The sequence below is a fragment of the Mycobacterium colombiense genome (genome assembly GCF_001665835.1).
Taxonomy (GTDB): Bacteria; Actinomycetota; Actinomycetes; order Mycobacteriales; family Mycobacteriaceae; genus Mycobacterium; species Mycobacterium colombiense_A.
This window is the reverse complement of sequence record NZ_LZSX01000039.1, coordinates 56,483-113,240: the sequence shown is the minus strand read 5'-3', so window position 1 is coordinate 113,240 and position 56,758 is coordinate 56,483. Positions and strand designations below refer to the sequence as shown.

Below are 56,758 nucleotides of genomic sequence, written 5' to 3'. Positions count from 1 at the left end.
GTCGGCTACCCACCGATCACGCGGATGCTGAAAGTCGAACTGCCGCTTTCGGTTCCGGTGCTCGTCGCGGGGCTGCGAGTGGTGGTTGTCACCAACATCGCGATGGTCTCGGTCGGCTCGGTCATCGGCATCGGCGGGCTGGGCAGCTGGTTCACCCAGGGATACCAGACCAACAAGAGCGATCAGATCCTGGCCGGCATCATCGCGCTGTTCCTGCTGGCGGTCGTCATCGACATGCTCATCGTGTCGGCCGGCCGGCTGGCCACACCGTGGGCACACGCCACGCGCAGCACCGGCCGCCGCTCGGTCGTGGCACCGGTGGTGGGTGGTGCGCGGTGAACTTCGTGGAGCGCGCGATCTCCTACGTGCTGACCGGCGACAACTGGACCGGCCCGGTCGGGCTCGCGGCCCGCATTTTGGAACACCTCGAGTACACCGCGCTGGCGGTCGGCGCCTCGGCGCTGATCGCGATCCCCGTCGGCCTGATCATCGGGCACACCGGGCGCGGCACCCTGCTGGTGGTGGGCGCCGTCAACGGCCTGCGCTCGCTGCCGACGCTGGGCGTGCTGCTGTTCGGAACGCTGTTGTTCGGGCTGGGCCTGGGTCCGTCGTTGGTCGCGCTGATGCTGCTGGGTGTGCCGGCGTTGCTGGCCGGCGCCTACGCCGGGATCGCCAATGTCGAGCCGACGGTCGTCGATGCCGCCCGCGCGATGGGCATGACCGAGGCACAGGTGCTGCTCCGCGTCGAGGTGCCCAACGCGCTGCCGTTGATCCTGGGTGGCCTGCGCAACGCAACGCTGCAAGTGGTCGCCACCGCGACCGTGGCCGCCTACGCCAGCCTCGGTGGTCTGGGCAGGTACCTGATCGACGGGATCAAAGAACGTGAGTTTCATCTCGCCCTCGTCGGTGCGCTGATGGTGGCCGCGTTGGCGCTGGTGCTCGATGGATTGCTCGCGGTGGCGGTGTGGATTTCGGTGCCGGGCACGGGGCGATTGCGGCGAACATACCGGGCACGTCCGCAGCGGGTGGCGGGCACGTCTTACGGTAGATGAGTGAACGCAGCCCCCTCTGATCCGTCTCGCCGCGTGTGGCAGGCGATGCTCACCTGGCGCGCACAGGATGACCCCCGGATGGAATCGGTACGAATCCAGGTGTCCGGCAACAGAATCAAGGCCAATGGCCGCATCATTGCCGCCGCCACCGAGACCCATCCGGCGTTCGGCGCCTATTACGACCTGCTGACCGATGAAGCCGGCGCCACCAAGCGGCTCGGGATGACCGTCACCGTGGCCGAGCGTGAGCGCGTCTTCTCCTTCGCCCGCGACGAAGAGAACATGTGGCTGGTCACCGACCATCAGGGCGAACACCGCGCGGCCTACAACGGCGCGCTCGACGTCGACGTGGAGTTCAGCCCGTTCTTCAACGCGCTGCCCATCCGGCGGCTTGGGTTGTATCAGCGGGCGGCCTCGGTCACGCTGCCCGTGGTCTATGTGAACGTGCCGGAGATGTCCATCACCGCCGGCACCGTGAGCTACAGCAGCACCGGCTCTCTGAACGAGATCAAGTTGCGCTCGCCGGTCTCTGACACCACGGTGAGCGTCGACGAAGAAGGATTCATCGTCGACTATCCAGGCTTGGCAGAGCGGATCTGATCACCTGGCCGGCCCGGCCCGCGGCGGCCAATTCCGCACGCCAGTTCTCCGCCCCGATCATGACGTGGAAGACGTCGCTGCGCGGGAAGCTGTCGTAGCGCGTTCGCGCGGCATGGCCGGCCTCGACGAGATCGGCGACCGAGTTGTGGGAAGCCAGCGATTCCCGAGCACGACTCAGCTGCTCGATGACGCGGTCGACCATGGGCACCAGTTGGTCGGAGTTGCCCTCGCACATCGCCCGGACCAGGTCCGGGGCGGTGGCCGCCACCCGTGTCCCGTCCCGGAACGACCCCGCGGCCAGCGGGAAGGCCAACGGCATGTCTCCGGCGACGACGGCCAGCGCCTCGGCGAGCAGGTGGGGCAGATGCGAGATGGCCGCCGCGGCGGCGTCGTGTTCGTCCGATCTGGCCGGCACCACCACCGCGCCGCAATCCAGCGCCAATGTCATCACCGTCGACCAGATCGCCGCGTCCACGTGATCGTCGACGCTGACCACCCACGGGGCTCCGGTGAACAACCCGGCGTAGCCGGCGGCCCAACCCGAGTGGGCGGTGCCCGCCATCGGATGGCCCCCGACAAAGCGTTCCTGCAGACCCGCCGCGACGACCTGGTCGAGTACGGCCTGCTTGACGCTGGTGACGTCGGTCAGCGGACACGCCGGAGCCGTCTCCTTGATATGGGCCAGCATGCCCGCCAACCCTGGCATCGGCACGGCCAGCACGATCAGCGCGCCGGAGTCGCCGGCGCGAGACAGGGTCGCGGTCAGATCCGTATCGGCGTCAAAGCCGTCGGCGGTCGCGGCCTGCGCGCCCTCCACCGAGCGGTTATAGCCGAACACCTCACGACCGGCGGCCGTGGCGGCCCGCATTATCGAGCCGCCGATCAGCCCCAGCCCGAGCACACACACCGGTGTCTTAGAAGGAGGGCTTGTCACATTCCAAGGTTGGCACATCCGGCCGGGAACGGCGCCGTCAGATCTCGCGGCTACCAGGAGCCATCTGGTCAGGGGCCTGGTCAGGGACTACCGTAAGCGGCCATGGGAGCACAACGGGCCTCTGCCCAGGGGCTGTCCGCGGACACGCCGGACGGTTTCGGCGTCGCGGTGGTGCGTGAAGAGGGGCAGTGGCGCTGCGCCCCGATGGCCCGTAAATCGCTGTTGAGCCTCGGGGCCGCCGAGACCGAGCTGCGCGAATTGCGCAGTTCCGGGGCGGTCTTCGGCCTGCTGGACGTCGACGACGAATTCTTCGTCATCGTGCGGCCAGCGCCATCGGGCACGCGGTTGTTGCTCTCGGATGCCACCGCGGCCCTGGACTACGACATCGCCGCCGAAGTGCTCGACAAGCTGGACGCCGACATCGATCCCGAGGATCTCGAGGATTCGGATCCCTTCGAGGAGGGCGACTTAGGGCTGCTGTCCGACGTCGGGCTGCCCGAAGCGGTCCTCGGGGTCATTCTCGACGAGACCGACCTGTACGCCGATGAGCAACTGGGCCGCATCGCCCGCGAGATGGGCTTCGCCGATCAGCTGTCGGCGGTGATCGACCGCCTCGGTCGGTGATCGCAAGCGCGGCGGAGCCGGGCGCAGCGGGTCGCCACGAATGACGGAGCCGGGCGCGGCGGGTCGCCGCCATCAGGCGCGGTCGGTGAGATCTGACGAAGACCTGATCCGTTCCGCACTCTCGGTTGCAGCGACGGCGGGTCCGCGCGACGTGCCTATCGGTGCGGTGGTGATCGGCGCCGACGGAACCGAGCTGGCCCGCGCGGTCAATGCCCGTGAGGCGTGGGGAGACCCGACGGCCCATGCCGAGATCCTGGCCCTGCGCGCGGCGGCCGAGGTACTCGGGGACGGGTGGCGGCTGGAGGGCGCCACGCTGGCGGTCACCGTCGAACCGTGCACCATGTGCGCGGGCGCACTGGTGCTGTCGCGCATCGCCCGGCTGGTGTTCGGCGCCTGGGAGCCCAAGACCGGAGCGGTCGGGTCGTTGTGGGACGTGGTCCGCGATCGGCGGCTCAACCACCGACCGGAAGTGCGCGGCGGCGTGCTGGCCCAGGAGTGCGCCGCGCCACTGGAGGCCTTCTTCGCCCGCCAGCGATTGGGGTGAGGGGCATGCCGTTCGGTAAGCTGCTCGGCGGTGGCGTGTCCGAGCGGCCTAAGGAGCACGCCTCGAAAGCGTGTGACGGCTAAAACCGTCCGAGGGTTCAAATCCCTCCGCCACCGCCAAGTCTGCACGGACGTAAGCGGTTTCCAGATTTGCTGGAAACCGGCCGATCGTTCCGTGAGCGCCATTGCCTGGGCGCGACGGTGTCCACGTCGGTCGCGGTGGAAAGCCACGGTTTAAAAATTACGATTCTGGGCACCCAGCGGCATGATCGCACGTCACAGCTCTCGTCTCCTTGCACCTACGGTAGCCGCGGTGTCAGGCGTCGCCGCTTCGGTCCTGCCAACCGCCCTCCCCCTCGCCGCCGCCGATCCGTGCCCGGACGTGCAGGTCGTGTTCGCCCGCGGCACCGACGATCCGCCCGGCCTCGGCCCGACCGGGCAGGCGTTCGTCGACTCCCTGCACCCGCGCATCGGCGCAAAGTCCTTCGACGTATATCCGGTCGATTACCCCGCCAACCATGACTGGACGAACGCGGGCGAGGCCGGCGTCAGGGACGCGGGCGCACACGTCCTGTCGATGGCGCACAACTGTCCCAACACCAAGATGGTGCTCGGCGGTTACTCCCAAGGCGCGGCGGTGATGGGCTTCGTCACCTCGCCCGTCGTACCGAATGGGATCGATCCTGCGAGCGTGCCCAAACCGTTGGATCCGGAAATCGCCAACCACGTCTCCTCCGTCGTCCTCTTCGCCTTGCCCAACGAAAAGGCGATGAACTTCTTCGGTGAGCCCCCGGTTGCCATCGGCCCGCTCTATCAGGCCAAGACCCTCCAGGTGTGCGCCGCCGAGGACCCGATCTGCTCCGACGGGATGAATTTCGCCGCGCATGACACGTATTCGACCAACGCCGCCGTGATCGACAAGGGCGCGGCCTTTGCGGCCGGCCTCCTCGCCGGAAGTCCTGGCGGGCACGGCTCGACGCAGCCCGAATGGCCGTAGCCGTCCTCAATCAGCCGAGGGCACGCACGACTCGGGCCGGAGCCGATTGGCGCTCGATGCTTCCGAGCCACTAATTTTTCTCAGGTGAACTTCTCAGCTGCTGGTGCAGCCGCGCGGTGGATCGTCCCCTTGCTCACGGTTGCAGCAGTAGCCGGCATGGGTCTTGTCGCCGACCCGGTACAGGTCCGTCCCGCCCCTGCAGTGCGGCTGGTCGCCGACGGCGATCCGTTGGCCGGAGCGCCGTTCTACGTCAACCCGACGTCGGCGGCCATGCGCGCCGCGCAGAGCGCCGATCCGCCGAGCCCCGAGCTGACGGCCATCGCCAACACGCCGCAGGCCTACTGGATCGTCCCGGGCGGGTCCGCGGCAACGGTCGGGAAGTATGTCGGCGAAGCGAATGGGGCCGGCGCCATCCCGGTTCTGGCGATTTACGGCATCCCCCATCGCGACTGCGGCAGCTTCGCCGCGGGCGGTATGGGCTCGGCCGACGACTACCGCACGTGGATCGACGGCATCGCATCCGGTGTGGGCGCTTCGCGGGTGGCGATCGTCGTCGAACCCGACGCGCTTGCCATGGCCGACTGCTTGTCGGGTGATGCGCGCCAGGAACGCTTCGACCTGATCCGTTACGCGGTCGACACGCTGACCCGCGATCCGAACGCGGCCGTGTACATCGACGCGGGTCACCTGCGCTGGCACAGCGCCGACGACATGGCCGCCCGGCTCAACCAGGCCGGCGTCGGCCACGCCCGGGGCTTCAGCATCAACACCGCGAACTTCTTCACTACCGAGGACGAAATCGGTTACGGCGAGGCGATTTCGGGGCTCACCAATGGTTCGCACTACGTGATCGACACATCGCGCAACGGCGCGGGACCGGCACCCGACTCCGACCTCAACTGGTGCAACCCGAGCGGCCGGGCGCTGGGCACTCCGCCGACCGCCAGCACCGCGGGTGCGCACGCCGACGCGTACCTATGGATCAAACGTCCCGGTGAGTCCGATGGAACATGCGGCAAAGGCGACCCGCCCGCCGGCAACTTCGTGAGCCAGTACGCCATCGATCTTGTCCACAACACCGGCCACTAGAAGGGCCTTGCTTTCGAGCCGCTAAGCATGTCGGTGCCGCGGAACGGATTTGCGATTCATGATCGTTCTTGGTTGAAAATGGGTAACATTTAGATACCAAAAACAGCAAAGCGAGCGCGCGACAAGAGGCATCATGGCCAAGAGAGTCGAATTCTTCGCTATCTTCGCGATCTTTACTGCCTTCATCACGGCTGCCGGGACACTGTCCGGTTTCGTCGCGCACGCAGACGATTCGGGGACCGCGCTGTACAGCGGCATCAACCAGCTTCGCCCAGGATGCGGACCGATCGGCGACGACCCGCGGCTGACCGAAGCCGCCCAGCGCCACGCCGACGACATGCTGCGCAACGGGGTCAGCGGACACATCGGATCGGACGGCTCGTCGCCGCAGGCGCGAATCACCGCTGCGGGCTACAGGAGCAGGTATTCCGGTGAGATTGTCTTCTGGGGCACCGGATCCGCTGCGACTCCCAAGGAAGCCCTCGACATGTGGATGCAGAGTCCTCCACACCGCGACATCATTTTGAACTGCGCATATAACGCGGGTGGCTTCGCCACCGCGTGGGACGGCAACAAGATGACCGCCGTCGGCGACTTCGCTGCATCGTAAAACCTGTTAGGCCAAGCTGTTTCGGTCACCCCTCTGGTCGCTCCGCCGGCCCGGTAGCCGTGCCGCCACCCTCGAGCGGCCCTCACACGTGGGGCAGCCACCCAGATCCCTTGGGCGACAGCACGAAGCCACGGCCTTGCGGGTCTTTGCACGCGGTCGTGCCTGCGTTATCGACCCCGCAGATGATGCCATTGACGGTGATGGAATGACCCGGAGGAAGCGTTTTGACAGGGTGTCCGTCAATCACGCGTGATGGTTCACCCTCATTCGTCTGCTTCAGCCCAGTAGTGGTTCCAATCCAATTGACCCCCGTGATTCCCGCATCGGGATTTGAAGGCGCGGGAGGGACCGCAGGCAAGTTATTTCCAGTGCACTGTGCTTGATCAGGCATGTAGTTGCAGACGACCCCATCGGGAGTGAGGAAATACACCGTTGGCAGGGGCGGCCGGCCAGGGCTGGGAACGTCGATCGTGTAATCGCGGACGTTCACTGGCGCGTCTGCGCTCAGATCGGGAAATCTAGGTGGGTCGGCGTGCGCCGTGCAGGCAACTGAGAACGTAGCTCCGACGAGTGTCGTGACGCCGACCAGCTTCTTCATCACCATATGCATCCAATCGGTTCAGGAGGTCAATGATAGGGGCTGAGTTGAAACTCTCGGATGTTGTACGGATTACCGAACGGCACGCCGTTCGCATCTTTAAGCGTATTCCATTGACTGCCAAATAATTTCAAATCGTCCAGCGTTGATCCTGGCAGGATGTATCCACCGTACGGTTGTGGGATGAACTTCGGGGCTCCTGGATCGCCATTCTGCGCAACGAGGGTCGTGGGCACGTTAGCGCCGAACATTTCGGTCGGGTTGACTCCTACCCGCACTTCGATACTTCCCTTATGCGCGTCTACGTTGAAGCCAGACAGGACGGGCCTCCCGCCGATTTCTCGAAAGCTCAGCTCCCCGTATCGGTTCGGGGTTACCTGTACGGCCTGTTGTCCGGGCTTTCCCCAGTCGTTCCCGTTCCAAGGCTGCCAGGTTGAACGATCGAACACGTTGCCGGGATCCGCACGGTACATGGTGATGCCTCGGCTGCGGTCGAAGGAATCGACGGCAATGTAGACCTTGCCGTCAGTGCCCTTGTAGCCGCTGACCTGTGTGGGTGCGTCGCCCGCGCCCCGATACGACCCCGGCACCATGGCCCACCCCTTACCGGGGTCACCGTTGACTTCGACCAGCCACGAAGCCACTGGCTTCAAGTCACCCTGAGTGCCTGTCACCATCATGTACGTTTTGTCGCCGAGCGTGATCGTCCCGGCCGGCAACGTATCGTTGATTCCGGCCTTGACCGCCTCTGCTGGCATGGGGAACAGCTCGTGGCCACTGCCTTTTGCGCCCGTCAATGGCGCCCCGAAATGCGGGCGCCCATCAGCATCGAAGGTCACTGGAACGGCGACAGATCGATAGTGCTCGCCGTCCCCGACCTTATTGCCGGAGAACGAATCGCCGAAGATCGCGAGGAACTTCCCGGGCTGCCCGGGTACCTCGACGACTTCCCCTAGGTCGGCCGCCCCAATCCCTGGGATGCCGGGAATGCCGCCGGTCCCGGCGATCGGCCCGAGATCTCTTACCTCACCGGGTTTCAGTGGGCTTTCGATCCAATCGTCTACGGCTTTCGGGATGTCGTAGCCGTCGGTATGCAGGGCGCTCATCGACTTCCGCAATGTGTCCGAGTAGGCATTGCGAATTGAATTCATCTGCTTGACGGCTTCGCGGACATCGTCCACGGCCTGGGCGTGCGCAGCGTCCTTCAGCTTCTCTAATTTGTCGTGTTCCGCCGGAGTGAGGCCGAGCCCCAAATCCTGGTTTATCGCGTCGATGAGTCTGTCGAGGCCCCGCAGCTCGCTGTCCAGCAGGGCGATCTCTTGAGCCCCTCGCTTTTGCGCGTCGGCCAAGGCGGCGGCGATGGATTCCAGATCGGCGCCGATCTTCGGTAGTCGCTCAGACTGGGCACCAAGGGATTTGGTGACCCGTTGGACTTCATCGGAGTCATTGATCGGGTGGCCACCCTGCTGGTGGTTCCAGGCGGCGGCGAAACGTCTGCGCGCGTCTTCGAAGGCGTGGTCAGCTTCGGCGGTGTGCCGACCGGCACCATGGAAGGCCTCCGCCAACTGGGATATCTGAAACGGGCTGCCCGCTTGCAGGCTTTGGTTGATCGCCCACGGATCGCCGGCGGCCGCCGCGATCAGTTCTGCTTCGGTGAAATTTTTCCACGTCATGGCATCGCCAGCAGCCAACCAGCACCGACGACCATCGCCGCCCCCTTCTGAGCAGGTATAACCCTACTACCGAAGGTCTATGGCGGGTTGGTGTCGATTGACTTCAGCGAAGGATTAGGAAGGCCGCAATCCGGCTCAGGTCTGATTACCGGCCAGCTTTCGCACCGTCAGCGCTTCGATGTCTTGGAACGGCCGTCCCTCGGGCCTGATCAGGTCGTGGAACCACACCTTCGGGACCGAGGTGTAAGGGTGATCCCATGAGTCCCAGGGGAAGTAGGTCTGGGTTTTGCCGGCGACCAGGCCCCAGTTGATGGCGCCGACGTTGTGCCGCTTCGCGACCGGCAGGATCGATTCGACGGTGCTGCCCTGGGGTCGCGCCATGTATTCCGTGCACAAGATGGGACGGCCCAGCGGGGTGAGCTCGTTGATCCGGTTCTCGAACCCGGAAGGCGCGGCGTAGGAGTGGAAGGTGATCACGTCGGCATTGGCCAGCTGTATGTCGCTGATCGCGCTGCGGCCCTTCGGTTGTCCCCAATCGCCGCGCCACACACCGCTTGTCAGCGGCTGGCTGGGATCTACGGCCCGGGCCCAGCGAAAGACCTGGGGGAGCAGGTTGGCGACCAGTTGCTCCTTGTCGCTTCGTTCGGTGTTGCGGTACTGGCGCGCGGGGTTGTCGGGCTCGTTCCACAGGTCCCAGCCCAAAACCCGGTCGTCGTTGCGGAATTGGGTCATCACCGCCGTGACGTAGTCCCGCATGACCGGGACGTACCTCGGGTCACCGAGGCGTTCGGCGCCGGGGCTCTGCGCCCAGCCCGAGTTGTGCACGCCGGGCCTCGGCGCGCGCTGGCGTCCCGCTCGGGGCTGCGGATCCCAACAGGAGTCGAAGAACACCAAGAGTGGTTTGATGCGGTGGCGCGCCGCGATGTCGACGAATTGTCCTAGGCGCGTTTGGAAGCCGCGCTGATCGGCCGCCCAGAGCTGATCGTGCAGGAACACACGCGCGGTGTTGTGGCCGTAGAACTGGGCCCAGCCGAGCTCGGTATCGATGCGCCGCGGGTCGAAGGTGTCGGGCTGGAACATCTCGAACTGGTTGATGGCATTCGCCGGAATGTAGTTTGCTCCAACGAGCCACCCCTGCGCTTGATACCAACGGTTCGCGCGGTCGGGTGACCACCGGCCCGCTTCCTCCGCGGAAGCCCGGGGCATCCGGGCAACTGCGGCGCCTGCTGCCAGTAACAGAGGGAGTTTCAGGGCCGTACGTCGTTCCACGATGTGACGATAAGTTTTCGGGGCGATTTCCCCGGGATTTGCTCAGCGCGTCGCGACAGGTTCGTCTCAGCGCTGCCGCGCGGCGACTTTCGCTCGCGATCGTGACCAATCCGTGACCACCACTACCGGCGCGCCCCGGACCTTTGCGAAACCGTCCAGGTTAAAATCTGGCCCCAACGCGAACCAAAAACGTTGCCGGACAATCGAAACCGTTGTCCAATCCCATGTTTCTAACGCAGCTTGCGGCCGTGGTTGTCTTTGACGCTGCCGGTGAAGATCATGATCGCGTCGACAATCGCCCAGACGATGCCGCCGAGCAGGACCGGAAAACCCAGAAAACAGAACAGGCTGAAGAGAACCCCGAACAGACCAAGGCACAACTGCGCCACCGCAATCTGAGTCGAGTCGATGTAGAAGCGGCCGATACCGAACAAGCCGAGAAACAGCTGGAGCAGGCCGGCGGTGGTGGCGGACTTGTCCGACAGTGGCAGCCCGGTAACCGGATCACGGCCGTAGGGCGCCTGCGGGTCAACGTATCCCGGATAACCGGGGTATGCCGGATAGCCGGCGTGCCCGGGGTAAGCCTGCGGAGGCGGATATCCCTGCGGTGGCGGTGGGTGGTACGGATTCGGCTGCGATCCGTAGCCGGGCGGCTGCCATCCCCAGGGTGGCTCGCCGGGCGGATTTCCGGGTGGGTTTGGCGGCGTCGACATCAATTCGAGTTAACACGTCCGCCGGCCGGGCGTCCACACGGCGGCCGAGGTGCCGGCTCGAAAAATCCTGACGCGCAGTCGGCGGAATTACTTCATACTTCCCCCTTGAGGGCGCAATACTGAACGGGTGCCTGATCGAAATGTGTTAGGCGGTCAGCTGGAACCGTGCGGCGCAGACCCGCTGACCGGCTTCTACCGCGACGGCTGCTGCTCGACCGGCCCTCAGGACCTTGGGCGGCACACGATCTGCGCGGTGATGACCGCCGAATTCCTGGAACACCAGCGGTGCATCGGCAACGACCTGTTGACGCCGGTGCCCGAGTACCGGTTCCCGGGCCTGCTGCCGGGGGACCGCTGGTGCGTGACCGCGCTGAACTGGCTGCGCGCTCACCACGACGGATGCGCCGCGCCGGTGGTGTTGGCGGCGACTCACGAGAGCACCCTCGAAGTGGTGCCCCTGGAGGCGCTGCAAGAACACAAGGTCGACGTGCCCGACGATCTCGCCAACCTGTAGCGCCGGGCCACCGGCGAGGTGGATGAACGACGGATCTCCACCGCGGCTAGCGTCTGTGTCATATTTCTCACCTGACGCGTCGAAGAGGGGTTCCGGTGGGTTCTGCGGTTGACGACATCGACTTCGCTGACTTGACCGCGCCGCAACTGACCGACGTGCAGCGTCAGATCCTGGAGTTCACCGAAGCCAAGCCTGTCGACCTCGACATCGACCGGATGCTCGCGGAGGCCGTCGAGCAGACAGGGCTGCCGGCCGGAGCCGCCGACCTCGGCGACAGCGACGGTTACGCCGACCGCCTGCGCGCGCACGTAGCGGCGATCGAAGCCGACGACGGCCTGCGCCAGCTCACCCGCGGCTCGCTGCGCCAACGAATCGTGCGCCTGCTACGCAACCGCATGTCGCTGACCGAGCTCGTCCGGCGGTATCCGGAGATCGAGTCCATCCCGATCGAGAAGCCATTCATCGTCGTCGGGATGCCGCGTTCCGGCACCACGCATCTGGTGAATCTCGTTGCCTCCGACCCACGCCGGCGCGCCCTGCCGTACTGGGAGAGCCAGGATCCCATCCCCGCGCGCGGACAGGGTCCGGACATCTTCGGCGTCGATCCCCGCTACGCGCGCGCCAAGTCGGAACACGATGCGCTGATGGTGAGCGCCCCCGTGGTGGCCGCCATGCACGACCGGTTCCCCGAGGCGATCGAGGAAGAGGTGGAGCTCCTCGACCTCGACCTGGCCTCATACGTGCTGGAATGGCATGCGCGCGTGCCCGACTGGCGTGACTTCTACCTGGGTCTCGACCAGATCCGGCACTACGCCTACATGAAGAAGGTGCTGCAGGCGCTGACCTTCCTGCGCGGGCCGCGGACATGGGTGCTCAAGAGTCCTCAGCACTGCGAGCAGCTCGGCCCGCTGATGGCTACTTTCCCCGATGCCACAGTGGCTTTCACCCACCGCGACCCCGCCGCGGTGATCCAGTCGGCGATCACCATGATGGCGTACTCGGACCGGTTGCGCCGAAACAGCATTGACCCGCAGTGGCTGCTGGACTATTGGAGCGACCGCGTGCACCGACTGCTCAGCGCATGCGTGCGTGACCGCGACCTGGTAGCGTCCGAACGCAGCATCGACATCAACTTCCATCAGCTCAACGGCAACGAAATGCCGGTGCTCGAACGGCTTTACCAATGCGCCGGCGTCGACTTACCGCCCAAGGTGCAGCAACGTTTCCAGCGCTACCTGGACGGCAACCCGCGGGGCAAACACGGCCGCATCCGCTACGAACTACAGCGGCACTTCGGCACCTCGGCCGACGAACTGCGCGCCCGTTTCGGCTTCTACTTCGACAAATTCGACGTCCGCCCGGAATGAAGGAGTCACCCGCGATGTCCGAACCTGTCTATCGGAGCAGGCCGGGTGCCGACGCGATGCGCCCGGCGTCGGCCGAGAAGGCCGAAGAGATCGCCCCAGGATTGTGGTGCTCGCCCGGCCTGTCCAACTCGTATCTGCTCACCACGACCGAGGGCCGGGTGATCGTCAACACCGGCATGGGCTTCGAGGGGCCGGTCCATCGCGCCAACTTCGACGCCGTGGACCCGTCACCGGTGCGCTACATCATCTTCACGCAGGGCCACGTCGATCATGTCGGCGGCCTGGACAGCGTGCGCGATCCCGCGACGACCTGTGTCGCACAGGCGAATTGGAAGTCCTGGCGCGACGACAACGACCGGCTGATTCCGTACCGGGCCAACCGCAGCGCCTTCGCCTTCAAGGACACCCTGGCCAGTGGCATCCAGGCCATCCAGCGGCGCCTGGGCACCACACGGCTGGCCGGCCAGAGCGTGCCAGTCGTCGACATCGACTTCGAGGACACCCTGCGCCTGGAGGTGGGGGGCCGGCTCATGGAGCTGATCTCCGTCCCCGGCGGCGAGACCACCGACTCCTTGGTGATCTGGCTGCCCAACGAACGAATCTGTCTGTGCGGAAACATGTTCGGGCCGCTGATCGGGCACATTCCCAATCTCGTCACCATGCGCGGCGATCGGTATCGGGACGCGTTGACGGCCATCGCATCGGTCGAAAGGGTTCGCGACCTGCAGGCCGACCTGCTGGTGACCGGCCACTTCGAGCCGATCAGGGGTGCCGAACGCATCCATTCGGAGTTGACCCGGCTGCGCGACGCGATTCAGTACATCCACGATCAGACCGTCGCCGGGATGAACGCCGGCAAAGACGTTCGCACCTTGATGCGGGAGATCACCCTGCCCGCGGAATACGAAGTGGGCCAGGGCTACGGCAAAGTCGCGTGGGATGTGCGGGCCGTCTGGGAGAACTACTCGGGCTGGTTCCACCACGAATCGACCACCGAGCTGTACCCGGTCGCATTCGATTCCGTCGCCGCCGATGTGGTCGAACTGGCCGGCGCCGATGCGCTGGTGGAACGGGCGCGGGCACACCTGGCCGCCGATCGTGCCCTGCAGGCCATCCACCTCGCCGAGCTTGTCCCGGCAGACCATCCGGGGGCTCGCGTCGTGCTGCGGGAAGCGCATGAAAAACTGCTCGCCGGCAGCACGAACTTCTGGGAAAGTGCCTGGCTTCGCAACCAGATAGCGAGGAACACATGACGGCATTCGCGCTTCGGCCCGAGGACTTCTATCACACCGGCATCATCGTGCCCGACCTCGACGCGGCGATGACCCGGCTGACCGCGCTGGCCGGTTACCGCTGGATCACCCCGGTGAGCTACACGTTGCCGTTTCGCACGACGAGCGGAACCCAGGAGGTGACTTCGACTTTCGTCTACTCCGTGCAGGCGCCGCACGTCGAACTGATCAAGGAGGTACCGGGGACGGCCTGGACGGCGGCGCCCGGCAACGCGATTCACCACCTCGGCTACTGGACCGACGATTTGGCCGAGAGCGCGAAGTTATTGGAAGACAACGGCTTCACCTTCGAAGCGACTGCCGACACGGCTGGCCCATCTTCGAAGCCGGAGCTGGCGCTCTTCGCCTACTACGTCGACGCGGCGGGGACCCGCATCGAGATCGTCGACCGCGCGCTGTTCCCGGACTTTCCGGCCTTCCTGCAGGCGGCGGCCGGATCGGAAGCGTAGCGAGGTCCGAGATGCTCTTGACGGTGCTGCGGTTCAACTTCGCTTCCCCGCACGGTGATCCACGCAGGCAGGGCGAGCTCCTGTCGGCGGCGCTCGAGCTGGGGCAGTGGGGGGAGTCGCACGGCATCACGTCGATCAGCGTCGACGAGCATCACGCGACCGGGCACGGGTGGAGCTGCAATCCGATCATGGCCGCGGCGATGTTCTTGGCCCGGACCTCGACGCTGATCGCCAGCGTCGATTGCGCACTGGGGCCGCTGTGGAACCCGGTGCGGCTCGCCGAAGACATCGCGCTCGTCGACAACATGAGCCGCGGCCGCCTGCACACCACGGTGGGTCTGGGATATCGGACGGTCGAATACGCCGCCATTGGAGCCGATTTCGGCCGGCGCGGTGCGCTGATGGACAGCCTGCTGGAGCGGATGCTGGCCGTCTGGTCCGGCGGCGATCCGGAGAACGCAGTCTGCGCCGGCACCTGGACGCGGCCGCATCCACCCCTGTACGTCGGCGGCGGCGCTCGCGCCACGGCGCGCCGCGCGGTCCGGTTCCGGCTGCCGCTCAGCCTGGCCGATCACCTGCCGGACATCGCCGCGTACTACCGCGAGCTGTGTGCCGAGGCCGGCATGTCGCCGTTCGTCCTCATGCCGGGGCCGATCAATCGCGGAATGATCTACCTGCACGAGGATCCGGACCGGGCATGGGCGGAGCTCGGCGATCACATCCTCTGGGAGGCAGTCACTTACGGGCGATGGTCAACTGACCAGCGTTCGCTCATGCACCTGCCCGGTGTCCAAACCCTGGACGAGGTCAGGGCGTCGGGGCGATACCGCTTTCTCACTCCCGATCAGCTGATCGCCGAGGTGCGCGACGCGGATAACTACGGCCCGCTCGTCATGCACCCCCTGGTTGGGGGCATGCCGGTCGACGAAGCGTGGAAGTCGGTCCAGTTGCTCACCGACAAGGTCCTGCCGGCGCTCGCCTAACCGCGCCGAATCCTCAACTTTCGATTGCTAACCCGGATTAGGGGTACGCGAGCTTGAGGCCCAGCTGAGATACGCAGAGGGAGATCGATGAGATCTGACGCAACGAAGACGATGGCTTTAACCGGCGGTGCTGCGATGTTGGCGCTCGGGATCGGTTGGGGTGCCGCCGCGACCGCATCGGCCGACGCTCCTGCGGCACCACCAGTGCCTACCTCGTCCAGTCCGACGCCACCGCCCGCGCCACCAGCACCCGCGCCCCAGGTGCCATACGGCGGGGGCGCGGGCGGTACCACCAACGGCGGCGGAGCAGGAGCCGGTGGCGGAGCGGGCGGCGGCGGCTGAGCCTATCCGGGAACGTCGCTAACCGTCGCGGCGCTGCTCCAGCCACTCGGCCAGCGAGCGTCCGGCGTCCAGCACATGTCGTTCGGCGATGGTGCGCGCCCGCTCGGCGTCTTTGTCACCAAGGGCGTCCAGCAATTCCTGGTGTTCATCGAGTGAGTGCTTCTCGTGCTCGGGGAACAGGGTCAGGAAATTGCTCGGCACCACCCGGGCGGCCTGCTTGATCTGATTCAGCAGCCGCGGCGAGTGCGCGGCACGGTGGATCATCTGGTGGAAATGCCAGTTGGCCTCGCCGATGCTGTCGTCGCCGGACCGCGCGACGACGTCGGCCGCGAGTTCACGCAGCGTCTCGAGTTCTTGCGCCTCGATCCGCCCGGCGGCCCACGCCGCGGCCTGCCCGGTCAGCACACCGAGAATGGTGAAGCTGTCCAGCACGTCATCCGGGCTGATGCCGAGCACCGTCACGCCGCTGCGCGGGGCGACTTGGACCAACCCTTCGAAGGACAGCTCCAGCAGCGCCTCTCGCACCGGCGTGCGGCTGGTCGCGAATTCCTCGGTGATGGCGTCGAGGTCGACACGTGACCCGGCGGGCAGGGCGCCGGTGAGAATCCGGTCGCGCAGCTCGCGCGCGGCGCGCTCGCGGACGGTTCCGGAGATGTCGATGCCTGCCACCTGCGCAGAATACCAAACGGCAGATCTAACGTTTGATATCTGAAATATCAGATGTTACGTTTCAATCATGCGTACCGACAAAATGGCGCTCGTCGCCTTCATGCAGGCCGGCAGCACTTCCGTCTACGCGGGCTCGTGGCGGCACCCCGCAACCGAGCACCGGTACCTGGATGCGTCCTATTACGCCAAGATCGGCCGTCAGCTCGAAGAGGGCTGCTTCGATCTGATGTTCTTCGACGATCGCTTGGCGATGCCGGGGGTTTACGGCGGCTCGGTGGACGAAGCCGTCCAGTACGGCGCCCGCCCGGTCAAGCTGGACCTCAGCGTGATCCTCGGCGTCCTCGCGCAGGCCACGTCGAAAATCGGCCTGGGCGCCACCTACTCCACGACCTACTACCAGCCGTTCCACGTCGCGCGGACCTTCGCCTCGCTGGATCACCTTTCCGGCGGCCGCGCCGCGTGGAACGTGGTCACCTCGGTCAACGACAGCGAAGCGCAGAACTTCGGCGTCGACGCCCACCTCGGCCACGACGAACGTTACGACCGCGCCGACGAATTCATGGATGTGGTGACCGGCCTGTGGGACACCTGGGAGGACGACGCCGTCCTGCACGACCGGCTGTCCGGGCAGTACGCGGACCCCAGCAAGGTGCACGAGTTGGGGCACGTCGGCCAGTTCTTCTCCGCGCGCGGCCCGTTGACGGTGCCGCGCACGCCGCAGGGCCGCCCGGTCATCATCCAGGCCGGCTCGTCGGGCCGCGGCCGCGAATTCGCTTCGCGGTGGGCCGAATTGATCTTCACCGGCGATCCGGGTATCGACGTCGCGCGCAGCCACTACGCGGACCAGAAAGACCGGATCGCCGACGCCGGCCGCGATCCCGCCACCGTCCGCATCTGCCCCATGGCATACGCTGTCGTCGGCGAGTCGGAAGCCCACGCCAAGGAGCGCGAAGCCATGTTCCTCGATGATCTGGTTCATCCCATCGCATCCCTGACGCTCTTATCCGAGTTGATGAATTACGACTTCGCGCAACACGATCTCGACGCCCCGATTACCGACGAACTACTCGCCTCGGTCTCCGGAATCCGCGGACTGGTGCAGAACCTACGCACCCACATTTCTTCCGAGGGCGGGGGCCGCCCTGTCACGTTGCGTGACCTCGTCAACCATCGAGCCACCCTGCTGCAGGGGCCGCGTTTCGTCGGCACGGGTCAGCAGGTCGCCGATCAGATGGCGGACTGGTTCGAAACCGGCGCCTGCGACGGATTCGTGTTGGCTGCAACGCATTTGCCCGGAGCATTCGAAGACGTCGTGCGCATGGTGGTTCCGGAGCTGCAACGTCGGGGTTTGTTCCGCACCGGGTACGAGTCGTCGACGCTGCGGGGACACCTTGGGCTGCAGCGTCCTTCGAACGCTCGGGTGGCTGCCGGTGTCAATGCTTGACGGGCTGCGGGTACTCGACCTCGCCACCCTGGCCGCCGCGCCGCTGGTGGCGACCTATCTGGGCGAGTTCGGCGCCGACGTGATCAAGGTCGAAGAGCCCAGGCATGGCGATCCGATCCGGGGGTGGGGTAATCAGCGCGACGGCGTGGGGCTGATGTGGAAGTCGTTGTCGCGCAACAAGCGATCGATCACCCTGGACCTGCGCTGCGCCGAGGGGCAGGCGCTGGCGCGCCGCCTGGTGGGGCATGCCGACGTCGTCATCGTCAACACCCGTCCGCAGACCTTGCGCAAGTGGGGCCTGGACTACGAGAGCCTGCGCGCGGTCAACGACCGGATCGTGATGCTGCACATCACGGGTTACGGGTTGACCGGCCCGAAGAGTGAGCGCCCGGGGTTCGGCACGCTGGGGGAGGCGATGAGCGGGTTCGCCCACATCACCGGCCAGGCCGGCGGTCCGCCCACGCTGCCGCCGTTCATGCTGGCCGACGGTGTGGCTTCACTGAACGCCGCCTACGCGGTGATGATGGCGCTGTATCACCGCGACGTGCACGGTGGACCGGGTCAGCTGATCGACGTGAACCTGATCGACCCGCTGGCCCGCCTGCTCGAACAGACGTTGTTGGGCTATGACCAGTTGGGTCTGGTGCCCGAGCGGTCCGGCAATCGGTGGGACATTTCGGCGCCCCGCAACACCTATCAGACGGCCGACGGGCGGTGGCTGGCCATGTCAGGGAGCTCGCCGGCGCTGGCGCTGCGGGTGTTCCGGGCGATCGGACGAGACGACCTGGTGGCAGACCCCGACTTCTCCGATCCGCAGCGCCGGCTTGCCAGAGCGCGTGAGGTCGACGCCGTGGTGGCCGATTGGGTTGGGGCAAAGACACTTTCGGAGGCGATGGAGGTCTTCGACGCCCACGAGGTGGCCGCGGCCCCGGTCTATGACATCGGCGATCTGGTCGCCGACGAGCAGCTGGCGCATCGTGAGGTGTTCATCTCGGTCGACGATGCACAGCTCGGGGCGATGAAGGTGCAGGCTCCCGTGCCACGTTTCTCATCGGCGCCCGGCACGGTCGGCCACCTAGGACCGCGCCTCGGCGAACACAACGCCGAAGTCTACGGCCAACTACTCGGCTTGACTGCCAACGACATTGACGATCTGCGCGCCCGCGGCGTGTTGTGACAGAAGGAATTCACTTGTGACCGATCTGCTCCGCCGTTCCGAACTCGCGGTGCCCGCGAGCAACGACAACATGTTCGAGAAGGGCGCCCGGTGCGGCGCCGATCTGGTGTTCCTCGATCTCGAGGACGCGGTGCCGGTGGCCTTCAAGGAGGAGTCGCGCGCCAAGGCGATCGCCGCGCTCAACGACATCGACTGGGGCCGCACGGCCCGCGCCATCCGGATCAACGGCCTGGACACCCGGTGGTGCCACGACGACGTCGTCGATGTGGTGACCAAAGCCGGCCAGAACCTCGACACGATCATCATTCCGAAAGCCCGTCGGGCCCGCGACGTCTGGTGGGTGGACGTGCTACTCACCCAACTGGAGGCGAAACTCGGCCTGGACAGAGCCATTCGGCTCGAGGTGCTCATCGAAGAGGTGGAAGGCCTGGCCAACGCCGAAGAGATCGCGGCGGCCAGCCCTCGCCTGGATGCCCTGATCTTCGGCGTCGGCGACTTCTCGCTGTCGCAGGGCGCGCGGGTGGACACCAACTTCGCCCCGCTCGGCGAATACCCGGGCGAATTCTGGGCTTACGCGCGCAATAAAGTGATCGTGGCCGCGCGCATCGCCGGCATCGACGCTATCGACGCGCCGTATCCCGACTACCGGGACCTGTCGGGCTACGAGCGTGACGCCCGGCGAGCGTCGCTGCTCGGCTACACCGGCAAGTGGGCGATCCATCCCGACCAGGTACCCGTGGCCAACGAGGTCTACGCCCCGACCGCCGACGAAATCGCGCGGGCCGAAGCCAATGTCGTCGCCTACCGGGAAGCCGAGGCAAAGGGCCGTGGCGCGGTCGGGGTGAACGGCGTCCTGGTCGACGCGGCCCACGTGAAGCAGGCCGAGCAGACGCTGGCGCGCGCCGCTCTGATCAAGAGCAGCCTCGCTTGATGGCGGCGACCCGCTTCGCCCGGCCACGGCCTGTAGTGGCGACCCGCTGCGCCCGGCTACGCCGCGCTTGCGATCGCCACGGCCGCGCTTGCGATCGCCACGGCCGCGCTTGCGATCGCCGCTAGTCGATCACCACCAGGAGGTCGCCGCCCTCCACCTGGGCGGTGTGCGACACCGCGATTCGTTCGACCTTGCCTGCCTTCGGGGTGGTGACGGCGGCCTCCATCTTCATCGCCTCGATCGTCGCGATGGTCTGGCCGGCTTCGACTTCCTCGCCGACCTCGGTGGTCACCGTCACGACGCCGGCAAAGGGCGCGGCGATGTGGTCCGGGTTGGCGCGGTCAGCCTTCTCGGCGGCGGGCACGTCCGAGGCGACGCTGCGGTCACGCACCACGACGGGACGCAGCTGACCGTTGAGGATGCACATCACGGTGCGCATGCCGCGTTCGTCGGCATCGGAGACGGCTTCCAGACCGATGAGTAGCTCCACACCGCGCTCGAGTTGGACGCGGTGTTCGTCCCCTTGGCGCAATCCGTAGAAGAACTGGTTGGCGCTGAGTCCGGATGTGTCGCCGTATTCCTCGCGGTGGTCTTCCAGATCTTTCGCCGGCCCGGGGAACAGCAACCGGTTCAGCGCCGCCTGCCGGCCGGTGCCCGGTGTAGCCAACGCCTTTTCGTCGTCGGCCGTCAGCTGCTGCTCCGGCTTGGCCGGACCGCGTCCCTCTAATGCCTTGGTGCGCAACGGCTCGGGCCAGCCGCCCGGCGGGTCGCCCAGTTCGCCGCGCAGAAAGCCGATGACCGATTCCGGGATGTCGTAGCGTGCGGGGTCGTCGGCGAATTCCTGCGCGCTGACGCCCGCTCCCACCAGCGCCAGCGCCAGGTCGCCGACGACCTTGCTGGATGGGGTGACCTTGACGAGGTGGCCCAGGATGGCATCGGCTCCGGCGTAGGCGTTTTCGATGTCCTCGAACCGGTCACCGAGTCCCAGCGCGATGGCCTGCTGGCGCAGGTTCGACAATTGGCCGCCGGGGATCTCGTGGTGGTAGACGCGACCCGTCGGCGCCGGCAGCCCGGATTCGAAGGGCGCGTAGACCTTTCGCAACGCCTCCCAGTATGGCTCCAGGTCGCAGACCGCCGGCAGTGACAGCCCGGTGTCGTAGGCCGTGTTGGCCGCGGCGGCCACGATCGACGACAGCGCGGGCTGGCTAGTGGTTCCCGCGAGTGGGGCCGCGGCACCGTCGACGGCGTCGGCCCCGGCGTGCCAGGCCGCCACATAGGTGGCCAGCTGCCCGCCCGGGGTGTCGTGGGTGTGCACGTGCACCGGTAAATCGAAGCGGGACTTGAGCGCCGAGACGAGGGTCGCGGCCGCCGGTGCACGCAGCAGGCCGGCCATGTCCTTGATCGCCAGCACGTGTGCGCCCGCATCGACGATCTGTTCGGCCAGCTTCAGGTAATAGTCAAGGGTGTACAGCTTTTCGGCCGGATCGCTGAGATCACCGGTGTAGGACATCGCCACCTCGGCAATGGCCGCACTCGTTTCCCGGACGGCGTCGATGGCGGGTCGCATCGAGTCGACATTGTTCAGCGCATCGAAGATCCGGAAGATATCGATGCCGGTCGCCGTCGCCTCCTCGACGAACGCCGTGGTGACCGTCTCCGGATAAGGCGTGTAGCCGACGGTGTTGCGCCCGCGCAACAACATCTGCAGGCAGATGTTGGGCAGCGCCTCGCGCAGCGTTGCCAGCCGCTCCCACGGATCTTCCTTCAAAAAGCGCAGCGCCACATCGTAAGTCGCCCCGCCCCAGCATTCGATGGACAGCAGCTGAGGCGTGGTCCGGGCGATGTAGGGCGCCACCTTGATCAGGCCGCTGGTGCGCACCCGCGTGGCCAGCAGGGACTGGTGCGCGTCGCGGAACGTGGTGTCGGTGACGCCGACGCCGGGCGACTCGCGCAGCCAGGCCGCGAATCGCTCCGGCCCGAGTTCGGTCAACCGCTGCTTGGATCCCGCCGGCGGGTCAGCCGACAGGTCGATGTCGGGCAACTTGTCGTGCGGGTACACCGCCGACGGACGCTCACCGTGTGGCTTGTTGACGGTGACATCGGCCAGGTAGTTGAGAATCTTGGTACCGCGGTCGGCGGAACTGCGCGCGGTGAGCAGCTGCGGGCGCTCCTCGATGAACGACGTCGTGATCCGGCCGGCCTGAAAGTCAGGGTCATCCAGGACCGCTTGCAGGAACGGAATATTCGTCGAGACACCACGGATCCGGAACTCGGCGACCGCGCGTCGCGCCCGGCGCACCGCCGTGGCGAAGTCGCGGCCCCGGCAGGTCAGCTTGATCAGCATCGAGTCGAAGTGCGCGCTGATGTCCGCGCCCAGCGTCGTGCCGCCGTCCAACCGGATTCCCGCGCCGCCCGGGGTGCGGTAGGCGGTGATCCGGCCGGTGTCCGGGCGGAAGCCGTTCGCCGGATCCTCGGTGGTGATCCGGCACTGCAGCGCCGCGCCGTGCGGAACGACCGAATCCTGGCTCAAGCCAATGTCTTCCAGGCTTTGCCCGCCAGCGATCCGCAGCTGCGCCGACACCAGGTCGACATCGGTGATCTCCTCGGTCACCGTGTGCTCCACCTGGATGCGCGGGTTCATCTCGATGAACACGTGGTTGCCGCGTTCGTCGAGTAAGAATTCCACCGTGCCGGCACACGTATAGCCGATACTGCGCGCGAAAGCCACCGCGTCCGCGCAGATCTTTTGGCGCAGTTCAGGGTCCAGGTTGGGTGCCGGTGCGATCTCGACGACTTTCTGGTGCCGACGCTGCACGCTGCAGTCCCGCTCGTAGAGGTGCATGACGTTGCCCTGGGTGTCGGCCAGGATCTGCACCTCGATGTGCCGCGGATTGATCACCGCCTGCTCGAGAAACACCGAGGCATCCCCGAATGCGGACTCGGCCTCACGGCTGGCGGCCTCGATCGCCTCTGGCAGCGACGCGGCGTCGGCCACCCGGCGCATCCCGCGCCCGCCGCCACCGGCGACCGCCTTGACGAACAGCGGGAACGTCATCGACTCGGCGGCCGCCAGCAGCTCGTCCACCGACGTCGAGGGCGCCGAGGAAGCCAGCACCGGAAGGCCTGCTTCGCGCGCCGCCGCGATCGCCCGCGATTTGTTACCGGTGAGCTTCAGCACCTCGGCGTTCGGCCCGACGAAGGTGATGCCCGCCGCCGCGCAGGCCGCCGCCAGGTCCGGGTTCTCCGATAGGAAGCCGTAGCCGGGATAGATCGCGTCCGCTCCGCACGCCTGCGCCGTCTCCACGATGTTGTCGATCGACAGGTACGCGCGGACCGGGTGCCCCTCCTCACCGATTTGGTAGGACTCGTCGGCCTTCAGCCGATGCACGGAATTGCGGTCCTCGTAGGGATAGATCGCGACCGTGCCGATTTCCAGCTCATAGGCCGCGCGGAACGCGCGGATCGCGATCTCCCCGCGATTGGCGACCAGTACCTTCGCAAACACGGTATTTACGATAGAGCGCGCTGCGGAGGTCCGACATACTCGCTCAGCGGACGGATCAACGCGTTGGACGCGGTCTGCTCCATGATGTGCGCCGTCCAGCCGGTGATCCGGCTCATCACGAAGATCGGCGTGAAGATGCCGATGTCGAAGCCCATCAGGTGATAGGCGGGTCCGGTCGGGAAGTCCAGGTTGGGTTTGATGCCGTTGGCCTCGGCCATGCCCTTCTCCAGGACTTCGTAGATGTCGAGCCACTTTTGGCCGTCGCGTGCCGCGGCGACGCGCCCGAGCGCCTCCTTCATGGTCGGCACCCGCGAGTCACCGCTTTTGTACACCCGGTGGCCGAACCCCATGATCTTGTCCTTGCGAGCCAGCTTGCCCCGCAGCCATTCGGCGGCCCTGTCGGCGGTGCCGATGTCGAGCATGTCGTGCATGACGGCCTCGTTGGCGCCGCCGTGCAGCGGGCCCTTGAGCGCGCCGATGGCGGCCGTGACCGCGCTGTAGATGTCGGACTGGGTAGAGGTCACCACGCGCGCGGCGAAGGTCGAGGCGTTGAAGCTGTGCTCGGCGTAGAGGACCATCGACTGCTCGAAGGCGTCCACCACGACCTGCTCGGGCACGTCACCGAAGCACATGTGCAGAAAATTCTGCGCGTAGTTCATGTGGCTGTGTGGGCCGATCGGGTCCAGGCCACGCCGGCGGCGCATGTCGGCGGCCACGATGGTGGGCAGCACCGCGAACATCCGCAATGCCTTGGCGTAGTTGGCCGTCGGGCTGCTGTCGTCCTCTTCGGGGTCTTCGGCGCCCATCGAGCTGATGAAGGTGCGCACCACGTCCATCGGGTGGCAGGTCTCGGGCAGCTTGGCCAACAACGACAGCTGAGATCGGTTCAGCCGGCGCGCCGCTCGTTCCCGCTGGGTGAACAGCGCGAGCTGTTGCTCGTCGGGAAGTTCGCCATGCCAGAGCAGGTAGGCGACCTGCTCGAAGCTGCGATGCGCCGCCAGGTCCTGGACCGCATACCCGCGGTAGGTCAGGGAGTTGGTCTCCGGGACGACCTTGGAGATGGCGGTGGTGTCGACGACCACACCGGCCAGGCCCTTGTAGATGCGGGGTTGGTTATCTTCGATGGCATTCATTGCGCTTCTCCTCCGAGGGCGAAGTTGTAGATATCGGAATCGAATTGGTTGTAGTCGGCATAGCGCAGCAGCTCGTACAGTCGGCCGCGGTGTTGCATGCGGTCCAACAGACCGGATTGTGTTCCCTGGTCCGCCATTTCGCGCAGGCCGGCCTCGACGGCGTGCATGGCCAGCCGCAACGTGGTCACCGGGTAGATCACCACGTTGTAGCCGATGTCGGAGAGCTGCTGGGCGGTCAGGAGCTCCGACTTGCCGAACTCCGTCATGTTGGCCAGCAGCGGCGCGTCCACGGCGGCGCGGAACTGCTCGAATTCGCCTGGTGTGTGCAGGGCTTCGGTGAAGATCAGGTCGGCGCCCGCGTCGGCGTAGGCCTTCGCACGGTCGATCGCCGCGGACAGGCCCTCGATGCCGGCGGCGTCGGTGCGCGCGCAGACGATGAAGTTCGGGTCCCTGCGGGCTGTCACGGCGGCGCGCAGGCGTTTGATCATCTCGGCGGCCGGCACCACGGCCTTGCCGTCGAGATGCCCGCACCGCTTGGGGTTTTCCTGGTCTTCGAAATGGCAGCCGGCCAGCCCGGCGTCTTCCAGCACGGTCACGGTGCGCGCGGCGCTCATCGGCTCGCCGAAGCCGGTGTCGGCGTCGATCAGGGTGGGCAGGTCGGTGACCGCCGCGATCTGCGCCCCGCGGCCGGCGACTTCGGTCAGGGTGGTCAGGCCGATGTCGGGCAGGCCGAGGTCGGCCGACAGTACCGCCCCGGACACGTACACCCCTTCGAACCCGAGCTCGGCCACCAGCTTGGCGACCAGTGGCGAGAAGGCGCCCGGGAGCCGTTGCAACCGAGCACTTTCCAGTGCGGCACGGAATTGCGCCCGCTTGATCGACGCCGGCAGGGTGCCGCCGATCAGCCCGCTCATCAGAAGATCCCCGAGGGAATCGTGGGCGCCCGGTCGAGCACCAGCGGAGCGACCGTGATGTTCAACGCGCCCAGCGCGCCAGGTTGCAGGTCCGAGAGGGCCTCAGCCGCGGAGAGGAAGCGCCGCTGCTCGGTGTCGCTGACGACGCCCTCGGCCAGTTCGTGGAACTTTCCGATGTATTGCTCGCGCGCAAACGGCCTGGCCCCCAGGGGATGTGCGTCGGCGACGGCGATCTCGTCGACGATGACCTCACCGTTTTTGAGGGTCACCTCGGCACGGGCTCCAAACGCCTTCTCGCCCGGATCCGGGGAGTGGTAACGCCGGGTCCACTCGGGATCTTCGACCGTCGAAACCTTGCGCCAGAGCTCGATGGTGTCAGGCCGGTGTGCCCGCTCGGGCGCGTAAGACCTTTCGTGATGCCAGGTTCCGTCCTGCAAGGCGACGGCGAAGATGTACATCACGGAGTGGTCCAGCGTTTCGCGGGAGGCATCCGGGTCGAATTTCTGCGGATCGCCTGCTCCGGTGCCGATCACGTAGTGGGTGTGGTGGCTGGTGTGCAGCACGATCGTCGCGATCTGGTCGAGATCGCCGATGCTGTCCCGCATTCGGCGGGCCAGGTCGATCAGCGCCTGGCTCTGGTATTCGGCCGAGTGCTCCTTGGTGTAGCTGTCCAGGATGGCGCGCTTGGGTTCGCCCGGCTCGGGCAGCGCAACCTGGTAGGTGTGCTCAGGACCCGAGAGCAGCCAGGCGATCACCCCGTCCTCGCCCTCCCAGATCGGGGCGGGTGCGTCCTCGCCGCGCATGGCGCGGTCGACGGCCTCGATGGCGACCTTGCCGGCCCAGGCGGGCGCGTACGCCTTCCAGCTGGAGATCAGGCCCTTGCGCGACTGCCGGGTGGACGTCGTCAGGTGCAGCGCCTGCCCGATCGCCTGATAGATGGTGTCCTTGTCCAGTCGCAGCATGGTGCCCAGCCCGGCGGCGACCGACGGGCCGAGGTGAGCGACGTGGTCAATCTTGTGCTCGTGCAGGCAGATTCCCTTGACCAGATCGATCTGGACCTCGTAACCCGTTGTGATGCCGCGGATCAGGTCGGCTCCGCCGATTCCGAGATGCTGGGCCACTGCCACCAGGGCCGGGATGTTGTCACCCGGGTGGGAGTACTCGGCGGCCAGGAAAGTGTCGTGGAAGTCCAGTTCGCGCACAGCGACGCCGTTGGCCCAGGCCGCCCATTCCGGGGAGTGGTCGCCCCGGATGCCGAAGACCTTGGCGCCCTTGAACGAGTTGGGGTGGGCCTGGGCCTGGGCTCGGGCGGCGGCTGTCGGACGGCGGGTCACCGAGGCGGCCGACACCGCGGCGTTGTCGATGATCCGGTTGATCACCATCGTCTCGGTGTCGGCGGGCACGGCGACCGGGTCGGCCGCGACCTCCGCGATCTTCCAGGCCAGGTGCTCATTCCGTGGGAAGTCTTCGGCGCTGCGTCGGGTTCGGACGTCATGAAGGCGCATAAGCCGCACAGTACGCAAAGCCGCATGCGAGGTAAATGCCCTGTAAAGGCGTAATCGTGTGTCCTCACCCGCCGCATTTTGCGAACTTTGTGAAAGGCGCGGGCGTATCGTGTGATGGGTGGCGAAGACGTTCGCCGGAGCGCGGCTACGGCGATTACGCGAGGAGCAGGGGCTGACCCAAGTGGCGCTGGCGCGCGTCCTGGGACTGTCGACCAGCTACGTCAACCAGCTGGAAAACGATCAGCGCCCGATCACGGTGCCGGTGCTGCTCACCCTCGCCGAGCGGTTCGATTTGCCGACGCACTATTTCGCACCGGAATCCGACGCCCGCCTGGTGTCGGATCTACGCGAAGTCCTGGCCGACGCGTCTGCCACCGCAGGGCAAGTCGAGGAGTTGGTCGCCCGGATGCCGGCGATCGGGCAGACACTGGTCAATCTGCACCGCCGGCTGCACGACACCACCGCCGACCTCGAAGCGCTGCACAGTCGCGCCAACCTCGACACGTCGGGAATGTCCCAGCAGCCAATGCCTTTCGAAGAGGTCCGCGACTTCTTCTACGACCGCAAGAACTACATTGGCGAACTGGACACCGCTGCCGAAGACCTGTTCAACGAGAACCGTTTGCGCATTGGCGGTCTCGACGGCCAGCTGGCACGGTTGCTCGCCGACAAACTTGACGTCACGGTGGTGATCGACGACGGCCAGGCGCTAGATCCCAACTCCAAACGGCTGTTTGCGCCCGAATCGAAGACCCTGTATCTGGCCCGGTGGCTTCACCCCGGCCAGCGTGCCTTTCAGCTCGCCACCCAGATCGCCCTGCTGACCCAGGACAGGTTGATCACCGGGATCATCGCCGGCGACGATCAGCTCAGCGACGATGCGCGCGGCGTCGCCCGCATCGGCCTGGCGAACTATTTCGCCGGCGCGCTGCTGTTGCCCTACCTGAGATTTCTGGATGCCGCCGAGGGCGTCCGCTACGACATCGACCAGCTGGCCAGGCGATTCGAGGTGGGGTTCGAAACCATCTGCCACCGGCTGTCCACCCTGCAACGCCCCAACGCCCGCGGCATTCCGTTCATCTTCGTTCGCACCGACAGCGCAGGGAACATCTCTAAACGCCAGTCCGCCACGGCATTTCACTTCTCCCGCGTCGGCGGAAACTGCCCGCTTTGGGTGGTGCACCACGCGTTTTCCCGGCCCGGCCAGTTCCTGACGCAGGTCGCACAGATGCCCGACGAGCGCACCTACTTCTGGATCGCCCGGACCACCGCGACTGAGCCGAGCCGCTACCTCGGCCCGGACAAGAGCTTCGCCATCGGGCTCGGCTGCGACGTCGCCCACGCCGAAAAACTCATCTACTCCGTCGGCATCGATCCGACCAACACCGAATCGACCGTGCCGATCGGGGCCGGCTGCAAGATCTGCGACCGGCCCGCCTGCCCGCAACGCGCCTTCCCGTATCTCGGCCGCCCGGTATATGTCGATCCGCACAGCAGCAGGGATCTGCCGTATCCACCGGCGATTACGACCTGAGGGCGGTCAGGTCGGGTCGCCCGCCGACGTCAGCGACGGACCCGACGCAGCAACCATTTCAGGAGCCCGAAAGCGAGCGGTATCGCGAGCAACCCCATGGCGATTGTCGCGATTCTCACGCCGACCAGCGACAGCATGCCCCGATGGACGCCGTCCCAGATGGCCAGGCCGCCACACGCGGGGAAGTGTAGGTTCTCATCTGGCCTGTCATTTTCTCATCGTCATGTCATGTCGATGTCATATATGACACGAAAGTGAGACGCAGACCGATCTAGCCTATCGCTGGCCCTCACGACCTGGCGGATAGTCCAATGCACCGCCGCCCAAGCGAAACAGCTTGCTATAGAGCCATATTCGCGGCGTGGCCGGACTCGATCAGCGGGTGTCGTCGGCCTTCCGCAGCGGATTTGGAACTGGCGACTCCGGAACACCGCTGAGCCTGCGGAGCGCAGCGATGCAGGCTTGGAGTTCTTCAAGAGCCACGCTGGCCGCCTTGGCTCGGAAGAACTCATGCAGCTGGCGCAACGACTCCTTTTGCACGCGCGCACCGCGCGGCGTCACCTGGATGCGGGTGACCCGTTTGTCGGCATTCGATGCCGTCCGTCGCAACAGATCCGCGGCGGCGAGCTTGTCGATGTCCGCGGTGATGGTACTCGGCAGCACGTTGAGGTATTCACTCAGTGAGCTGGGGCGGTCGAGCCCGGCGTGAACCAGAAAGATGATGCCGAGGGCGCGTTCAGAGATTCCATACTTGTTGGCCACCGGCATGGTGAGGGTCGCAATCATACGTTCGACGTCCATCACTGCTCCAAGAAAGTCGACGATGTCGGCGTCGTCGGCAGGTCCAAGGGCGTCGGTCACGACGCCATACGCTACCGCCTCAACGTCAGGCAGCGACTCAGCAGAATATTTCATTATATGAATAAACTGGGTTAATCTTCACCCTGGGGCGATGTTCGCCTCACGCGTCACTAGAGGTCGCGGGGATACGCGAGGAGTGCAATGAAGCCATCAGTTCCTGTCCACGAGCTCTCGGTCTCCAACCGGACCGTGCGCCCCCGCGCTATTTCACCTTGGCAGGCCCTGATCGGTTGGGTGATGGTGGCCGCGTTGGCGGTCCTCATTCTGGTGACCGCGGACAAGCATGGACCGGCGTCGCCCGAGAACGTGAATCCGGACGGCGTGGGCAAGCCGCCTCCGGTGCAGCCACTGTTACACCCCTTCGACTGGCTCGCGTGGGGACAGATATTGGGCGCTCTGCTCGCCGTTGGCACCATCGTCGCCTCTATTCTCGTCTGGAGGCGGCATCCCGGACAGCCGGTGATACTTATGGTCCTCGCCACCAGCACACTGTTTTGGTGGGATCCGATCAATAACTGGGCAATCGGCCTGGTCTACAACCCAAATCTTTGGCACTTTTCCCGAGATTGGCCGTGGCTCAACATCTCTCCGATTATTGAGCCGCTGACCTCCTTCATTTACGCGCCCTATGTCCTCGTTCCTTACTTCCTGGCCATGCCGATCCTGCGGACCATTCAGCGCCGCAGTGATCCGGGGGCCTTCGTCTGGCGCCATCCGCTGATCTCAATAGCCGTGCTGACGTTCGTCATCGGCGTCATCTGGGATGCTGCTCAAGAGATCCTCCTGACCCGTGCCCAGTTCCTCACATACAGCCACGTCATCGACTTCGGCTCGATCGATGCTGGCAAGAACAGTCAGTTCCCGCTGATGATGGCGAGCGGGCTCATCACGATCGTCATGATTCCGGCGTCGGTCCTGCTCTATCGCGACGACACCGGAAGATCCCAGGCGGAAAAGATTGCACAGCGATCGCGCCTGCATGCTCGTCGCCCCACGTTGGCTACCTTCCTGGTGATGGCGATTGTTGTGAATATCGCGATGATCACGTTTAGCTCAGCCTTTTGGCTGGTACGTGCGACTGGCGCAGCGTCCACCGTCGCCTGCCCGTGGCCGTACCCACAGGCGAAGACCTGGGATCCGCGCGGCTACTACCAATCTCAAGGAGCCCCGGGACCATTCACCGCCGGTAAGGCCAGTTCGTGGCAGATCGCGCAACCGGAAGGCCGACCGAGAGACATCGTTGTGCAGTCCGACCGCTGCAATTCCACGTGACCCTCCGCGGCGCGCGGCCAGGAAACAACGAAGCGGGTATGTTGCTTTCCGACAAGGGGTTTCGATACCCGAGGGGGATTCGAGTATCCGGTTGGCGCATTCGCCGCATGAGGATCTGACGATGCGTTCTGCCTTGGGACGGTGCGCGATCGGCGCGATCAGCCGACGAGCATCAAGCGCCGATTATCAGTTCGGCGGCCCGTTCTCCGATCATCATCGCCGCGGCATTCGTATTGCCTCCGACGATGCTCGGCATGATCGATGCATCGGCCACGCGCAGTCCCGCCACGCCCCTTACCCGTAGCGCGGGATCGACAACCGCGCGTTCGTCGGTGCCCATCCGGCACGTCCCGACCGGGTGATACACACCCGAACCGTTTCGTCGTACGAATTCCGCGAGGTCGGTGCCATTCTGGTCGGAGCCGGGCAGCACCTCACGACCAACCTCGCGTGCGATCGCCTTGTGTGCCAACGTCTCCCGCACGAGCTCCATGCCGGCCACCAGGGTCGCCAGATCCCGGGGTTCGGCCAGGTAGTTGGGATCGATGAGGGGAGCGGTGAACGGATCCGTCGAGGCCAGGCGCACGGTCCCCCGGCTCTCCGGATAGATCATCGTCGGCATGAGGGTTAACGCAGGTGACGAATCAGCGGCCAGGTGCAGGCCCGGGCTGTCCTGATTCTCGGGATAGCCCATCGGAAGGATGAACACCTGCAAGTCCGGAATGTCGGTGCCCGTCCGCACTCCGCTGTCGACGAAGCCCACGGCCTCGAACAGGGTGTGCGCCAGATATGTCGACCGCGGACGCACGCATTCGCGGATCGCCACTCCGGCAAAACTCAGTGGCGATGAACTTCGCCCGCCGGGCGCCCGGTAGCACATCGGTACGAACAGATGATCGTGCAGGTTGTCACCGACCGGCAGGTCCGCTATGACGTTGATCCCATGCTCACGCAAGTGGGCTGCATTGCCGATGCCGGAGAGCATCAGAAGTCGCGGCGAACCGAGCGACCCCGCGCTGACGATCACCTCGCTGCTCGCGCGCACAGGAGTCATCGGTCGCCGGTTGCGGCCCGTGACCAACTCCACTCCCACCGCCCGGCCATTTTCCACCATCACCCTGGTCGCGGTTGCGCCGGTGAGCACCCGCAAAGTCGGCGGTGCATCCCATAGGTACCCACGATCGGTGCCCACTCTTCGGCCGGCGCCGGCGCTCTGCTGAAGTGGCGCCACCCCGGCCTGCTGCGCACCGTTGTAGTCGTCGTTCATCCCGACGTCGGCAGTCGCCGCCAGCGCGACCATGTAGCTTTCGGTAACACTCGCCAGGCATGTGGCCCGTTCGACCGCAATTGGGCCGTCTCCGCCGCGCAGATCACTGGGACCGTCCTCGAAACTCTCCAGCCGTCGGAAGGAGGGCAGCACCTCGGAGAATCCCCAGCCCTTTGCCCCGTCGGCCGCCCAGTCGTCGTAGTTCTGCCGGTTTCCGCGTACAAACGCCATCCCGTTGATCACGCTGCCGCCGCCGAGTATCCGGCCGTGAGACTGGGGAAGCTTGCGGCCCTTCATATGTCGTTGCGGGACGCTATAAGCGGGCCAGGTGACCAACCGCTGCAGGGCGGTAGTCGCGTGAATGGCCCCACACATGCCCGGGACCGTGACCAGCGGGCTGCGCCGCTGGCGTCCCGACTCGATCAGAGTGACCGCGGCGCCCGTGTCGGCTAGGCGCCGGGCGATGATCGCCCCGGCGCTACCGGACCCCACAACGACGTAGTCGGCTGGCTCCGGCGCGGCGGGATCCTTCGTCGTCCGTGCTCGCTTCATCCCAATGCCTCCGTTGACACACTCAACTTCATTTCATAATCTGAAATATCTGCTGACGCTAACATAGTCGGCCCACGAAGAGGCGCCATCATGTGATCACGCTCAGACCTCACACCGCTCTCGCTCGCCACCCAGGCACAGTCGCGCGAGCACCATTCCAGATGTTGGCCGCGGGTCGTAGGGTGTATCGAATACCGTGTTTTCCTCGATGTATCGCGAAACGTATTCTGCAACAGAGAGTGTCATGACCTCGGAGCGTGCCGAGGTCAAAAGCCGCCGCAATAACTGTAATAGCAACAGTATGGTGATCGCTACTGACGATTGTGGGCCAGTCCTGTGCTGGCATGCCGACTGCATCGAAGGCCGGAACCGAGAAGAGCCCGATACCCCCGACCACCTTCGCTGCGCGACGCCGTCGCGGTCTTGACGGCACCCGCAAGGTAATGGTCCAGTGAGCCATGCACCGGATCGGGGAGACGGCATGGTCAGGGTAGCGATTCTCGATGACTACGCGGGTGTGGCCTTACAGGTTGCCGACTGGTCACCCGTGCAAAAGCGGGCCGAGGTAACCGTTTTCGGCCGGCACCTTGCCGACGACGAGGCGGCCGATGCGCTGCGGCCGTTCGATGTGGTATGCACCCTGCGAGAGCGGATGGACTTTCCGCGCAGCCTGATCGAGCGGCTGCCGGACCTGAAGCTGATCACGATCGTCGGCAGGAGCCTGCCGAACCTGGACATGGCCGCAGCCACCGAACACGGCATTTTGGTGGCGCATTCGGATTTCGCGCATCCCCGGTTCAGGTCCATGCGCGACGCCACGCCGGAACTCGCCTGGGGGCTGATGATCGCGACGGTGCGCAATCTGGCCGACGAGCATCGCAACTTGCGAGACGGCGGGTGGCAGAGCAGCGCGGGTATGACGTTGTCCGGCAAGACCATCGGACTGCTCGGACTGGGCAGAGTCGGCAGGCGCATGGCCGAATACGCCGCGGCATTCGGCATGGAAGTCATTGCGTGGAGCCAGAATCTCACCGAGGAGGCCGCCGCGAGCGCGGGCGCCCGCCGGGTCGAGAAGGCCACGCTGTTCGAATCCTCGGACGTGGTCTCCATTCATCTGGTGCTCTCGGAACGCACCCGGGGACTGGTCGGCGCGGCCGAGCTGGCTCTGATGAAGCCGCACGCCTACCTGATCAACACCTCCAGGGGCCCGATCGTCGACGAGGCGTCCCTGCTGGCTGCGCTGGAAAGCGGGCGCATCGCCGGGGCCGGGCTGGACGTCTATGACACCGAGCCGCTGCCGAAAGACCATCCGCTGCGGCTGCTTCCGAACGTGACCCTGTCTCCCCACCTCGGGTACGTCACGCGCGAAATGCTGGGCGCCTTCTACTCCGACACGGTGGAATCGGTGGTGGCCTGGCTGGACGGGGAGCCCATCAGGATCGCCAATCCCGAAGTGGCGCAACGGGACTGAAGCCTGGCTCATTTCCGTTTCCAGTGCGGACTCTTGACCGCGTCCAGCGCGTCGGTGACGTATCGATCCAGCGGTCGCGGCTTTCCGGACTGACGCACCCATTGCTGGAAGGCGAAATCGGCCGCCGCGAACGCGAGTTGGACCAGCAGGCCCGGACGGAGATCGGCATCCGGATCGACGCCCATCCGTTCGGCGATGAGCTTCGTCGCGCGCTCCTTGTCGGCCGGCCGGTGCACCGTGACCTTGTCGAGCAGGTCGGGAACCACCAGCAGGGCTTCGCGCCATTCTTCGGTGTCGGCCTGCTCGAATGATCGGGTCCGCGTGATGATGGCGTTGATCAGCGCGGCATCGGGCGACTCGCCGGAGGGCCGCCCCTCGAGGAGATTGACGATCGCGGCGCCGCCGTAGCGCACGGGTGCGAGGAGGAGCTCTTCCTTCGCCGGCACGTGCCGGAAGAACGTGCGCGGGGAAACGCCTGCGGCCGTCGCGATTTCCTCGGTGGTCACCGCGTCGTACCCGCGCTCGACGAACAGGCGGAACGCCGCACGCCGGATATCGGCCCGGATCTGTGCGCGCTGCCGGTCGCGGAGCGACACTGGTCTGGTGGGAAAGGTCATCGGAAGCAGCCGATCCCGCCGTCGACGTGGATGGTCTGGCCGGTGATGAAAGTGGCGTCACTGCCGAGCAGGAACGCCACCAGCGCGCCCACGTCGGTGCGGACGTCGCCGATGCGCTTCATCGGAACCCGGCCCACGGCCTTGTCGTACTCCTTGGGCGCGAACGACTTCCAGAACTTGACGCCGTCGGATTCGGCGAACGGGCAGATGACATTGACGCGGATGCTGTCGCGACCCCATTCCAGCGCGGCAACCTTCGACAGTCCGCGGATGCCTTCCTTGGCGGCGGCATAGCCGCCCCACTTGGGTTCGCCGCCGGTGCCCGTCCCCGAACCGAGATTCACGATCGACCCGCCGCCGGCCTCGACCATCAGTGGGTGCACGGCCTGCATCAGCAGGAATGTCGCGCGGGGGCCCACGTCGTAGCCGAGGGCCAGGTCTTCGGTGGTGATGTCGACGAACGCCTTGGGCTCGTTGGTGGCGATGGCGTTGTTGACCAGGCCGTGCACGGTGCCGAAGGCGTCGACCGCCGCGGCCGCGATCCGCTGCGCGCTGTCCGGGTCACGCAGATCGGCGACGAGCTGTTCCACCCGTCCGATCGCCTCGAGCTCGGTGGTGGTCCGGCCCAGGGCCTCTTGCTGGATGTCGACCAGCAGCACCTCGGCGCCGCGTTCGAGCAACGCGGTGGCGACGCCCTTACCGACGCCCTGGGCGGCGCCGGTGACGATCGCGACGTGACCGCGCATCGAATCGGGGTGGCTGTACGTCATCTGACGGGTCCCACCTGCAGCTGTACGCCGCGGTGCATTTCGTAGGTGCTTCGCGCCCCGCCGGGTAGTTCGATGAACTCGATCGGTGTCCCGTCCGGGTCCTTGACGAAAAACATTCGGACGCCGCCGATCTCGAAGGGAGCCTGGTCGGGGGTGTAGCCGGCGTCGATGAGGCGGCGGTGGGTGTCGTCGAGATCGGTGACCGACAGCGACACGTTGTGGATGCCGGTGATGCCACGGCACTGCTCCTGCTCGGGCGGGTCGGCGCCGATGGAGAGCAGCTCGATCATCAACCCGCCCAACAGGCCGCCGACCACCCGGCCCTCCTGTTTACGGTTCGAGTGCAAGGCCGCGTCGAAAGGCTCTCCGGAGATGAGGGTTTCGAAGACGATCTCCATGCCCAGCACGTCGCGGTAGAAGGTCAGGGCACGGTCCATGTCGGTCACGCCGACGACGAGGTGGCAGAACGACACGTCGCCGAGGACGCCCTTATCCGTCACCGCTTGCCCGTCGAAAGGTTTGGAGCCGGACGCCCGGCGAACAACGGCAAGTCGAGGTAGGTCTTGATGCCCGGCTCGGCGGCGCAGACGTCGGGAATGGCGTTGATGCAGTGATTGGCGGTGACGACGACGCCCGGATTCTTCACCAAGCCTTCCGCGATCGTCTCCGGCTGCAGACCCTTGAAGGTGAGGCTCACATCGGGATCGCCGGTGATCTCCACCTCGAAGCGTTCGCCCCGCTCCCCGAAATTCCAGGCTGGATCCAGATTCTCCTCGCCCATCAGCCAGTTGACCGCCGCGGTGATGACCGGCTCGCCGTCAACCAGCGCCTGCCAGCGGAACCGGCGCGCGGCCACCGTGCCGGTCGTGATCGGGAACGGGTCGTAGTCGATATCGGCGGTCGCCACGGCGACGTCCTGGATGGTCCTGATGTTGGGGTCGATGCGAAATCCCATGTGTTCGGCGATCATCCGGACCGACTGCTTGAAGCCCGCATCGAGCAGCCCGGCCATCGGCCCCTGCGTCGCCTCCTCGGGGGTGCCGCCGAATCCCATGATGTGCCGCACCACGTCCGGCGCGTTGTAGGTGCGGATGTCGGAGAACTCCTCGGCCCGCACATGCGTGATCGCCGACGACAGGGAGGACACCATGAGCGGGAACCGCTCGGTGATGCCGCCGGGGTGAATTCCCGAACCATGTAGCGTCACACCGCTTTCCGTCGCCGCGTCGACGACGGCCCGGTGACGCTTGTTGCCTGGGTCGGGGTACACCCAGCCGACCGGGGTGACCACGTTCTTCCCGGACCGCAGGATCGCGATCACCTCGTCGTCATTGGGTATCAGCGGGCTGTACATCACGCAATCGGCGTCCAGCGCCAGTATCTCGTCGATGCTGGTGGTCGCGGTTACACCGAGCTCCTGCGTCCCGATGATCTTGCCGACATCGACGCCGTCCTTGTCCGCGCTGTGCACCCAGCACCCCACCAGCTCCAGCTGTGGGTGATTGATGACGCACGCGATCGCCGCTTTCCCCACCCCCCCGGTGGCCCACTGGACGACACGAAGCTTGGACGGGCTACTCATCATTGACCTCCCGGACGGCACGCGGCCTTTACACATCGGTGAATGAAATGGCAGGCTATGACTTGCTGACAGTGACTGTCAAGAATTGACCATTCGATGAGAGGGTCTGTTGATGAGCGTCCTCGACGGCAAGATCGCGATCGTCACCGGCACCAGCCGCGGCGTGGGCGTGGGCATCGCCCACGAACTGCTGCGCGCCGGAGCGACCGTGATCGGCTGTTCGCGCTCACCGCTCGACGGCATCCCCGGCATCGAACCCGACTGGGCGGACCGCGCTTCCCAACAGGTGTGCGATCAGGGTGACTACCGCTCGATCGACGCGTTGGTCGCGGACGTCGTGGCCACCCACGGACGGGTCGACATCCTGGTGAACAATGCCGGCGGCACCGTCCCGGCGCCGCATGCCGAGAGCATTCCCGAACTGGTGCAACGCATTCAGGGTGCGCCCGCCGACGATGACGACTTCGCGCGCACCGCTATGTTTCACGCGTTCGCCGTGCAGATGAATCTCATCAGCCCGCTGTGGTTCGCGATCCGTGCCTATCGGCAGATGCAGGTCCAGGACGGCGTCGGCTGCATCATCAACATCTCCAGCGGCGCCGGACATCCGGCGGGATCGCCAACCCTGGTCTCGTACGGGGCGGCCAAGAGCGGCCTCAACCACCTCACCCGGTCGCTGGCCGAAGAGTGGGGGCCCAAGGTGCGGGTCAACTGTGTGGCGTTGGGCCCGACGATGACCGAGAACTTCCGGTCCTTCGTGCTGCCCAAGGACGACCCCGATGGCGCAAAGTATTTCGCCGCCGTGCCCTTGCGCCGCGCGGGTGAGCCCGCCGAAGTCGGCCGGGTCTGCGTTTTCCTGGTCGGCGGCCAGGCCGACTTCGTCAACGGCACCACGATCGAATGCGACGGCGGGATGCTGCCCGGGGTGCTCTATGACGCGGGCTTGAAGACCATCACCGATCTGCTGTAGCGCCCCGGGCCGCTTCTAGAACAAACAAGCGCAAGGAGATTCACATGGCCGGCTTGGAACCGACGCCCGAGCAGTTCGCCGCGCTCGCGGCGCGACCGGCCGATGCGCCGGTGGTGATGGTCAACCTGTTGAAGTTCAAACCCGAGGGCGGCGTGGAGAGCTATCTGGAGTACGGCCGGGAAGTGGCTCCGCACCTGCAACGCGTCGGCGCCACCCTGCGCTATGCGGGGGGTGCGCCCTCGGTGGTGATCGGCGACTGCGAACGGCCTTGGTGGGACGCCATTCTCGTCGTCGAGTACCCCAACCCCCAGGCCTTCATCGACATGGTGACGACCGAGGAGTACGCCAAGGTGCACCAACATCGCGCCGCCGGCCTGGACCGCGGAGACTTGATCGCGACCTCGACATGGTCGATGACATCCGGGTGACCTGACGCGCCCGTCCGGCTCGGCCGAGCGGCGTGGCACCCGCCGAATGCGGGCCCACCGCCGGTCCGATCACGTTATGGCTTTCCGGATCAGCCCGAAATGGGTCTAATGGGTGGATGGAACTGATAAAGCCCACCGACGCGATCTTTCTCCTGGGAGAATCTCGCGAACATCCCATGCACGTCGGGGGCTTACAGTTGTTCGAGCCCCCGCCGGGCGCTGGCCGCGGCTTCGTTCGTGACCTCTGCAACAGCCTGACCGGCCAGCTGGATTTCCAGCCCACGTTTCGCAAGCACCCCGCGAGCCTTGTCGGCGGAATCGCAAACCTGGGCTGGTCTTACGACGATGACATCGACGTCGACTATCACGTACGGCGTGCGGCACTGCCGTCGCCCAAACGGGTCCGCGAATTGCTCGAGCTCACTTCGCGATGGCACAGCAGCCTGCTCGATCGCCACCGCCCCTTGTGGGAGACGCACATCGTCGAAGGCCTGAAAGGCGGCCGGTTCGCCATCTACACCAAGGTGCACCACGCGCTGATCGACGGCGTCTCCGCGCAGAAGCTGATGCAGCGCGCGCTGTCCACCGACCCCGACGACTTCGAGATCCGTGCCCCGTGGAGCCTGCGCAAACCCCAGCGCAAATCGAGCCCGTCTTCTCCCTTCCGCTCATTGGCCCGCGCCGCGGGATCCCTTGCTGCACTTGCTCCTTCAACAATAGGGCTGGCGCGTGCGGCGCTGTTCGAGCAGCAACTGACCCTGCCCTTCGGGGCCCCGAAGACCATGTTGAACGTCAACATCGGCGGCGCCCGCCGCTGCGCCGCACAGTCCTGGTCACTGGACCGCATCAAAAGCGTGAAGCGTGCCGCGGGGGTCACCGTGAACGACGTCGTCCTGGCGATGTGCTCGGGCGCTCTACGTTATTACCTCCTCGAGCATGACGCGCTGCCGGACACGCCGCTGATCGCGATGGTCCCGGTGAGCCTGCGCACCGAGGAAGAGGCCGACGCCGGCGGCAACCTGGTCGGGGCCATCCTGTGCAATCTGGCGACCAACGCCGACGATCCCGCGCAGCGTCTGCAGACCATCAGCGAGTCGATGCGCAGCAACAAGAAAGTTTTCTCGCAGCTGCCGCGGTTTCAGGCGCTGGCGCTGTCGGCCGTCAATACGTCAGCGTTGGCGTTGGCGGCGGTCCCCGGCTGGGTCGCATCGACGTCGCCCCCGTTCAACATCATCATCTCGAACGTGCCGGGACCGACGCAGCCGACCTACTACGGGGGCGCCCGGCTTGACGGCAACTACCCGCTGTCCATCGCGCTGGACGGCCAGGCGCTGAATATCACCGTGGCCAACAACGCCGGCAATCTAGACTTCGGTCTGGTGGGGTGCCGGCGCAGCGTGCCGCATCTGCAACGTCTGCTTGCGCACCTGGAGTCCTCGCTCAAGGATATGGAACGCGCTGTGGGAGACTAGAACTCGATGGCCAGACTCAGCGCGGGCGTGATGTTGTACCGGACCTGCGGCGGCGCCGTCGAGGTGTTGATCGCGCATCCGGGTGGGCCGTTCTGGGCCCGCAAAGACGACGGCGCGTGGTCGATCCCGAAAGGCGAGTACACCGACGGGGAGGATCCTTGGGCTGCCGCGCAGCGTGAGTTCGCCGAGGAGTTGGGGCTGGCGGTGCCGGCCGGCCCGCGAATAGACCTGGGTCAGCTGAAGCAATCCGGCGGCAAGGTTGTGAGCGTCTTTGCGGTGCACGGCGACCTCGACATCACCGACGCGCGCAGCAACACTTTCGAATTGGAGTGGCCGAAAGGGTCGGGCAAGCTGCGGGAGTTTCCCGAGGTTGATCGCGTGGGCTGGTTCGCGGTGGCGGCCGCGCGCAGCAAATTGCTGAAGGGCCAGCACGGCTTTCTCGATCGCCTGATGGCGGAACCGGGCCTGGCCGGATTATCCGAAGGGACGTGACATGCAAACGCTGCGAACACCCGACGACCGATTCGACGGCCTTCCCGACTTTCCTTATGCCCCAAGGTATGGCGAAGTATCCGACGATGGAGGCGGCACACTGCGCGTGGCCTGGGTCGAGGACGGGCCGGACGGCGCCGATCCGATTCTCATGCTGCACGGCGAACCGTCGTGGTCGTATCTGTACCGCAAGATGATTCCGGTACTGGCCGCCGCCGGCCATCGAGTCATCTGCCCCGACCTGGTCGGATTCGGCCGTTCGGACAAGCCCACCCGTCTCGAAGACCACAGCTACGCGCGCCACGTCGAGTGGATGCGAGCGTTGGCCTTCGATGTCCTCGACCTTCGCGACGTCACCCTGGTCGGCCAGGACTGGGGCGGCCTGATCGGATTGCGGCTTGCCGCAGAGCATCCCGAGCGGTTCGCGCGGGTGGTCGTCGCCAACACCGGGCTGCCGAATGGCGAGCAGCCCATGGCCGACGTCTGGTGGCGCTTCCGTGAAGCGATCAGGAACGCTCCGACGTTGAATGTCGGCGCGTTTGTGCAGGGTGGTTGTCGCCGACAGATGAGCGAGGAGGAGCGCGCGGGCTATGACGCGCCGTTCCCCACCGACGACTACTGCGCCGGGCCGCGGGCCATGCCCGGCCTGGTGCCCACGTCACCGGACGATCCCGCCGCGGCGGCCAACAAGGACGCCTGGACCAGGCTGTCGGTCAGCCCGACGCCCATGCTGGTCGCCTTCAGCGACAGCGACCCGATCACCGGGCCGATGGCCGCGATCTTCCAGCGTGAGATGCGCGGCGCACAGGGGATCGACCACCCGGTGATCCGCGGTGCCGGCCATTTCGTGCAGGAGGACGCCGGAGCGGAACTGGCCGGCCACATCGTGGAGTTCCTGCGCCGCTGAGTCGGGCGCCGCCGGGTGGCGGGCACAATGTCAGCATGACGACAGCGCCGACCGAGTCCACAAAACCCGACGAGTTGTTGGTGCGGCTGTTGGACCCGGCGGTCCGTGCCGACCCCTACCCGCTGTTCGCGCAGTTCCGCGAGCGCGGGTCGTTCGCCTTGCCGGAAGGCAACCTCGCCGTGTTCTCGACCTACCGCGACTGCGACGAAGTTTTGCGGCACCCGTCGTCGAGCAACGACCGGCTCAAGTCGACGGCCGCCCGCGCGCAGATCGAGGCGCAGACCCAACAGCTCATCGAGGCCGGTGCCGAGGCGCCGCCACAAACCCCACCGGGATTCCTTTTCCAGGACCCGCCGGATCACACTCGGCTGCGCAAACTGGTCAGCAAGGCGTTCGCGCCCAAGGTGGTGAACGCGCTGCAACCCGACATCACCGCGCTGATCGACCGGTTGCTCGACCGGATCGCCGAAAAGGGACGGTGCGAGGTCGTCGAGGACCTCGCCTATCCACTGCCGGTGGCGGTCATCTGCCGCCTGCTCGGCGTACCGATCGAGGACGAGCCACAATTCAGCCGGGTGTCCGCGCTGCTGGCGCAATCCCTGGACCCGTTCGTCGCCTTCACCGGAACGCCGTCGGACAACCTGAAAGAGCGCATGGACGCCGGAATGTGGTTGCGCGCCTACCTGCACGGCTTGATCGACCGGCGACGCTCGCGGCCCGGCGACGATCTGATGTCCGGGCTGATCGCCGTGGAAGAGTCGGGCGACCAGCTGACCGCGGAGGAGATCGTCTCCACCTGCGTCCTGTTGTTGGTCGCCGGTCACGAGACCACCGTGAACCTGATCAGCAACGCCGTCCTGGCGATGCTGCGCCAACCGTCGCAATGGACCGCGCTTGGCGCGGACGCCAACCGTGTCCCGGCGGTCATCGAGGAGACGCTGCGCTACGACCCGCCGGTGCAGATGATCGCCCGAACTGCGGGTCACGACATGGCAATTGGGGGCATCGACGTACCCGCCGGCGACATCATGATGCTGCTGACCGCCGCCGCCCAGCGCGATCCCGCCGAATACGACCGCCCCGACGTCTTCGACCCGGACCGGAAATCGCTGCGACACTTAGGGTTCGGTCGTGGTGCGCATTACTGCCTGGGTGCCCCACTGGCCCGGCTGGAGGCCGGCGTGGCCCTGTCGGCGGTGACGGCACGTTTCCCGAACGCTCGGCTGGACAGTGACCCCCAGTACAAGGCCAATGTCACGCTGCGCGGGATGTCGCAGCTCATCGTCGCGGTCTAGTCCCGTTCCCAGGGCGGCCTCTCGCCCATCTTCTTGTAGTACTTCGCCAGGTGACTCTTGATCCGATCGACATCGGACGCGGGCACGTCGATACCGCCGCGCGCACCGTCCATGATCGCGCCGGCCGCCATCACTCCGCGCGGCACGGCTTTGAGGTCGCCGTCGATGACGTCGGCGATCAGCAGCTTGTAGGACGTGAAGTTGTCCTTCTTGTCGCCGTCGTACCAGACGTGCGCGTCGCGGTATTTCTGGTTCGGACCGTCCTGCGCATCGGCCCACTTGCGCACCCGCTTTTCGGCGCCGTCGCCGTCCCACTTGCGGTCACGATCGGCCAGCGGCAGATCTTGAAAGGCTGTGACTGACATGCTGGCCGCGTGCCCGCTGCGGTCGCGATTAAACGTCGCTAACCGTGGGTTCCCAGTGCCCGAAGCGGTAGCGTCATGGATAGCTGACTGGGCTGTCGACGGCGATTGCCATCCCAACACTCGGCACGCCCCAGCGGCGGTGTGACGGGAGACGACCATGAAGCGGTGCATCGTCGGAGGATTCGCGGCCCTGATGATTGCCGCGCAGCTGATCGCCTCGGCGCCGTCGGCCGGCGCCGGGTGTCAGTACGGGGGACCCGTTCTCAGCAAGTGCGACGGACCGGTCCAGCCCGACGGCACCTGGCAACGTTGCGTCGCAGTGACCCGCTTGGTTCCCAACGGCGCCAGTTCCTACCTCGTGCCCGACAATCACTGCGGTCTGATGGGTCCCGGCCAGCAGCCCTCGGATTTCACCTTCGGCGACCCGCCGACGCACATCGACGGCTGAGCAGCCTCTCCGTGGCCGGGGCACCGTCCTAGCCCGCACCGAGTCCCGGCACGATCTCGCCGAGGCTGAACGTCACCGGTTGTTCGAGTTGTTGGTAGGTGCACGAGCGTGGTTCGCGATCCGGACGCCACCGATTGAACTGTGCGGTATGACGAAATCGCCGGCCTTCCATGTGGTCGTAGCGGACCTCGACCACCCGCTCGGGCCGCAGCGGCACGAACGACAGATCCTTGCCGGCGTTCCAGCGCGAGAACTCGTTCTTACGAGGAGTCCGCTCGCCGGCTTCGTGCGCGGCCCAATTCCACGGGTGGTTCTCGAAATCGGTGACGAGCGGCTGTAGTTCGTCGAAGAGCCGCCGCCGCTCCGCCATCGGAAACGCGCCGATCACGCCGACCGACGCGAGCTGGCCGTCATCCTGATACAGGCCCAACAACAGCGAACCGATCGCGTCGGCGCCGGATTTGTGCACCCGATAGCCGGCGACCACACAGTCGGCGGTCCGCTCGTGTTTGATCTTGAACATGATCCGCTTGTCCGGCTGGTAGGTGATGCCGAGCGGCTTGGCAATCACGCCGTCGAGGCCGGCGCCCTCGAATTCGTCGAACCAGCGCTGCGCGGTGCCCAGATCGGTCGTCGCCGGCGTGACGTGGATCGAGGGTCCCGAGCCCGCCAGGGCGTCGACCAGGGCGGCGCGCCGCTCGCTGAAGGGCCGTCGTGTGTAGTCGTCGTCGTCGAGGGCGAGCAGGTCGAACGCGATGAAGGACGCCGGCGTGGCCTCGGCGAGCATCCGCACGCGTGAGTCGGCCGGGTGAATGCGCTGTTGCAGCGCCTCGAAATCCAGCCCGTGGTCGGTGGCGATGACGATCTCGCCGTCGATCACGCAGCGATCCGGCAGCTCGGCTTTGGCCGCGGCGAGCAGCTCGGGGAAATAGCGCGTCATCGGTCGTTCGTTGCGGCTGCCCAGCTCGACCTGGTCGTGGTCGCGGAAACAGATCGACCTGAAGCCGTCCCACTTGGGCTCATAGGACGCGTCAGGGGGAATTGAGCGCACCGACTTCGCCAGCATCGGCGACACCGGCGGCATGACAGGGAGGTCCATAGCCTGATTGTGCTGGAATCGAAGGTATGGCTGCTGCAGAGGAGCTCGACGTCGACGGCATTGCGGTGCGCCTGACCAATCCGGACAAGGTGTATTTCCCCAAACTGGGGTCGAAGGGGACCAAGCGACACCTGGTGGACTACTACCGCGCCGTCGCGGGCGGTCCGATGCTCGACACGCTGCGCGACCGGCCCACCCACCTGCAGCGTTTCCCTGACGGCATCGACGGCGAGGAGATCTACCAGAAGCGGATCCCGCAGCACCATCCCGACTACCTGCAGACGTGCCAGGTGACGTTTCCGTCCGGGCGGACGGCCGACGCGCTGAAGGTGACTCATCCGGCGGCGGTCGTGTGGGCGGCACAGATGGGCACCGTCACCTTGCACCCGTGGCAGGTGCGCTGCCCGGATACCGACCATCCCGACGAATTGCGCATCGATCTGGACCCGCAGCCCGGTGTCGCGTTCGAGCAGGCGCGCACCGTCGCGGTCGAGGTGTTGCGGCCGCTGCTCGACGAGCTCGGTCTGGTCGGATATCCGAAGACCTCGGGTGGTCGCGGGATCCACCTGTTTCTGCGGATCGCCAGCGACTGGGATTTCATCCAGGTGCGCCGCGCCGGCATCGCCCTGGCCCGCGAGGTGGAGCGCCGTGCACCCGACCTCGTCACCACGTCCTGGTGGAAGGAAGAGCGCGGCGAGCGCATTTTCATCGATTTCAACCAGAACGCCCGGGACCGCACCATGGCGTCGGCGTATTCGGTGCGACGCACCCCGATCGCGACGGTCTCGATGCCACTGACGTGGAAGGAGCTGGCCGACGCCGAGCCGGACGACTACACCATGGCAACCGTGCCCGATCTGGTCACAGATCGAGAAGACCCCTGGGCCGCAATGGATGATGCGGTCCAATCGATCGATTCCCTACTGGAAATGGCCGAGGCCGACGAAGAGCGCGGGCTTGGGGACATGCCGTATCCGCCGAACTATCCGAAAATGCCCGGCGAGCCCAAACGCGTTCAGCCCAGCCGGGATCGAGATCTCAAAAGCGAGAAGGGCTAGCCCAAATTCATCGAGTGGTCCGGGGATCGGAACCGCGGCCGGCGATCGGGCCGCGTCTACCCCTCTCGCGTACTAAGCCGCTTTGCCCACGTGAGGACCTCAACGCAGCACCCGCAATGCCCGAGCGGGAAGTGATTCTCTTGCGCCGCAGTGGCTTAAGCCGATTTGTCACAGTGACAATCGGGATCACGGACCAGGTGAACTCCAACTATGCCGGCCGAGGTGGGGAAATGCCGAGTCAGCGTTAACTCTGGAATCGCCAACCGGATTCAAAACCACACGAGTTCCCCCACCCGAACCGCTCAGGTGTCGGGGCCAACCACTTTTCAGCGTTGTCGCGCGAGGCGATTAGCTGACCACTAACCCGCGCAAAGGGCAGCAAGCAAATTCGCGCAGAGCGTGCGCACGGCCCGAGCAACCGGTGGTCCGCAACAGCCTTGAGGCCCGGCTGCTTTCACATCACGATGCCTCGGCCGATGCGGTCACGGCAGAATCCGCTACGCCGGCACGTCGCGGCATGTAGCCGTGCGAGAACTGGCACCCAATGTCCCGAAGGGAGCACTCAATAGGCCCGAATATGGGCCGTACCGAGTAATGGGTGCGAGTAACTGAGCCCCTGCCGTTACCCGGCAGACCTACATTGTGCAGGTCAGGTTAGGTCCGCAGTCGATGGTTATCGGCGTTGTGCAGCCGGAAGCCGTGAGGGCGGCGAAGGTGAGGAGAAGACCAAGAACAACTTTGTATTTCAGACCAGACATGACCACTCCGTTCGTAGGAGAAATCTTTCGCCCGAGAGTAGGTATATTACGCGTGGCGCTCTCGGACGAGTATGGAATGAGTAATTTTCGATTAATTACGTCACCTGACTGAAAGCCGACGGGTGACGGGCGCACGAATTCGAATCGTCGCGAGGGTGTGCGCTCGTAAATTCCCGCGAAATGCCGTTTTTACTGCGCAGCAGGGAGAGTAGTTGAATGCGATCGTCGCCCTTTGTCCTGGTCGAGTAGCGAAGACGATGCTTGCGGCCGCCTTAACCGCATTCCGTGAGTATGCGGACGGGCCTAAAGACGTTGGCCCGAAACAGGATACGAGCTTGTCCAGCGGGGCTAAATCCAACTTTCAGTACGAAATTGCGCCCATTCCTAAACTGCTAGTACGTACCGTGTTTAATTGCGAAAGTTGCGGCCGGATCATCCGCCGACGAGGCCGACAAAAGTAGGCTCAGTGGCTATGTCGGCTGCGGTGCGCGTGAGTTCCGCGGTATTCGCGTTGCTGCTATTGGTAAATCCCGGTGCCGGGGCGGCCGGCGCGGAGCCGGCCGCACCCGACACAAACCAATCGGGCGCACGAATGGTCGGCTGGGATACCTACCGTCGATTGGACCTGTTGCCCTATTTGAACCCTGGTTCGCAGACTCTGCAGGTATCGAGCTTTGACCGCAGCGGCGGCGATTTCGACATGTCCACGGGCAATCGCAACGGCAGTGGCGGGTGCCTGGCACCCGGGGGTGCCGGCTGCGTCATCGCGGAGGATCACGGTGCCGGAGAAATCGATTCGATCTGGCTGACCCGCGACGGCGGCAATGTCCGCGCTCTCGGAAACATCCGCATCGAGCTGGACGGGCAGGCCGTTGTAGACACACCATTGCAATCGTTGGTCGACGGCAAATTGGGGGCCCCATTTGTATGGCCGCTGGTGGCCAACGCCGCACAATCGCCCGGCGGCGTCTACATCAAAGTGCCGATGCCCTACCGGCGTTCGATGCGGGTCAGCGTCACATCGCATTTGGAGTATTACCACGTCGACTATCGGCAGTTTCCCGATGGCGACGGGGTTAACACGTTCTCACCCTCCGATCCCGCGCTCGATGTGCTGGACACGCTCAAGTCCGCCGGCGTGGTTGACCCCAAACCGGTGGCAGCCGGGGCGGCGCACAGCACTCGGGTCAGCGACCTGGCCGCCGGTGCCGCGCAAACCATCGCCGAATCGACTGGCTCGGCCAGCGTCTCGGAGCTGCGGCTGCAACTGCCCGAACCGGCGGTGGAACAGCTGGACGGATTGCGGCTGCAGATTGAGTTCGACGGCCGGACCATGGTCGACTCGCCACTCGGGGAATTCTTCGGTGCCGGACTCGGTGCGAACCCCGTGCGATCGTTGATGTTCGGGACCAGCATCCAACCCGATGGATCGGTGGTGTTATGCGATTGGTGGCCAATGCCTTTCGCGCAGTCGGCCCGTGTCTCGCTCGTCAACACGGGCGCCGGCCCGGTCACGGGGATAGTCAGCGACCTCGCCACCACACCCGACGGCCAATGGGCGCCCGCATTGACCAGCGGCCGCGCCGGCTACTTCACCGCGCGCTCGCACGCCGGACCGACGGTCGCGGGCCAGGACTGGGTGTTCGCCGAGGAGCAGGGACGCGGCAAATTCGTCGGCGTCAGTCACACCATCCGCGGCTATCGAACCAAAACGGCGTTCAGTGATGACGCCCCTTACTTTCTCGAAGGCGCCGAGCGGGTCTACACCGACGGCGCCGCATCCCCGCAGTGGTACGGAACCGGCACCGAGGACCTCTACGAGGGCGGCTGGTACTTCAAGAACGGCACCCACTTCAGCGACCCACTCAACGGCCAGCCCGATCAACGCACCGCCACGGGCGGATGCGCCGACTACTGCGTCGCCGTCTACCGCATCATGCTGGCCGACGCGATCGGCTATCACTCCGGGATCCGATTCGGCATCGAGCACGGGAAAAGGAATATGGTCCAACCCGACTACAGCTCAACCGCATTCCTCTACACACAGCCCGACGCCGGCGTCACCGCCGGTGACGACGTCAACCCCACCGACCCCATCAATCGAGTCCTGCACGGCTACACCGACTCCGACGCGACCGATCAGCTACTGGTCAGCGAATACGAGGGCACCCAGGACACCCTGCCCGTGGTCGGCTCGGTCCGTACCACCCAGGGCGCGATCACCTTTCACGTCCAGATCGATCCGGACAACCACGGCATCCTGCTACGCCGCACCGCGGATCAAGCGACTGGATTTCAATCGGCGGACGTCGCCGTCGACGGCGTACCGACGGGCAACTGGCTACAGCCGCGCAGCAACACCTTTCACCGCTGGCTGGACGACACCTACCTGGTGCCGCGCTCGGTCACGGCGGGCAAGGCGCAGGTGAGCGTCACCCTGACGCCCACCGCCGACTCACCGCCCTGGACCGCCAGCCGCTACCACGTCGACACACTGACCGGGCCCCCTGACTAGCGAGCGATTGGTGGCCAGCCCGATGAGCGCACCGGCCAGGCCGCCGGCCGGCGCCATCAGCGAAGGCCCGGCGAGCAACAGATAGCCGAACGTGACACCGACCATGAGCAAGGCCTGGTGCAGCGGTGTCCAAGTGGCAGCCGGCCGCAACCGGAACGACAATCCGATGCCGAGCAGCAACGCCACCACGTGGCCGACGGCGGTGAAATCCGCGCCCGCGGCCGCCACCACCGCGGTCCCCAGCCACCAGCCCGCCCAGACCCCGCGCCAGCGCGCCGGGACCGCCGCCGTGAACGCGCCGAGCACACATACCGCGCCATAACTGATCCCCACGTCACTGGCGCGGGCGACCGAGACCGGCAGCATCCCCGTCTCGATGGCAGCGACCAGCCCGACCGCGACGATCAACGTGGCGCCGATGTGGCCGACGGCAAAGGTGACGAGCAGACCCCGACCACACCACATGAGTTCACCCAAGGCCAGCAGGCAGACCAGCCCGGGCAGCCAGAAGAACAGATCACCGCCGTCGTTGACGAATGCGCTCCCGATCAAAGTGCCCAGATGTCCGCGCCCAAGATTGTGAACGTTTGTGCTCATGCGGCTTACGGCGACCTCGTGCGCATGCGGGCCCAGCGCCGCGAGGACGAGATAGATGACGAGCAGGATGACCGCATAGGTGGCCGTCACGCGAACCGACGCCGCGCCGGGCACGGCGCGCAGCGGCGCCTGCGTCCAGCGCAGGGCGCCGTCGCGGGTAGCGGCGAACGTCATGGTCCCACGGTGCGGGTCCCGCGGGCGGCGTGCCTCGTTCTTAACGAAGCCTTCACACCCCTGCCGCAAATCTTCACGAAGTCGGGCGGGCCCGTGACGTCTCCTTAAAGAGAAGCCATCGCGGCGACGCTGATCGAGGCCGCCCTACGGCCTTGACGGACTCGTCGGGATGCTGCTAAACATGGCCTGCGCCACAGTTTTGGGCGATCGCCCAAAGTCGATGGGTGGAGGATGTATGGGTCGGATGGATGACAAGGTCGCATTCGTGACAGGTGCGGCGCGGGGGCAGGGCAGAAGTCACGCCGTCCGGCTCGCGCAGGAGGGTGCCGACATCATCGCGGTCGACATCTGCCGTGGATTCGAAGGGTCGCCGGCCCCCGCCGCGACGCCGGAAGACCTCGATATCACCGCGGGCATGGTCAAGGACGCCGGAGCTCGCGTCGTGACCGCCGAAGTGGACGTGCGTGAGTACGACGCGTTGAAGGCGGCGGTCGACAGCGGCGTCGAACAGCTGGGGCGGCTGGATGTCATCGTCGCCAACGCGGGCATCGGCACGATGACCGGCAAGCTGCACAAGACCGACGAGGCGCTGTGGCAGGAGATGATCGACGTCAACCTCAGCGGGGTGTGGAAGTCGGTCAAAGCCGGTGTCCCGCACATGCTGGCCGGGGACCGCGGCGGTTCGATCATCTTGACCTCGTCGGTCGCGGGTAAGAAGGCCTACTTGCACACCGGCCACTACACGTCGGCCAAGCACGGGGTGATCGGGCTGATGCGGGCGTTCGCAGTTGAATTGGGGCACAAGATGATCCGGGTCAACGCCGTGCTGCCGACCCACGTGAACACGCCGCTGCTGATCAACGAGGGCACCTTTCATGCCTTCCGCCCCGACCTGGAGAACCCGGGGCCGGACGACCTCGCGCCGATCTGCCAAACCTTCCACACGCTGCCGATCCCGTGGGTCACCGCCCAGGACATCAGCAACGCCGTGCTGTTCCTGGCCTCCGACGAAGCGCGATACATCACCGGCGTGGCGCTGCCGGTGGATGCCGGCAGCTGCCTGAAGTAAGGAAAGCATCGATGACCGTCACCAACGACACCGACGTCTACTACGACCCCTACGACGTCAACATCAATGCCAACCCCTACCCGATCTACGCGCGGCTGCGCGAAGAGGCGCCGATCTACTACAACGAACGCTACGACTTCTGGGCCCTGTCAAGGCATTCCGACGTCGAGCACGGCCTGGCCAACTGGGAGACCTTCTCCAACCGGCGAAGTGACATCCTGGAGCTCGTCCAGTCGAAATTCGACATGCCCGGCGGCGTCATGATGTTCCAGGACCCACCGGAGCACTCGAGGCTGCGAGGCCTGATGTCGCGGGTGTTCACCCCCCGCCGGATGGCCGCCCTCGAGGACCAGATTCGGCAGTACTGCATACGCTGCCTGGACCCGCTGGTCGGCTCCGGTGGATTCGACATCATCGCCGAGCTGGCATCCATGATGCCGATGCGCGTGATCGGGATGCTGTTGGGAATCCCGGAATCCGAACAGATCTCGGTGCGCGACGCCAATGACGCCAACCTGCGCACCAAGCCGGGCGCGCCGTTGAAGGTCGCCAACGCCGACTCCATCGCCGACGGCCGGATCTACGCCGACTACGTCGAATGGCGCTCCAACAACCCGTCGGATGACCTGATGACGACGCTGCTCAACGTCGAATTCGACGACGAGAACGGGGTGCACCGCAAGCTGACCCGCAAAGAGGTGTTGCACTACACCCAGGTGGTCGCCGGGGCGGGCAACGAGACCACCGGCCGGCTGATCGGCTGGCTGGCCAAGGTGCTCGCCGAGCACCCCGAGCAGCGCCGCGCGGTCTACGAGGACCGGTCACTGTTGACCCGCACCATCGACGAGACGTTGCGATTCGAACCCACCGGCCCGCACGTCGCGCGTTGGATGGCAAAGGATTTCGAGTGCTACGGCACGACTGTTCCGGCCGGCAGCGCCATGCTGTTGCTGTTCGGCGCCGCGAACCGCGATCACCGCCGCTATACCGATCCGGACACCTACAACATCCGTCGCGACAACATCTCGCACATCACCTTCGGGAAGGGCGTGCACTACTGCCTGGGCGCCAACCTGGCCCGCCTCGAGGGCCGCGTCGCGCTGGACGAGATCCTCAACCGGTGGCCCGAATGGGACATCGATTACGACACCGCGCAATTGGCGTCGACGTCGACCGTGCGCGGCTGGGAGCGGCTGCGGGTGGTGTTGCCCTGAGCTGCCGTCTCAGGTGGCCCGGCGTTTCTTCGGGGTGGGCATCTCGAACCGGTCCAGGAAGCGGTTGACCAGCGCGACGGCCTCGTCGTGCCCACCGTGGGTGCCGAGCCCCTGTTCGAGGATCAGGGTGCGCCCGATGGAGGCGATCACCACCGCCAGGGCCGCGGGCGGGAATTCGTCGGTATCGAGATCGTGTTCGCGAACGATGAAGTTCAGCGCGGTGATCTGCTGTTCGCGCCAGCGTTCCGACCAAGCCGAGATCTCGGCCCGAATCTCCTTGCGGTGGTTGGCAAGTCCCATGAACTCCAGCAGCAGCCGGGTGTCCTTGGGTGCGGTGAGCGTGTCCCAGAAGGCGTGCAGCGGGCGGTCGGAGGCCAAGGCCTGCTGCTGACGCTCCAGGTAGACGGCGGCACCGCTGCGAAAGACGGCCAGATACAACTCGTCCATCGTGGGGAAGTAGTAGTGCACCAGGGCCGGCTTGACGCCGGCCTTGGCGGCCACCCGCCGCGACGTGGCGGCGGCGTAGCCCTCCTCGACCATGACCTGACTCGTCGCCGCCACCAACATGTCGCGCGTGGTCGAATCACGCGCCTTCGGTCGCTGAGATGCGGTCACAGTGTGGTCTTATCACAGGCCGTGTCAGGGGACCGGTTCGGCAACCATGTCGAAGAACGCGGCGCCGGAGTCCGGGATGCGGTTCTGCTTGAACACGTTGACGGCGTAGGAGACCAGGACCATCGAATACAGCAGCTGCAGCAGCCTGGTCGCATCGTCCGGTAGTGCGTTGATGTCGCGCTCATTCAGGTAGGCGATCGCCTCCTCGGCCCGGGGGGCAACGGCGTCGTAGAACGTGACGAGATCGTCGTAGGGCTTGGACAGCCGCGCCTCGTAGCGCTGCGCCCGCGTCGGCAGCGCCCAATCGGCGACGAACGGTTCGAGGTCTGCGAACCCCTGCGGCAGTGTCATGAGCGCCGCTCCTCAGACCGGTGGGCGTCCACCGTGTCGCGAATGACGGTGTGGAACTGGCGGATCAGCAATTCCTGATCGCTGAGGTGGAAGGTGTTCTGCGCGCGGGTCTTCAGGGCCGAATGCGTGGCCTCGATCGTGTTCACGTCCTGCATCGCGAACTCGATCGTGCTGTCCACCACCAGTTCCTGCGCGAGTCGCTGGGCGGCGTTGACCGGCGGCACGAAGTACATGTCAATCTCGTAGATGTGCGAGTCGACGGTCTCGGGCCAATAGGTGTAGGTGATGTAGTACCCGCGTGCCCAGATCTGGATCGAAATGTTCGGGAAGACCCAGAACTGGTCGTTGCCCCACGAGGCGATCTCGCCGCGGTTGAGGAAGTCCGGTTGCGACCCGTCGAAGCCCAAGTCGGGCACGTCATCGGGCCCGAACAGCCCGGCGCGGAACAGCTTGTAGACCCAGCGCTGGTCCTGGCGGGCCGGTCCCGCGTTGCCCGGCTCGCGCGGGGGTAGCGGGGGCGGTCCGGGAACCGAGGTGAGCATGTGCGGCCGGAACAGTTCGTAGTGGTAGGAGTCGACGGGCGGCACCATCTTCTCGGCCTTGGCGACATCGGGATCGATGAAGCGGCCGTGCACATACGGCGGGTGATACCACTCGCAGACCGAGTCGACGGCCAGCTTCCAGTTCCCGTTGATGCGGGTGGAAAACCCGTAGTGCTGCGTCATCTTGTCGAAGGGATACGTCTCGATGCTCAGCAATCCGTCGCCCAGGAAGCTGCGCAACGGTACCGGATCGTCGGCGAGATTGACGAAGATGAACCCTGCCCAGACCTCGCAGTGCACCGGCGGCATCCGCAGCGTGCTCTTGTCGAGGTCGAAGAACTCGCCTTCGTTGGTGATGTGGTTGACCTTGCCGTCCAGGCCGTAGCGCCAGCCGTGGTACTTGCACGCGAACGCGCGACAGGTGCCCGACGATTCGCGGCCCGGGTGCTCCTGCCAGACGACCTTGTTGCCCCGGTGCGCGCACACGTTGTGGAAGGCGTGCACGGTGTCATCGCGGTCGCGGGCGATCACGATCGAGGCGAGCCGTCCGGGCAGATCGCGGGTGAAGTACGACCCCCTGCGGGGCAGGCGTTCAAGCCGTCCGACGCACAACCAGTTTCGCTCGAAGACTGCCTTACGCTCGGCGGTGAAGAACTCCTCGGAGATCGAGTCCTCATAGCTGACGGGCGCGGTCCCCAGCTCGGGATAGTCGGTGGTGAACTTGCCCCGCCCGGTCGACAGGCGCTGCTGGATGCTGGTCACGAGGTGACTCCTGCACTGCGTTGCCCGCCGTTGGCCCAGGGCTCCTGATCCCAGGCCCGGTCCAGCGGTGCCATCTCGCCCCCGAACGGGAAGAAGGCGCGCTGCGCGTAGGTTTCCCGCGCGAGGCCGTGGCCGAGCTCGTCGATGAAGGCCCGCTTGAGCGGGTTGGTGAACAACTGGCGCGAATAGCGCAGCGTCAGTGGTGGACGCTTGACCAGTTCGCGGGCGAGTTCCCAGGCCCTGTCCAGCAATTGGTCCTTGGGCAGCACCTCGTTGACGACGCCCCACTCCTTGGCCTCGGCCGCCCCGAGCTTCATGCCGGTCAACAGGAAGTAGCGGGCGCGGGTATGACCGGCCACGAAGCTCCAGATGACGTGCTGGCCGTCGCCGGGCACCTGGCCGCGGGGGAAGTGGGAGGCGTCCTGAAAATAGGCGTCTTCGGAAGCCAGGACGATATCGCCCATCAGCGCCACCTCGGAGTGGATGTTGCACGGGCCGTTTACGGCGCTGATCATCGGGACGTCGACGTCGAGCACGTTGGTGATCAGGTGCCGTGCGTACCAAGCTTTTTCGTCGAGCTTGACCAGGCCGCGGGTGCCGGGCATCACCTGGTACTCTGGCTTGTCCACCAGCTCACCGTTGGGTAAGCGGCCCCAGTTGGCGTTGTAGTTCTCGCCGGTGCCGGTGTGGATCAGCACCTTGATCTCGCGGTCGCCGGCGATGTCGGCGAACGCATCCGACATGTCGTCGTGCGCGCGCCAGTCCCACACCAGGCTGCCGCCGTTGGTGTGGCATTGCATGAACAGAATTCCGTCGTCGGTGAGTTCGAACCGGTAGTTCGCATACCGATCGCGATATTCGCTGTACCTGGTTCGCTTTGCCATTGAGCCGTCTCATTCTGCGAGAAACCGTCAGCCACCTGGTTTGAGCGATCGCCCAAACCGGGTAGCTGACATGCTTGCACCTGCGGTCGCGGCGGTCAAGGCTCACCGCCCGTGCAGGTGGGCCACCACCGGCGCGAAGGAGTCGAGCTGTGCCTGCTGCACCGTGACATAGTTGATGCCCAGGGTTTCCCGGCGCGAATGCAGCGTCTCGGCAACGTGTTCCAGCGAACCGATCAGCACATTCGGATGATCGCGCAACAGGTCGGCGCCGATGCCCGTCGACTTCGCCAGGCCCGCCAGTACGGTCTCGGGGTCGTCGGTGATCTCGGTGAAGTACGGCGAGCTTTCGACGTCCAGCCGGCCGAAGCGCGCGCCGGCGGCCGCACGCACGAAGCCGATCCGGCGCTGCGCCACCGCCTGTGGGTCCAGCCCGTCGGGATCGTGCGCCACAAACGGCACGCTCGAGATGCTGACGATGTCGGCCTCGCGTCCGGCCAGCGTGAGAACGCGCTGCCCGCCCCCGCCGATCATGATCGGCGGATGGGGGTGCTGCACCGGCCGTGGTCGTCCCGCATAGCCGCGTACCTCGACCAACTCGCCCGAGTAGTCCAGTTCTTCGCCCTGCCAATGGGCCTTGACGAGCGAGACCACCTCGGCCAGCTTGGCGATGCGCCGGCCCGGCCGGTCGAACGCTAGCCCCATCGCGGCGTACTCGACTCCGCTCCATCCGGCGCCGATGCCGAATTCGAGGCGCCCGTCGGAGAGCAGATCGAGAGTCGCCGCTTCCTTGGCCAACACCGCGGGCACGTGATAGTCGATGCAGAAGACGCGGCAACCGATGCGCAAGGTCTCGGTCCAGGCGGCCGCCGCCGCCATCGCCGCGATGGGTGCCAGGTCTTGGCGCGGGGTGCGCGCTTCTCGCTGCGCCGGTCCCGGTCCCAGGTAGTGATCCGCGAGGAAAAGCGTTGTGTATCCGAGATCTTCGGCCCGACGAACGGTATCGCGCCACTCTCGTGACCCGGCGGCATTGGTGGCCTGCACTCCGAAACGAAACGGGGGTCTGTCCATCAACGGACCCTAAGTGGGCCCCTGAACCTAATCAAGGCGACATCGACAACTCGCGCTTGACCGTGGGCGAGACCGGGTGATAGGCATGTGAAGCCCATTATTTGGGCGGTCGCTCAGGAAAGCTGGGGTGTTGCTCGCGTGAAGACGGCGGTCGTTACCGGCGGCGCTTCTGGGATCGGCCGTGCCGTCGCCGAGCGATTGCGTAGCGACGGATTCCGGGTGGCAGTCCTCGACCTGACCCCCACCGACGACGGCTTCGGCTATGCCGCCGATGTCACCGACCGCGCCCAGGTCGATACCGCGATAGCGGAGATCCGCGCGGCGTTCGGCCCGATTCTGGTGCTGGTCAATGCCGCAGGCGTGGAGGGGTTCGGAAAGTTCTCGAACATGTCCTTCGAGGAATGGTCCAAGGTCATCGACGTGAACCTGCACGGCGTCTTCCACACCGTCCAGGCCGTGCTGCCCGACATGGTCGAGGCCGGATGGGGTCGCATCGTCAACATCTCGTCGTCCAGCACCCACTCCGGGCAGCCGTTCATGGCCCACTACGTCGCCGCGAAGTCCGCGGTGAACGGCCTGACCAAGTCGCTGGCCCTCGAATACGGCCCGGCCGGCATCACCGTCAACGCCGTTCCGCCGGGCTTCGTCGACACCCCGATGCTGCGCAGCGCCGAGCGGCGGCACCTGCTCGGAGGCACGGTGGAGGATCACATCGCGCGCACCCCGGTACGTCGCGTCGGCAAGCCGGAGGACATCGCCGCGGCATGCGCCTTTTTCGTCTCCGAGGAAGCCGGCTACATCACCGGCCAGATACTCGGGGTC

54 protein-coding genes, 1 tRNA gene and 1 pseudogene (2 of these 56 cut by a window edge) are annotated in these 56,758 nt (G+C 65.8%); 32 read left to right on the top strand and 24 right to left on the bottom strand.

Translation table 11 applies throughout. The features are described 5' to 3' along the window. From A5760_RS09970 to A5760_RS09960, 3 genes and pseudogenes are all read left to right on the top strand, one after another. Positions 1-339: the 3' portion of an ABC transporter permease gene (locus A5760_RS09970; RefSeq protein WP_064880161.1), read on the top strand. Its footprint begins 348 nt before the window's first position; 339 of the gene's 687 nt are visible here — the last part of the coding sequence; the start codon falls outside the window, past its left edge; the stop codon is at positions 337-339. Continuing rightward, positions 336-1,048: pseudogene (locus A5760_RS09965) on the top strand (ABC transporter permease). The gene A5760_RS09970 and the pseudogene A5760_RS09965 overlap by 4 nt, the downstream one beginning before the upstream one ends. A gap of 4 nt (positions 1,049-1,052) precedes the next feature. Continuing rightward, positions 1,053-1,652 (top strand): putative glycolipid-binding domain-containing protein, encoded by a 600-nt coding sequence (locus tag A5760_RS09960; protein WP_064880157.1) that lies wholly within the window; start codon positions 1,053-1,055, stop codon positions 1,650-1,652. Here A5760_RS09960 and A5760_RS09955 read toward each other — a convergent pair. Next, positions 1,615-2,559, bottom strand: coding sequence for a prephenate dehydrogenase (locus tag A5760_RS09955; RefSeq protein WP_231122596.1), 945 nt, complete (start codon positions 2,557-2,559; stop codon positions 1,615-1,617). The genes A5760_RS09960 and A5760_RS09955 overlap by 38 nt on opposite strands. Positions 2,560-2,688: 129 nt before the next feature. Here A5760_RS09955 and A5760_RS09950 point away from each other — a divergent pair, with 129 nt between their 5' ends. The 6 genes from A5760_RS09950 to A5760_RS09925 all read left to right on the top strand — a co-directional run bounded on the left by A5760_RS09950 (position 2,689) and on the right by A5760_RS09925 (position 6,449). Beyond that, positions 2,689-3,210 carry a tRNA adenosine deaminase-associated protein gene (locus A5760_RS09950; protein WP_064880153.1) on the top strand — a complete coding sequence of 174 codons (522 nt, stop codon included), beginning with the start codon at positions 2,689-2,691 and terminating at the stop codon, positions 3,208-3,210. Positions 3,211-3,295: 85 nt separating this feature from the next. Further along, positions 3,296-3,754, top strand: a complete 459-nt coding sequence (locus A5760_RS09945; protein ID WP_064880324.1) for a nucleoside deaminase — start codon at positions 3,296-3,298, stop codon at positions 3,752-3,754. Between the two features lie 29 nt (positions 3,755-3,783). Then, positions 3,784-3,873: transfer RNA gene (locus A5760_RS09940), tRNA-Ser, on the top strand. Positions 3,874-4,018: 145 nt separating this feature from the next. Beyond that, positions 4,019-4,750 carry a cutinase family protein gene (locus A5760_RS09935; protein WP_064880151.1) on the top strand — a complete coding sequence of 244 codons (732 nt, stop codon included), beginning with the start codon at positions 4,019-4,021 and terminating at the stop codon, positions 4,748-4,750. Positions 4,751-4,834: 84 nt separating this feature from the next. After that, the gene (locus A5760_RS09930) at positions 4,835-5,839 is read left to right on the top strand and encodes a glycoside hydrolase family 6 protein (RefSeq protein ID WP_064880149.1); all 1,005 of its coding nucleotides are present in this window, start codon (positions 4,835-4,837) and stop codon (positions 5,837-5,839) included. Positions 5,840-5,972: 133 nt separating this feature from the next. Continuing rightward, complete coding sequence (locus tag A5760_RS09925) at positions 5,973-6,449, top strand: CAP domain-containing protein (protein ID WP_196772046.1); 477 nt, start codon at positions 5,973-5,975, stop codon at positions 6,447-6,449. A gap of 82 nt (positions 6,450-6,531) precedes the next feature. Here A5760_RS09925 and A5760_RS27665 read toward each other — a convergent pair whose 3' ends face one another. The 4 genes from A5760_RS27665 to A5760_RS09910 all read right to left on the bottom strand — a co-directional run bounded on the left by A5760_RS27665 (position 6,532) and on the right by A5760_RS09910 (position 10,702). Next, the gene (locus A5760_RS27665; RefSeq protein WP_196772045.1) at positions 6,532-7,053 is read right to left on the bottom strand and encodes a hypothetical protein; all 522 of its coding nucleotides are present in this window, start codon (positions 7,051-7,053) and stop codon (positions 6,532-6,534) included. 23 nt (positions 7,054-7,076) lie between these two features. Further along, the gene (locus tag A5760_RS09920; RefSeq protein ID WP_064880147.1) at positions 7,077-8,720 is read right to left on the bottom strand and encodes a DUF4185 domain-containing protein; all 1,644 of its coding nucleotides are present in this window, start codon (positions 8,718-8,720) and stop codon (positions 7,077-7,079) included. A 135-nt stretch (positions 8,721-8,855) separates the two neighbouring features. Continuing rightward, entirely contained in the window at positions 8,856-9,989 is a 1,134-nt protein-coding gene (locus tag A5760_RS09915) for a cellulase family glycosylhydrolase (RefSeq protein WP_064880145.1), read from the bottom strand. Positions 9,990-10,219: 230 nt separating this feature from the next. Then, positions 10,220-10,702: an NINE protein gene (locus A5760_RS09910; protein ID WP_064880143.1), complete on the bottom strand. Its 483-nt coding sequence runs from the start codon at positions 10,700-10,702 to the stop codon at positions 10,220-10,222. Positions 10,703-10,829: 127 nt separating this feature from the next. Here A5760_RS09910 and A5760_RS09905 point away from each other — a divergent pair, with 127 nt between their 5' ends. The 5 genes from A5760_RS09905 (at position 10,830) to A5760_RS09885 (ending at position 15,307) form a co-directional block, all read left to right on the top strand. Further along, on the top strand, positions 10,830-11,216 hold the full coding sequence (locus A5760_RS09905; RefSeq protein ID WP_064880141.1) for a DUF2237 family protein: 387 nt from the start codon (positions 10,830-10,832) through the stop codon (positions 11,214-11,216). Positions 11,217-11,311: 95 nt separating this feature from the next. Beyond that, on the top strand, positions 11,312-12,583 hold the full coding sequence (locus tag A5760_RS09900; RefSeq protein ID WP_064880139.1) for a sulfotransferase family protein: 1,272 nt from the start codon (positions 11,312-11,314) through the stop codon (positions 12,581-12,583). A 14-nt stretch (positions 12,584-12,597) separates the two neighbouring features. Next, a complete protein-coding gene (locus tag A5760_RS09895) occupies positions 12,598-13,836 on the top strand; it encodes an MBL fold metallo-hydrolase (protein WP_064880319.1) in 1,239 nt (412 codons plus the stop codon). Next, the gene (locus tag A5760_RS09890) at positions 13,833-14,324 is read left to right on the top strand and encodes a VOC family protein (RefSeq protein ID WP_064880137.1); all 492 of its coding nucleotides are present in this window, start codon (positions 13,833-13,835) and stop codon (positions 14,322-14,324) included. Before A5760_RS09895 ends, A5760_RS09890 begins: the two co-directional genes overlap by 4 nt. Positions 14,325-14,335: 11 nt before the next feature. Continuing rightward, positions 14,336-15,307: an LLM class flavin-dependent oxidoreductase gene (locus A5760_RS09885; protein WP_064880135.1), complete on the top strand. Its 972-nt coding sequence runs from the start codon at positions 14,336-14,338 to the stop codon at positions 15,305-15,307. A gap of 360 nt (positions 15,308-15,667) precedes the next feature. Here A5760_RS09885 and A5760_RS09880 read toward each other — a convergent pair whose 3' ends face one another. Continuing rightward, entirely contained in the window at positions 15,668-16,318 is a 651-nt protein-coding gene (locus A5760_RS09880) for a GntR family transcriptional regulator (protein WP_064880133.1), read from the bottom strand. Between the two features lie 67 nt (positions 16,319-16,385). Here A5760_RS09880 and A5760_RS09875 point away from each other — a divergent pair, with 67 nt between their 5' ends. The 3 genes from A5760_RS09875 to A5760_RS09865 are packed head-to-tail and all read left to right on the top strand — an operon-like array spanning position 16,386 to position 19,870. Next, positions 16,386-17,762 (top strand): LLM class flavin-dependent oxidoreductase, encoded by a 1,377-nt coding sequence (locus tag A5760_RS09875; protein WP_064880131.1) that lies wholly within the window; start codon positions 16,386-16,388, stop codon positions 17,760-17,762. Then, positions 17,755-18,939, top strand: coding sequence for a CaiB/BaiF CoA transferase family protein (locus A5760_RS09870; RefSeq protein WP_064880129.1), 1,185 nt, complete (start codon positions 17,755-17,757; stop codon positions 18,937-18,939). Before A5760_RS09875 ends, A5760_RS09870 begins: the two co-directional genes overlap by 8 nt. A gap of 16 nt (positions 18,940-18,955) precedes the next feature. Beyond that, positions 18,956-19,870, top strand: a complete 915-nt coding sequence (locus A5760_RS09865) for an HpcH/HpaI aldolase/citrate lyase family protein (protein WP_064880127.1) — start codon at positions 18,956-18,958, stop codon at positions 19,868-19,870. Between the two features lie 121 nt (positions 19,871-19,991). Here the strand turns inward: A5760_RS09865 and A5760_RS09860 are convergent, their stop codons facing one another. The 4 genes from A5760_RS09860 to prpD are packed head-to-tail and all read right to left on the bottom strand — an operon-like array spanning position 19,992 to position 26,927. After that, positions 19,992-23,375, bottom strand: a complete 3,384-nt coding sequence (locus tag A5760_RS09860; RefSeq protein ID WP_064880125.1) for a pyruvate carboxylase — start codon at positions 23,373-23,375, stop codon at positions 19,992-19,994. 5 nt (positions 23,376-23,380) lie between these two features. After that, positions 23,381-24,508, bottom strand: coding sequence for a bifunctional 2-methylcitrate synthase/citrate synthase (locus A5760_RS09855; RefSeq protein WP_064880123.1), 1,128 nt, complete (start codon positions 24,506-24,508; stop codon positions 23,381-23,383). Beyond that, positions 24,505-25,422, bottom strand: coding sequence for a methylisocitrate lyase (prpB, locus tag A5760_RS09850; protein ID WP_064880121.1), 918 nt, complete (start codon positions 25,420-25,422; stop codon positions 24,505-24,507). The genes A5760_RS09855 and prpB overlap by 4 nt, the downstream gene beginning before the upstream one ends. Beyond that, entirely contained in the window at positions 25,422-26,927 is a 1,506-nt protein-coding gene (prpD, locus tag A5760_RS09845) for a 2-methylcitrate dehydratase PrpD (RefSeq protein ID WP_064880119.1), read from the bottom strand. The genes prpB and prpD overlap by 1 nt, the downstream gene beginning before the upstream one ends. 118 nt (positions 26,928-27,045) lie before the next feature. Here prpD and A5760_RS09840 point away from each other — a divergent pair, with 118 nt between their 5' ends. Next, positions 27,046-28,461, top strand: a complete 1,416-nt coding sequence (locus A5760_RS09840) for a short-chain fatty acyl-CoA regulator family protein (RefSeq protein ID WP_064880117.1) — start codon at positions 27,046-27,048, stop codon at positions 28,459-28,461. 375 nt (positions 28,462-28,836) lie between these two features. On the opposite strand, the gene A5760_RS09835 is transcribed toward A5760_RS09840, so the two are convergent. Next, entirely contained in the window at positions 28,837-29,322 is a 486-nt protein-coding gene (locus A5760_RS09835; RefSeq protein ID WP_064880115.1) for a MarR family winged helix-turn-helix transcriptional regulator, read from the bottom strand. A 141-nt stretch (positions 29,323-29,463) separates the two neighbouring features. Between A5760_RS09835 and A5760_RS09830 the strand changes: the two genes are divergently transcribed. After that, positions 29,464-30,594 (top strand): spirocyclase AveC family protein, encoded by a 1,131-nt coding sequence (locus tag A5760_RS09830; RefSeq protein ID WP_082279412.1) that lies wholly within the window; start codon positions 29,464-29,466, stop codon positions 30,592-30,594. A gap of 172 nt (positions 30,595-30,766) precedes the next feature. On the opposite strand, the gene A5760_RS09825 is transcribed toward A5760_RS09830, so the two are convergent. Next, positions 30,767-32,413 (bottom strand): GMC family oxidoreductase, encoded by a 1,647-nt coding sequence (locus tag A5760_RS09825; RefSeq protein ID WP_064880111.1) that lies wholly within the window; start codon positions 32,411-32,413, stop codon positions 30,767-30,769. Between the two features lie 481 nt (positions 32,414-32,894). On the opposite strand from A5760_RS09825, the gene A5760_RS09820 reads away from it, so the two are divergent. Beyond that, a complete protein-coding gene (locus tag A5760_RS09820) occupies positions 32,895-33,884 on the top strand; it encodes a D-2-hydroxyacid dehydrogenase family protein (RefSeq protein ID WP_064880109.1) in 990 nt (329 codons plus the stop codon). 8 nt (positions 33,885-33,892) lie between these two features. Here the strand turns inward: A5760_RS09820 and A5760_RS09815 are convergent, their stop codons facing one another. Genes A5760_RS09815 through A5760_RS09800 form a run of 4 tightly spaced genes read right to left on the bottom strand, consistent with a single transcriptional unit; the run spans position 33,893 to position 36,853 of the window. Continuing rightward, positions 33,893-34,501 (bottom strand): TetR/AcrR family transcriptional regulator, encoded by a 609-nt coding sequence (locus A5760_RS09815; RefSeq protein ID WP_064880107.1) that lies wholly within the window; start codon positions 34,499-34,501, stop codon positions 33,893-33,895. Next, complete coding sequence (locus tag A5760_RS09810; RefSeq protein ID WP_064880105.1) at positions 34,498-35,271, bottom strand: SDR family NAD(P)-dependent oxidoreductase; 774 nt, start codon at positions 35,269-35,271, stop codon at positions 34,498-34,500. Before A5760_RS09810 ends, A5760_RS09815 begins: the two co-directional genes overlap by 4 nt. Next, entirely contained in the window at positions 35,268-35,771 is a 504-nt protein-coding gene (locus tag A5760_RS09805) for a VOC family protein (RefSeq protein ID WP_082279411.1), read from the bottom strand. Before A5760_RS09805 ends, A5760_RS09810 begins: the two co-directional genes overlap by 4 nt. Continuing rightward, positions 35,768-36,853, bottom strand: coding sequence for a dihydrodipicolinate reductase (locus A5760_RS09800; protein WP_064880315.1), 1,086 nt, complete (start codon positions 36,851-36,853; stop codon positions 35,768-35,770). The genes A5760_RS09805 and A5760_RS09800 overlap by 4 nt, the downstream gene beginning before the upstream one ends. Positions 36,854-36,965: 112 nt before the next feature. Here A5760_RS09800 and A5760_RS09795 point away from each other — a divergent pair, with 112 nt between their 5' ends. The 6 genes from A5760_RS09795 to A5760_RS09770 all read left to right on the top strand — a co-directional run bounded on the left by A5760_RS09795 (position 36,966) and on the right by A5760_RS09770 (position 42,417). Continuing rightward, a complete protein-coding gene (locus A5760_RS09795) occupies positions 36,966-37,823 on the top strand; it encodes an SDR family oxidoreductase (RefSeq protein WP_064880103.1) in 858 nt (285 codons plus the stop codon). 44 nt (positions 37,824-37,867) lie between these two features. After that, positions 37,868-38,251: a DUF1330 domain-containing protein gene (locus A5760_RS09790; protein ID WP_064880101.1), complete on the top strand. Its 384-nt coding sequence runs from the start codon at positions 37,868-37,870 to the stop codon at positions 38,249-38,251. Between the two features lie 116 nt (positions 38,252-38,367). Next, a complete protein-coding gene (locus A5760_RS09785) occupies positions 38,368-39,723 on the top strand; it encodes a WS/DGAT/MGAT family O-acyltransferase (protein ID WP_064880099.1) in 1,356 nt (451 codons plus the stop codon). Between the two features lie 6 nt (positions 39,724-39,729). Beyond that, positions 39,730-40,215 carry an NUDIX domain-containing protein gene (locus tag A5760_RS09780; protein ID WP_064880097.1) on the top strand — a complete coding sequence of 162 codons (486 nt, stop codon included), beginning with the start codon at positions 39,730-39,732 and terminating at the stop codon, positions 40,213-40,215. A 1-nt stretch (position 40,216) separates the two neighbouring features. Next, a complete protein-coding gene (locus tag A5760_RS09775; protein WP_064880095.1) occupies positions 40,217-41,122 on the top strand; it encodes a haloalkane dehalogenase in 906 nt (301 codons plus the stop codon). A gap of 35 nt (positions 41,123-41,157) precedes the next feature. After that, a complete protein-coding gene (locus A5760_RS09770) occupies positions 41,158-42,417 on the top strand; it encodes a cytochrome P450 (RefSeq protein WP_064880093.1) in 1,260 nt (419 codons plus the stop codon). Here the strand turns inward: A5760_RS09770 and A5760_RS09765 are convergent. Continuing rightward, a complete protein-coding gene (locus A5760_RS09765) occupies positions 42,414-42,782 on the bottom strand; it encodes a hypothetical protein (RefSeq protein WP_064880091.1) in 369 nt (122 codons plus the stop codon). The genes A5760_RS09770 and A5760_RS09765 overlap by 4 nt on opposite strands. Before the next feature lie 157 nt (positions 42,783-42,939). Here A5760_RS09765 and A5760_RS09760 point away from each other — a divergent pair, with 157 nt between their 5' ends. Next, a complete protein-coding gene (locus A5760_RS09760; RefSeq protein WP_064880089.1) occupies positions 42,940-43,230 on the top strand; it encodes a CDGP domain-containing protein in 291 nt (96 codons plus the stop codon). Positions 43,231-43,258: 28 nt separating this feature from the next. Here A5760_RS09760 and A5760_RS09755 read toward each other — a convergent pair whose 3' ends face one another. Further along, entirely contained in the window at positions 43,259-44,329 is a 1,071-nt protein-coding gene (locus A5760_RS09755; RefSeq protein ID WP_064880087.1) for an ATP-dependent DNA ligase, read from the bottom strand. Between the two features lie 26 nt (positions 44,330-44,355). Between A5760_RS09755 and ligD the strand changes: the two genes are divergently transcribed. Together ligD and A5760_RS09745 are read left to right on the top strand one after the other, a co-directional pair. Further along, positions 44,356-45,387: a non-homologous end-joining DNA ligase gene (gene ligD / locus A5760_RS09750; protein WP_064880085.1), complete on the top strand. Its 1,032-nt coding sequence runs from the start codon at positions 44,356-44,358 to the stop codon at positions 45,385-45,387. Between the two features lie 1,230 nt (positions 45,388-46,617). Further along, positions 46,618-48,660 carry a glycoside hydrolase family 172 protein gene (locus A5760_RS09745; protein WP_064880083.1) on the top strand — a complete coding sequence of 681 codons (2,043 nt, stop codon included), beginning with the start codon at positions 46,618-46,620 and terminating at the stop codon, positions 48,658-48,660. Here the strand turns inward: A5760_RS09745 and A5760_RS09740 are convergent. Next, positions 48,601-49,431: a rhomboid-like protein gene (locus A5760_RS09740; protein ID WP_082279408.1), complete on the bottom strand. Its 831-nt coding sequence runs from the start codon at positions 49,429-49,431 to the stop codon at positions 48,601-48,603. The two genes, A5760_RS09745 and A5760_RS09740, sit on opposite strands and share 60 nt — an antisense overlap. 235 nt (positions 49,432-49,666) lie before the next feature. Here A5760_RS09740 and A5760_RS09735 point away from each other — a divergent pair, with 235 nt between their 5' ends. After that, on the top strand, positions 49,667-50,500 hold the full coding sequence (locus A5760_RS09735) for a mycofactocin-coupled SDR family oxidoreductase (protein WP_155764279.1): 834 nt from the start codon (positions 49,667-49,669) through the stop codon (positions 50,498-50,500). Positions 50,501-50,511: 11 nt separating this feature from the next. After that, complete coding sequence (locus A5760_RS09730; RefSeq protein WP_064880079.1) at positions 50,512-51,714, top strand: cytochrome P450; 1,203 nt, start codon at positions 50,512-50,514, stop codon at positions 51,712-51,714. Positions 51,715-51,723: 9 nt separating this feature from the next. On the opposite strand, the gene A5760_RS09725 is transcribed toward A5760_RS09730, so the two are convergent. The 5 genes from A5760_RS09725 to A5760_RS09705 all read right to left on the bottom strand — a co-directional run bounded on the left by A5760_RS09725 (position 51,724) and on the right by A5760_RS09705 (position 55,936). Beyond that, the gene (locus A5760_RS09725) at positions 51,724-52,281 is read right to left on the bottom strand and encodes a TetR/AcrR family transcriptional regulator (RefSeq protein WP_064880077.1); all 558 of its coding nucleotides are present in this window, start codon (positions 52,279-52,281) and stop codon (positions 51,724-51,726) included. A gap of 72 nt (positions 52,282-52,353) precedes the next feature. Next, entirely contained in the window at positions 52,354-52,680 is a 327-nt protein-coding gene (locus tag A5760_RS09720) for a hypothetical protein (RefSeq protein WP_064880076.1), read from the bottom strand. Then, entirely contained in the window at positions 52,677-53,984 is a 1,308-nt protein-coding gene (locus A5760_RS09715) for an aromatic ring-hydroxylating oxygenase subunit alpha (protein ID WP_064880074.1), read from the bottom strand. The genes A5760_RS09720 and A5760_RS09715 overlap by 4 nt, the downstream gene beginning before the upstream one ends. Next, positions 53,981-54,868 (bottom strand): enoyl-CoA hydratase/isomerase family protein, encoded by an 888-nt coding sequence (locus A5760_RS09710; RefSeq protein ID WP_064880072.1) that lies wholly within the window; start codon positions 54,866-54,868, stop codon positions 53,981-53,983. Before A5760_RS09710 ends, A5760_RS09715 begins: the two co-directional genes overlap by 4 nt. 102 nt (positions 54,869-54,970) lie before the next feature. Further along, positions 54,971-55,936: a TIGR03621 family F420-dependent LLM class oxidoreductase gene (locus A5760_RS09705; RefSeq protein WP_064880070.1), complete on the bottom strand. Its 966-nt coding sequence runs from the start codon at positions 55,934-55,936 to the stop codon at positions 54,971-54,973. A 138-nt stretch (positions 55,937-56,074) separates the two neighbouring features. Here A5760_RS09705 and A5760_RS09700 point away from each other — a divergent pair, with 138 nt between their 5' ends. Next, on the top strand, positions 56,075-56,758 hold the 5' portion of the coding sequence (locus A5760_RS09700) for an SDR family NAD(P)-dependent oxidoreductase (RefSeq protein ID WP_064880068.1). Its footprint extends 21 nt past the window's final position; 684 of the gene's 705 nt are visible here — the first part of the coding sequence; the start codon lies at positions 56,075-56,077; its stop codon lies off the right edge, out of view.

Bases quoted from the DNA above. Each gene is read 5' to 3' on its own strand.
- A5760_RS09950 (WP_064880153.1), top strand. From the start codon at position 2,689: ATGGGAGCACAACGGGCCTCTGCCCAGGGGCTGTCCGCGGACACGCCG.
- A5760_RS09935 (WP_064880151.1), top strand. From the start codon at position 4,019: ATGATCGCACGTCACAGCTCTCGTCTCCTTGCACCTACGGTAGCCGCG.
- A5760_RS09925 (WP_196772046.1), top strand. From the start codon at position 5,973: ATGGCCAAGAGAGTCGAATTCTTCGCTATCTTCGCGATCTTTACTGCC.
- A5760_RS27665 (WP_196772045.1), bottom strand. From the start codon at position 7,053: ATGGTGATGAAGAAGCTGGTCGGCGTCACGACACTCGTCGGAGCTACG.
- A5760_RS09920 (WP_064880147.1), bottom strand. From the start codon at position 8,720: ATGACGTGGAAAAATTTCACCGAAGCAGAACTGATCGCGGCGGCCGCC.
- A5760_RS09910 (WP_064880143.1), bottom strand. From the start codon at position 10,702: ATGTCGACGCCGCCAAACCCACCCGGAAATCCGCCCGGCGAGCCACCC.
- A5760_RS09895 (WP_064880319.1), top strand. From the start codon at position 12,598: ATGTCCGAACCTGTCTATCGGAGCAGGCCGGGTGCCGACGCGATGCGC.
- A5760_RS09890 (WP_064880137.1), top strand. From the start codon at position 13,833: ATGACGGCATTCGCGCTTCGGCCCGAGGACTTCTATCACACCGGCATC.
- A5760_RS09885 (WP_064880135.1), top strand. From the start codon at position 14,336: ATGCTCTTGACGGTGCTGCGGTTCAACTTCGCTTCCCCGCACGGTGAT.
- A5760_RS09875 (WP_064880131.1), top strand. From the start codon at position 16,386: ATGCGTACCGACAAAATGGCGCTCGTCGCCTTCATGCAGGCCGGCAGC.
- A5760_RS09870 (WP_064880129.1), top strand. From the start codon at position 17,755: ATGCTTGACGGGCTGCGGGTACTCGACCTCGCCACCCTGGCCGCCGCG.
- A5760_RS09855 (WP_064880123.1), bottom strand. From the start codon at position 24,508: ATGAATGCCATCGAAGATAACCAACCCCGCATCTACAAGGGCCTGGCC.
- prpB (WP_064880121.1), bottom strand. From the start codon at position 25,422: ATGAGCGGGCTGATCGGCGGCACCCTGCCGGCGTCGATCAAGCGGGCG.
- prpD (WP_064880119.1), bottom strand. From the start codon at position 26,927: ATGCGCCTTCATGACGTCCGAACCCGACGCAGCGCCGAAGACTTCCCA.
- A5760_RS09830 (WP_082279412.1), top strand. From the start codon at position 29,464: ATGAAGCCATCAGTTCCTGTCCACGAGCTCTCGGTCTCCAACCGGACC.
- A5760_RS09825 (WP_064880111.1), bottom strand. From the start codon at position 32,413: ATGAAGCGAGCACGGACGACGAAGGATCCCGCCGCGCCGGAGCCAGCC.
- A5760_RS09820 (WP_064880109.1), top strand. From the start codon at position 32,895: ATGGTCAGGGTAGCGATTCTCGATGACTACGCGGGTGTGGCCTTACAG.
- A5760_RS09815 (WP_064880107.1), bottom strand. From the start codon at position 34,501: ATGACCTTTCCCACCAGACCAGTGTCGCTCCGCGACCGGCAGCGCGCA.
- A5760_RS09810 (WP_064880105.1), bottom strand. From the start codon at position 35,271: ATGACGTACAGCCACCCCGATTCGATGCGCGGTCACGTCGCGATCGTC.
- A5760_RS09800 (WP_064880315.1), bottom strand. From the start codon at position 36,853: ATGAGTAGCCCGTCCAAGCTTCGTGTCGTCCAGTGGGCCACCGGGGGG.
- A5760_RS09795 (WP_064880103.1), top strand. From the start codon at position 36,966: ATGAGCGTCCTCGACGGCAAGATCGCGATCGTCACCGGCACCAGCCGC.
- A5760_RS09790 (WP_064880101.1), top strand. From the start codon at position 37,868: ATGGCCGGCTTGGAACCGACGCCCGAGCAGTTCGCCGCGCTCGCGGCG.
- A5760_RS09785 (WP_064880099.1), top strand. From the start codon at position 38,368: ATGGAACTGATAAAGCCCACCGACGCGATCTTTCTCCTGGGAGAATCT.
- A5760_RS09780 (WP_064880097.1), top strand. From the start codon at position 39,730: ATGGCCAGACTCAGCGCGGGCGTGATGTTGTACCGGACCTGCGGCGGC.
- A5760_RS09775 (WP_064880095.1), top strand. From the start codon at position 40,217: ATGCAAACGCTGCGAACACCCGACGACCGATTCGACGGCCTTCCCGAC.
- A5760_RS09770 (WP_064880093.1), top strand. From the start codon at position 41,158: ATGACGACAGCGCCGACCGAGTCCACAAAACCCGACGAGTTGTTGGTG.
- A5760_RS09765 (WP_064880091.1), bottom strand. From the start codon at position 42,782: ATGTCAGTCACAGCCTTTCAAGATCTGCCGCTGGCCGATCGTGACCGC.
- A5760_RS09760 (WP_064880089.1), top strand. From the start codon at position 42,940: ATGAAGCGGTGCATCGTCGGAGGATTCGCGGCCCTGATGATTGCCGCG.
- A5760_RS09755 (WP_064880087.1), bottom strand. From the start codon at position 44,329: ATGGACCTCCCTGTCATGCCGCCGGTGTCGCCGATGCTGGCGAAGTCG.
- ligD (WP_064880085.1), top strand. From the start codon at position 44,356: ATGGCTGCTGCAGAGGAGCTCGACGTCGACGGCATTGCGGTGCGCCTG.
- A5760_RS09745 (WP_064880083.1), top strand. From the start codon at position 46,618: ATGTCGGCTGCGGTGCGCGTGAGTTCCGCGGTATTCGCGTTGCTGCTA.
- A5760_RS09740 (WP_082279408.1), bottom strand. From the start codon at position 49,431: ATGACGTTCGCCGCTACCCGCGACGGCGCCCTGCGCTGGACGCAGGCG.
- A5760_RS09735 (WP_155764279.1), top strand. From the start codon at position 49,667: ATGGGTCGGATGGATGACAAGGTCGCATTCGTGACAGGTGCGGCGCGG.
- A5760_RS09730 (WP_064880079.1), top strand. From the start codon at position 50,512: ATGACCGTCACCAACGACACCGACGTCTACTACGACCCCTACGACGTC.
- A5760_RS09725 (WP_064880077.1), bottom strand. From the start codon at position 52,281: ATGTTGGTGGCGGCGACGAGTCAGGTCATGGTCGAGGAGGGCTACGCC.
- A5760_RS09720 (WP_064880076.1), bottom strand. From the start codon at position 52,680: ATGACACTGCCGCAGGGGTTCGCAGACCTCGAACCGTTCGTCGCCGAT.
- A5760_RS09710 (WP_064880072.1), bottom strand. From the start codon at position 54,868: ATGGCAAAGCGAACCAGGTACAGCGAATATCGCGATCGGTATGCGAAC.
- A5760_RS09705 (WP_064880070.1), bottom strand. From the start codon at position 55,936: ATGGACAGACCCCCGTTTCGTTTCGGAGTGCAGGCCACCAATGCCGCC.